Raw genomic sequence first — 56,394 nt, forward strand, 5'->3', positions numbered from 1 at the left:
CGCCCACATCAAACCGGCGCTCGCCGGATCGATCTCCGGGGTGAGGTCCTGACCGTGCAGGCAGAGCCCGGCCTCCAGCCGCAGGCTGTCGCGGGCGGCAAGGCCGATCCATTGCACGCGCTCGTCCTGCAAGAGCTTGGCGGCGAGATCGCGGGCGTCCGCCTCCGGCAGGCCGATCTCGAAACCGTCCTCGCCGGTGTAGCCGGAGCGGCTCATGAACCAATTCTGCCGGGGCTCGACACCATGCATGAACAGCAGCGAGCCGGTTTCGATGCCGGCCCGCGCGAGGGCCGCCCAGGCATCCGGTCCCTGGATCGCCAGGAAAACCCGGTCAAGCGGGTCCAGGTTTGCGTCGAAATCCGCGGCCAGTGCCTGAAGATGCTTTTCGTCCTCAACGGCGTTGCCGGCATTGGCCACCACCATGAAGCGGTTGTCGCCGAGCCGGGTGACGATCAGGTCGTCGATGATGCCTGCCGCCTCGTTGAGGAAGAAAGTGTATTTGGACTGAGAGATTTCCAGCGCGGCGGCGTCAAGCGGGCAGGCGCGGTTCAGCAGCGCCGCGGCACCCGGACCGCTGACCGCAAAAAGCTTCATATGCGAGATGTCGAAAAGGCCGGCATGCTCGCGCGCGTGCAGGTGCTCCTTCATCACGCCCGCCGGATAAGTCAGCGGCATCGACCAGCCGGCGAACGCGCCGAAACGCGCGCCAGCGGCATTATGCAGATCCTCGAGGGGTAGGTGTTTGGTGTCTTCGCCCGTCATGTCTTCTCCAGAGTCGCACGCGATCGACCGCCATTGGCGGCCCATTCGGTGCCCCTCTGTCTGAAGCCTGAGAGACTCGCGCCCCGTAACTCTGTCGGCAGCGCTTACACCTTCGGCGCGGGAAGATTCCCGACTTTCCAGAGTTGTCTTTCCCGTTCACGGTTCTTTTGCCTGAGAGATTTCGGGCGATTTCCCCTTCGGCGACAGCTTTCGCTGTTCTCTCCCGCAAACAGGTAGGACTCAGTCGCCTGAGTCCCCGACGCGCCATCCATAGCCCGTCGGCGACACCTTGTCACCTCCCAGCGACATCAAAGGTGCGTCGATCGTCAGGTGACCTGAATCTCGACCCACCTTAAGCGCCCCGCCGACAAGTCTTCGCTAACCACGCCATTTGCCGGTTTCTCAAGATACTTCTGATATGCCTCTCGAAACGACGCATCGAATTCGCCGGCAACAGGCGAAGGGCAGGGACGGCAATGGGCGAATTGATCATGAGCGCTCCGGTGGCGGGGTTGACCTCCAAGAACCGCATCACGGCCGAGGACGTGACGATGCTGCGGCGCGAAGTGTTCGCCGACGGCGTCGTAACCCGGGGCGAGGCCGAGGCGCTGTTTGCGCTCGACCAGACGGCGCGCGACAAGTGCCCGGAATGGTCGCCGTTCTTCATCGAAGCGGTGACCGACTACATCGTCCGCCAGGAAAAGCCTGAGGGCTATATCTCGCAGGAGAACGCCGATTGGCTGGTCCGCGCCATCTCGCGCGACGGCACGGTCGACAGCCGCACCGAGCTCGAGCTCCTGGTGCACGTGCTGGAGGAAGCGAAATCGTCGCCCGGCCGGCTTTCGGCCTACGCGCTGGAGCAGGTCGCCAACGCGGTGATCGACGGCAAAGGCCCGCTGATGCTCGGCGGTGACCTCGTGCCGGGGTTGATCGCCAGGGCCGAGGTCGATCTCCTGCGCCGCATTCTCTACGCCTATGGCGGCGACGGCAACATCGCCATCACCAAGGCCGAAGCCGAGATCCTGTTCAGGATCAACGACCGGACCGCAGCCGCCAGCAACGATCCTTCCTGGAACGATCTCTTCGTCAAGGCGATCGCCAATTACGTCATGTGCTCGGCCGGCTACGAGCCGCCGACGCGCGAGGCGGCGCTGCGCCACGAGACCTTCCTCGAGCATGCCGATCCGGAGATCGGCGGCTTCTTCAGCCGCATGGTGTCGGGCGGGCTGGCCGGCATCCTTGGAGCCTACCACTCGCCCGCCGACATCGAGGCCGACTGGGAGGCCAGGAATCGGGCGGCCGAGGCGCTCGCGCGCCGCGCCGAGACGATCGACGCCGGCGAGGCCAAGTGGCTCGCCGAGCGCATTGGCGGCGGCCAGCGGCCGCTGCGCGACAACGAGCGCGCGCTGCTGACATTGATCAAGCATGCGTCACCGGAAATCCATCCGGCGCTGAAGCCGCTGCTGGATAAGGTGGCCTAACCTTCCGCTGCCATCGTCTTGCAAAGGATGATGTTGGAATGGCCTTCGGGCCATCCGGCGAATTCGGCCATGCGCTCGAAGCCAGCCTTTTCATAGAAGCCCGGCGCCTGAAAATCATGCGTCGAAACCCAGATACGCCGTACCCCTCGGCCGGCAGCCTCGGCGACGAAGGCATCGAGCAGGTTCTTGCCGTAGCCCAGCCCTCGACAAGCGTCATCGACCCACATCAATTTGAGCTCGGCGATCCTCGCCCAGGAATAACCGGCGGCGACGCCGACTGCGCGTCCGGTTTCGCCCCGCAGCGCAAAGACGAGACTCCGGTCGTCACCGCGGCGTGTGAGGCGCCGGTTGTCGCTGTTGAGCTGTTCCTCGATGGCGTCGAATTCGGCTGACGGACGATCGTGCTCGGCCAGCAGGCGAGGGACCTCAGATTCCGCCATACCAATCGTAGCCATTGTCCTCCCAATAGCCGCCGCGGCCACCGCCGACATTGGCAAAACTGTCGACCAGCTCGATCTTGTAGAGGTATTTGGGCATCTTGTAGCCGAGCTGACGCTCGACGCGCACGCGCAGCGGCGCGCCGTTCTCGACCGGCAGGGGCTTGCCGTTCACACCATAGGCGAGGATCGTCTGCGGGTGGCGGGCATCGATCAGGTCGATGGTGCCGTAATATTTGATGTCGCCCGACAGGCTTTGCTCGATCGTGTCCAGGCAGTGGAACATGACGTAACGCGCCTGCGGCTTGACGACGGCCTGGTCGAGCACCAGCGAGAGCGGCGTGCCGGTCCATTTGGCGATGCAGCTCCAGCCTTCGACGCAGTCGTGGCGCGTGATCTGGGTGCGGCTCGGCATGTTCTGGAGCTGTTCGCGCGTGAGCGACAGCGGTTTTTCGACAAGGCCGGTGACCTCCAGGCGCCAGTCGGCGAAATTGTTGGCGAGCAGCCCCTTGTAGGTATCGTCGTCGGGCGCGGTGACGCCGTTCGGCCGCTGCGGCTGGCGGATGTCGGCCTCGGTGAATTCCGGGGCCAGCGCGTCCCGGCCGGCAAGCAGGCGTTGCGCGCGCCAGGTCAGGCCGTTGGCGTTTTCGAGGAAGCAGCGCAATCCGCCACCGATGCCGAGGCCACTGTCGAAGGCATCGCAGCCGGACAGCGCGATGCCGGACAGGCCCAGGCTGGCCGCGGTCAGAAACTTCCGGCGATTGATCTGGAATTTTGCCATGTCAGGCGCTCCTCTCGGCCGGCTCGTCGTGCTTCGCGGGCGGGTCGGTGCGGTACCAGCCGGTGATGATCGAGCGCAGCTCGTTGATCGGGCCGGCTGCCACGATCATCAGCATGTGGATGATGAAGAAGAGGACGAGCAGCACCATGACGGTGAAGTGGATGGTGCGCGCCGTCTGCCGGCCGCCGAGGATTTCATTGAGCCAGGGCAGCACCGAATCCATGCTCGGCGACATCGCAAGGCCGGTGATGATCATCAGCGGCAACAGCACGAAGAGCACGCCGCCATAGGCCATCTTCTGCAGCGTGTTGTATTCGCGCGTGTGATGAAACTTCAGCTTCGCATGCTCGACGATGTCGCGCGGCAGCTTGCGCAGATCATCCAGGCGAGGGGCAAGGTCGCGACGAATATGGCCGTTGATGAGGCCGGCGATGAGCCAGACCAGCAAGGTGGCCGAAAGCACCCAGGCGAAGAAGAAATGCACGACGCGCGCTGTGCCGAGGTCGTAATAGGAGGGGATGGTCGCCCAGGCCGGGAAGGCGCGCGGCGTCTCCTGTCCGGCAGGACCGGACCAGCCGAGCACGCCGGTGGTATCGAAGCGATGCCCGAAGATTTCGGTGAAGCCGCGCGGGCCGTTGTCGGTGTTCTCGGCACCGATCTGGAGGATCGTGTTGTTGTAGGCGAAACCAGATTCCTTGCCGATATAAAGCTGCGGACGCGCGTTGAAGATCTGCAGGCCCGAAAGCAGCATGAAGAACAGCGAGAAGGCCCATATCCAGTGGGTGAGGCGCGTCCAGCGCGACTGCCGGTAGATCAGTGTTGCGTCCTTGGTATCCGCTTCGGCGGTTGGGCTTGCGGCAGCAGAATCCATTCCATCCTCCGGCCGCGCCACCCGACACGGCTCTTTCAGATCATTGTCTTTCCCCCAATACGTCGCTGCGCAAGGTGATGTTTCACCCGATCACGGATTTATTACGGGGCGCCCAGGCTGACCGCGAGGTTGACCGCCGCGGCAACGATCGCCGTGTTGAAGAAGAAGGTCAGGATCGAATGGACGAGCACGACCTGGCGCATGCGCGAGGTGGTGATCGCGGTATCAGCCGTCTGCGCGGTCATGCCGATGACCGTCGCGAAATAGAGGAAGTCCCAGCCTTCCGGTCTTTTGTCGCCGGGAAAATCAAGGCCACCAACCGGCATCTTCTTGTTGGTTTTCTCGTCGATCTCGATGCCATCCATCCAGTAGACATGCGCATAGTGCAGCGCCGCCATGGCATGGATGGTGAACCAGCCGAGCGGGATCGACAGCATTGCGAACAGAATCTCCAGCGAATGCGCGCTGCCCTTCTGGTTGATGAGCTGGAACAGCGAGCCGATGGCGACGCCGACCACGAAAAGGGTAACGGCGAAGATCAGCAAAACCGGCAGGTCGGTGGCGCGCGCATTCTTGCTGAGGTAGCGGCCGGTAAGCCTTGGCATCAAGGCCAGGACCAGAATGATGAAGGTCGCGAAGAACACGTTGGCGCCGATCGAGTAGGGAAGCGGCGCTCGCAAGAGCAGCGCAAGAAGCAGCGCGACGATGCCAATGGCTGCGGCCAGGGCGAACTGCATGTGCCGATGCATCGGCGTGTCGACGGATGTATCGTCACCCATGGCCGGCCTCTGACAGGCGTTTGGATCAGTCGGGTGTGACGGATTTGAGCGCCCGCCGCAAGATGCGGTCTAGCTCGCCGAGGAAGTTCGACCTGTCCTTCTGTGTGAAAGCGGCATTGAAGCCCCGGCTTTCGCCGGTTTCGCGCAGGTGTTGCTTCAGATCGCGCATCGCCACCGCCATGCCGATGGTCTCTCGCGTGAAGGGGCGGCCTGTGGGTCCCAGCACATGCGCGCCGAGCGCCACCGTGCGCGCGGCAAGCGGGATGTCGGCCGTCACCACGACGTCGTTCGCTCTGGCATTCTCGACGATCCAGTCGTCCGCGGCATCCGCGCCCTTGGAGACGACGACATTGCGGATCATCGGATCGCGCGAGGGCCGCAGCCCGCCATTGGAGACATAGGTGACGGCGACGCCATGGCGTTCCGCCACCTTTTCGACCTCGGCTTTGACCGGGCAGGCGTCGGCGTCGACATAGATCATGGTTTCCCGGGCGATCGGCTGCTCCTGGCGGCTATCTGTCTTCCGGCGCCAGTTCGACCAGCAACCGGGTGACGATCATGTCGCGCAGCACGACGCCCTCGGGCGCCCTGGCCGGCGTAACCGCCACCAAGCGGGCTGTATTCTCGCTTTGCATTTTCCGCAAGGCTTCGACGTTGCTGGCGGTGTCGGCGATGGATTTGTCGGAGAAACCGCCGATCTTCAGGATCGCCGACGGGTTCGACCCACGCAGCGCGTCCATCAGCCGGTAGGTCTGGTCGGGGTTCCTGGTGTCGGTCAACTGCGCCAGCACGACGCTGCCCTTGGCTGAGGCGACATACTTGCCGGCAGGGTCGATGACCACTACCGACATGTCGGGATCATGCTGCGACAGAACCCTGATGTACTCGGCGATGACCGGCGCCTGGTAATAGTCGCCGCGGCCGAGTTGCAAGGTCATGCTCACCGGCTCTCCCGGCGCCAAATTGCGGTCGACGTTTTCAAGTTGGACAAAGTCGCCCTTGGCGACGAATTCGCCTTCCACGATGGAGGAGCTGATCGGAACCGGGTCGATCGTCTTCTTGGCCTCTTCGCGGAATTTCGCGCCCCAGCCGCCGGGCGCGGTGAACTCACTGATATCGCCGGAAACCACCCCATAGGCGAGCAGCGGAATGATCATCAGGGCGATCAGCGTCACGCTGTCGCCCAGTGAAAAGCGCTTGATGCCATAAGCCAATACGAGCCCGACGACGAGCACCGCCGTCGCAATCAAGAGCGCCTGCATGAACCCTCCGGTTGCCGTCTCGGGACGGGAAGCCGCGGGCGATCATCCGATCGCCCGTCGGCACGCTCCATAAGGTATTTCACTCAGGGCAGAGCTGGTTCCGCCGCGTCAGGCCGCCAGGGCGCCGGACTTCTTGGCCGTCCAGGTGGCCATGTAGTCCATCAGGCCGGGATTGAGGCAGTCATAGGGCTCGAGCCCGATCGCCTTCAGCTGGGCGCGGATGCCGTCCATGCGACTCGGGTCGACGCCGGATTCGATGATCGACGACACAAACGCGGCGAAGCCCGGCGGCGACCAGCCGTCCTCCTCGAAGCGCTCGGGGTGAAGGAAGGTCAGGCCCTTGAAGGGATGGTCGCGCTCGACCGGGCCGTGCATGTGCACGCCGCAGCTTGTGCAGGCATGGCGCTGGATCAGCGCCGCCGGGTCGACCACCTTCAGCTTGTCGCCATTCTCTGTGACGGTGACGTCGCCGGTGCCGGCAACGGCAACCACCGAGAACACCGCGCCTTCCGGCTTCCAGCATTTGGTGCAGCCGCAGGCGTGGTTGTGGGCGATCTGGCCCTTGACCTTCACCTTCACCGGATTGCTGGTGCAGGCGCAGACCAGCGTGCCGCCGGTAAAGCTCGCGCTTTCCTTCGGCAGGCCGTTGTCGATCTTCGGATGCAGTTTTTCCGCCATTTACAGTTCCTCCCTTTTAATCACACCGGTTTGGTGTCGACGATTGCTTCAGCCTCCATGAGATGCGCCCGTAACAGGCGGTGCACCTCCGGCAGGGTCTTCTTCAAAAAAGTGTCGCGCACGAGAAAAGTGATTTCATCAATCGCATGATCGATTTCTCCCAAGTCGATCTGAATGCGATTGTTGTTCTTAAAGCTGCGCCATAGGTCCTCTCCGAAATTCTGTATTCGATGGACCGTCGACTTTTCCCAGTCGATGAACCGTATGCGAACACGAATCTGGACCTCCTTCACCTAGTAAACCACGACACTCCGGATCGACTTGCCCTCATGCATGAGGTCGAAGCCCTTGTTGATGTCCTCGAGCTTCAGCGTATGGGTGATCATCGGGTCGATCTGGATCTTCTTCTCCATGTACCAGTCGACGATCTTCGGCACGTCGGTGCGGCCGCGCGCGCCGCCGAAGGCGGTGCCCATCCAGGTGCGGCCGGTCACCAGCTGGAACGGCCGCGTCGCAATCTCCTGGCCGGCGCCGGCGACGCCGATGATGACCGATTTGCCCCAGCCGCGATGCGAGGCTTCCAGCGCCTGTCGCATCACTTTGGTGTTGCCGGTGCAATCGAAGGTGTAATCGGCGCCTCCGATCTGGTCGGCCCCGCGCTTGGTCATGTTGACCAGGTACGGCACGATGTCGCCGTCGATCTCCTTCGGATTGACGAAATGCGTCATGCCGAACTTCTCGCCCCAGGGCTTCTTGTCGTTGTTGACGTCGACGCCGATGATCATGTCGGCGCCGGCAAGGCGAAGGCCCTGGATGACGTTCAAGCCGATGCCGCCGAGGCCAAAGACGACGGCGGTGGCACCCTGCTCGACCTTCGCCGTGTTGATGACCGCGCCGATGCCGGTGGTCACGCCGCAGCCGATGTAGCAGATCTTGTCGAAGGGGGCGTCGGGATTGACCTTGGCCACCGCGATCTCCGGCAGCACGGTGAAGTTGGAGAAGGTCGAGCAGCCCATATAGTGGAACAGCTTTTCGCCGCCGACCGAGAAGCGCGAGGTGCCGTCGGGCATCAGGCCTTGACCCTGCGTGGCGCGTATGGCGGTGCACAGGTTGGTCTTCCTCGACAGGCAGGACGGGCACTGCCGGCATTCGGGCGTGTAGAGCGGGATGACGTGGTCGCCCTTCCTGACCGAGGTGACGCCCTTGCCGACATCGACGACGATGCCGGCGCCCTCATGGCCGAGGATGGCCGGAAAGATGCCTTCCGGATCGGCGCCCGACAGGGTGAACTCATCGGTGTGGCAGATGCCGGTCGCCTTGACCTCGACCAGGACCTCGCCCTCGCGCGGGCCCTCGAGGTCCACCTCCATGATCTCCAGCGGCTTTCCGGCGGCGACAGCGACAGCGGCGCGCGTTTTCATGAGGCAGTTCCTCCCAATGCAATCAACAAATCTCTGATGTGGCCGGCTTGTCGAGCCTGCCCGGCGCGGCGAATGCCCGCCAGCCCTCCGCAGTGAGCCCACACGCCACTCTATAGATTTCCTTTGTGGCGGCCAACTTCCCTTGCGACGTTTTTCGGCGCGGTATTCGCAATCGATGCGGCGCGGGCGTGCGCCGCCGACCACTTGAGACATGGCGGGATTGTCCATAGAACTGGACCACTTCGCCGGAGGACGACATCCGAATGTTCAAGAAGATCCTGATCGCCAATCGCGGCGAGATCGCGTGTCGCGTGATCAAAACGGCGCGCAAGATGGGGATCGCCACGGTCGCGGTCTATTCGGACGCCGATCGCGACGCCGTGCATGTCGATATGGCCGACGAGGCCGTGCATATCGGCCCGTCGCCCGCCGCGCAGAGCTATCTCGTCGCAGAGAAGATCATCGCCGCCTGCAAGGAGACCGGCGCCGAGGCGGTGCATCCGGGCTATGGCTTCCTGTCCGAGCGCGCCTCCTTCTGCGAGGCGCTGGAGAAGGAAGGCATCGCCTTCATCGGACCGAAGCCCAGGGCGATCCGCGCCATGGGCGACAAGATCGAATCGAAGAAGTTCGCCAGCCAGGCCAAGGTCTCGACCGTGCCGGGCTGGCCGGGGGTCATAGAGAACGCCGACCATGCCGAAAGAATCGCCGGCGAGATCGGCTATCCGGTGATGATCAAGGCCTCGGCCGGCGGCGGCGGCAAGGGCATGCGCATCGCCTGGAGCAAGGCGGAAGTGCGCGACGGTTTCGAGCGCGCGCGCTCGGAAGCCAAAAGCTCCTTCGGCGACGACCGCGTCTTCATCGAGAAATTCGTCGTCGACCCGCGTCATATCGAGATCCAGGTGCTGGCCGACGCACATGGCAACGCACTCTATCTCGGCGAGCGCGAGTGCTCGATCCAGCGTCGCAACCAGAAGGTGGTCGAGGAGGCGCCGTCGCCATTCGTCGATGCCAAGACGCGCAAGGCCATGGGCGAGCAGGCGGTGGCGCTGGCAAAAGCCGTCGACTACCAGAGCGCCGGCACGGTCGAGTTCATCGTCGACAAGGACAAGAACTTCTATTTCCTTGAAATGAATACAAGATTGCAGGTCGAGCATCCGGTGACCGAGCTCGTCACCGGCATCGACCTGGTCGAGCAGATGATCCGCGTTGCCGCCGGCGAAAAGCTCGGCATCAAGCAGAGCGACGTAAAGCTCAACGGCTGGGCGGTGGAAAGCCGCCTCTATGCCGAAGACCCTTTCCGCAACTTCCTGCCGTCGATCGGCCGGCTGACGCGTTACCGGCCGCCGGACGAGGGGAGGTTCGGCGATGTCGTGATCCGCAACGACACCGGCGTCACCGAAGGCTCCGAAATATCGATGTTCTACGATCCGATGGTGGCGAAGCTCTGTACCTGGGCGCCGACGAGGCTCCAGGCGATCGATGCCATGTCCGAAGCCCTCGACAGCTTCATTGTGGACGGCATCGAGCACAACATCCCGTTCCTGGCAGCGTTGATGCAGCATCCGCGCTGGCGCGAGGGGCGGCTTTCGACCGGCTTCATCGCCGAGGAATACCCGCACGGCTTCGCGCCGGTCGAACCGGATAGCGGGGAGAGGGCGGTGCTCGCTGCGATCGCCGCCGCGATCGAACTACTGCGCCGGGACCGGCTCGACCGCCTCAGCGGACGGCTGGCGCCGCATTCCGGCCATCTCAAGCGCGACTGGGTGGTGAAGATCGACACGGACTACCTTGGCGTCAGCATCATCGACGGCATGGTTTCGATCCCGATGGAGGTCGATCTGTCGATCGATGGCGGCAGGCCGCTGACGGTGGCCTCGGACTGGCGGCCCGGCGACGCGATCTGGCGCGGCACGATCGGCGGCAACCGGATCGCTGCACAGATCCGCCCGGTGCCGAACGGTCTTCGCATCGCCTGGAAAGGCATGTCGGTGACGGCTCAGGCCATGCTGCCGCGCACGGCGGAGCTTGAAAGGCTAATGCCGGAAAAGCTGCCGCCGGACACCTCCAAAATGCTGCTCTGCCCGATGCCCGGCCTTGTCGTATCGATCGCCGTCGCCGAAGGACAGGAGGTCAAGGCCGGTGAGACGCTGGCCGTGGTCGAGGCCATGAAGATGGAGAACGTGCTTCGGGCCGAGCGCGACCTCACCGTGGCCAAGCTCAACGCCAAGCCCGGCGACAGCCTGGCGGTCGATGCGGTGATCATGGAATTCGCCTGAGGCGGCGTAGGGGACGGAAGCCTGTGGTCCGCGATCGATTGTACTGGACTGGCATCGCTCCGTCCGGGACAATACATCAGCACAGATGAGTCCTTGGGGTAGCGCGAAAAAACATGGCGGATGAACGACTTCCACGCGACCCGTTGCAGCGCGAAGCAGCCGTGAAGGCCGCGCGGCCGGAAGCGTCGGCGCGGACCTTCATCCATCTGCGCGTGCATTCGGCCTATTCGCTGCTCGAGGGCGCCCTGCAGCTCGGCGCCATCGTCGGGCACGCGGCCAAGGACGAGGCGCCGGCGATCGCGGTGACCGACACCAACAATCTGTTCGGCGCGCTCGAGTTCGCCCAGAAGGCGGTCAAGGACGGTATCCAGCCGATCATCGGCTGCCAGATCGATCTCGCCTTTTCCGGCGAAGCGAGCGACGCGCAGCGCGACCGCCGCCGGCACGGTCCCGAGATGTCGCCGATCGTGCTGATCGCCGCCAGCGAGGCAGGTTATGCCAACCTGGTCCGGCTGATCAGCAAGGTCTATCTGGAGACGCCGCCCGGTGAGCCGGTGCATCTTACCAGCGCGATGCTTGAAGGTCGTTGCGATGGGCTGATCTGCCTGACCGGCGGCCCGCGCGGCCCGATCGGCAGCGCCCTGAAGGCCGACCGCCGCGATCTCGCCGAGCAGCGGCTGCTCTTCCTCAAAGGCCTGTTCGGAGATCGCCTCTATGTCGAGCTGGAACGGGTCGCCGGCTATGACCGCATGGTCGAGAAGTCGACGGTCGATCTTGCCTACAGCCACGAACTGCCACTTGTCGCCACCAACGAGGCCTTCTTCTCCAAGCGCGAAGACTATGAAGCGCATGACGCGTTGATTGCGATTGCCGAAGGCTCGGTGGTGGCCGCCGACAACCGCCGGCGGCTTTCGCCGGACAATTTCCTGCGTGGCCAGGCGGAGATGGCGCGGCTGTTCTCGGACCTGCCGGAAGCGATCGACAACACGGTCGAGATCGCGATGCGCTGCTCCTACTATCCGAAGAACCGCAGCCCGATCCTGCCGCGCTTCACCGGAGCCGATGCCGCAGACAAGGACGCGGCCGAGAAGGCGGAAGCCGCCGAGCTCGCGCGCCAGGCGCGAGAAGGCCTGGAGGCGCGGCTCGCAAAGCATGGGCCAACCCCCGGCTATACGGTCGAGCAGTATCGCGAGCGGCTCGAATTCGAGCTCGGCATCATCGAGAAGATGAAGTTCCCCGGTTACTTCCTGATCGTCGCCGACTTCATCAAATGGGCAAAGGCGCAAGGCATCCCGGTCGGGCCGGGGCGCGGTTCCGGCGCCGGCTCGCTGGTCGCCTATTCCACCACCATCACCGACATCGACCCGCTGCGCTTCTCGCTGCTGTTCGAGCGCTTCCTCAACCCGGACCGCGTCTCGATGCCGGATTTCGACATCGACTTCTGCCAGGACCGGCGCGAGGAGGTCATCCGCTACGTCCAGCAGAAGTATGGCCGCGACCAGGTCGGCCAGATCATCACCTTCGGTACGCTGCAGGCGCGTGCCGTGCTGCGCGACGTCGGCCGCGTGCTGCAGATGCCTTACGGCCAGGTCGACAAGCTGTCCAAGATGGTGCCGCAGAACCCGGCCAATCCGGTCAAGCTGGCGGATGCGATCGCCAACGAGCCACGCTTCGCCGAGGAGGCGGAGAAGGAGCCGATCGTCCAGACGCTGCTCGACACGGCGCAAAAGCTCGAAGGCCTCTATCGCCACGCCTCGACGCATGCCGCCGGCATCGTCATCGGCGACAGACCTTTGTCGGAACTGGTGCCGATGTACCGCGATCCGCGCTCGGACATGCCGGTCACCCAGTTCAACATGAAATATGTCGAGCAGGCGGGGCTCGTAAAATTCGACTTCCTCGGCCTGAAGACACTGACGGTGCTGGAAACGGCGGTGAAGCTGATCCGGCGGCGCGGCGTCGACATCGATCTTGCCCGTATCCCGCTCGACGATCCCGATACCTACGCCATGCTGTCGCGCGGCGAGGTGGTCGGCGTGTTCCAGGTTGAAAGTGCCGGCATGCGCAAAGCGCTGATCGGCATGCGGCCGGACTGCATCGAGGACATCATCGCGCTGGTCGCTCTCTACCGCCCCGGCCCGATGGAGAACATCCCGACCTACAACGCCAGAAAGCATGGCGAGGAGGAGATGGCCTCGATCCATCCCAAGATCGACCATCTGGTGAAGGAGACGCAGGGCGTCATCGTCTACCAGGAACAGGTTATGCAGATCGCGCAGGAGCTTTCCGGCTATTCGCTCGGCGAAGCCGACCTCCTGCGCCGCGCCATGGGCAAGAAGATCCGCGCCGAGATGGACAAGCAGCGCGAGCGCTTCGTGACGGGCGCGGTCGAGCGCGGCGTCGGCAAGCCGCAGGCCGATTTCATCTTCGACCTCTTGGCCAAATTCGCCGACTACGGCTTCAACAAGTCGCATGCCGCCGCCTATGCCGTCGTGTCCTACCAGACGGCCTATCTCAAGGCGCATTACCCCGTCGAGTTCCTGGCGGCGTCGATGACGCTCGATATGAGCAATACCGACAAGCTTGCCGATTTCCGCCAGGACGCGCTGCGCCTCGGCATCGAGGTGGCGGCGCCCTCGGTGATGACCAGCTTCCGTCCCTTCGAGGTCGGCGAGAACAAGATTTTTTACTCCCTGGCGGCGCTCAAGGGAGTCGGCGACGCAGCGGTCGAGCACATCGTCGAGATGCGTGGCGAGAAACCCTTCAGCAGCCTTGCCGATTTCTGCGAGCGGGTGGATCCGAAAATCGTCGGCAAGCGCGTCTTCGAGAGCCTGATCATGGCCGGCGCCCTGGACTGCTTCGGGCATGACCGCGCCGTGATGATGGCCGGCGTCGAGCGAATGATGGGGCTGGCCTCGCTCGCCCAGCAGAACGCCATCTCCGGGCAGGCCGACATCTTTGGCGCCTCGCTTGGGAGCCAATCGCAGGCGCTCAACCTGCCGGCGACCGATCCGTGGCTTGCCGCCGACCGGCTGCACCGCGAATTCCAGGTGGTCGGCTTCTATCTCTCGGCGCATCCGCTCGACGAATACAAGGCCGCGCTCCAGAAGATGCGGGTGCAGAACTGGGCGGAGTTCTCGGCCGCGGTGAAGCGCGGCGCCGCCGCCGGCCGGCTCGCCGGCACCGTAACCACCAAGCAGGAACGCAAGACCCGTACCGGCAACAAGATGGGCGTCGTGCAGTTTTCCGACACGACGGGCCAGTACGAGGCGGTGCTGTTCTCCGAAGGACTGGCGCAGTATCGCGACATGCTGGAGCCCGGCCGCTCCGTGGTGATCACCGTTTCGGCGGAAGACCGGCCGGAGGGCATCAATCTGCGCATCCAGACGGTGCAGTCGCTGGAGGACGAGGCGAGCCGCATCCAGAAGGCGCTACGCATCTTCGTGCGCGACGCCCAGCCGATCAATATCCTGGCCAACCAGCTTGCCGTGAAGGGCGAAGGGCAGGTGAGCTTCGTGCTCATCAAGGACGCCGGCCAGGGCGAGGTCGAGATCGAGCTCCCCAATCGCTACCGCATCTCGCCGCAAGTCGCCTCGGCCATGCGCGCGGTGCCGGGCGTTGTCGAAGTGGAACTGGTGTAGGGCCCTAACTATTTGGTTTTTTGAGCAATTCCGAAGGGAAATCGTCGCACCCTTTTCCTGGATTTAGATCAGGATGGCGTTTCGTTGAATCGCCATCCTGATCCGGCTCTTTGTACGAGCATGATCTTCAGCGAAACCCCCCTCACTTTTTGCTTCGCTGACCTTCGGTTCCGGATCATGCTTGAGCGCGAGGCGTCGCTGCTACTTCAAGCCTCGTCACCCTCTGCCACCCAATACTCGCCAAACCCCGTCATTCGCTCTACAGCGTATGGCTCTGTATATCTTTGACTAACTTGTTCTTGCTAATGTTGCCGCTAGGCTGCGGAATGTTGGGGGCGTGTGCCTTAGTCGTCAGCGGGCTGACGATCGGGCAGGAGCGCGGGCACGATGGTCGACAAGTCGAATTTCGCGATAGTCCGGACTGAACTCGATGGGCAGCGCGCCGATGATGCCGGGGCGCCTCTGGTGTCGGCCATCATCCCTTGCCTGAACGAAGAGCGCACGCTCGGCATCTGCATCCGCAAGGCACTCGACGTCTTTGCAAAGCGGGGCATCGAGGGTGAGGTTGTCGTCGGCGACAATGGCTCAAGCGATCGGTCGGTCGAGATTGCCGAGTCCCTCGGCGCGCGTGTCGTGCACCAACGGGTCAAGGGATATGGCGCGGCGATCAGCGCGGCGGCTGAAGCTGCGCGAGGCAAGTACCTCGTCATGGCGGATGCGGACGATTCCTATGACTGGAGCAGCCTCGGCGACTTCATCGACGCGCTGGAGGACGGTGCCGAACTGGTGATGGGTGATCGCTTCGCGGGCGGTATCGAGCCCGGCGCCATGCCCGCGCTGCATCGCTATCTTGGCAATCCGGTGCTTTCAACGATCGCCCGCTGGCTTCACCATTCCCCGGTGCACGATTTTCACTGCGGCATGCGGGGGTTCACACGCGATGCGTTCCGCAGGATGGGGGCGCGCTCGCCGGGCATGGAATTCGCTTCGGAGATGGTCATCAACGCCCACCGCGCCGGGCTCGTGATCCGCGAGGTGCCGATCAAGCTCTATCCCGACAAGCGCGGCCGGCCGCCTCATCTGCGCTCGTTCCGCGATGGCTGGCGACACCTGCGGCTGATCGTGGCCCATGCGCCCAACACCATGTATCTCATACCGGGGGCGACCTTGCTGGTGGCCGGCATCGTCGGCCTTGCGACCCTCGCCGCGGGACCGGTCCGGATAGGCGGGTGGTATTTCGGAATCCACTTCGTCGCGCTCTCGGCGATGGCGACGCTGATCGGCCTTTCGGCGATCCTTTTCGGCATGCTGGCCAAGGTGGCGATCGCCATCTATCACCCGGTCCACGGAGGCCACATCGTGCCCTGGCTGATGCGCGGCCGCCCGTTGGAATGGCTGGTCTTTTCCGGAGGCGCGCTCGCGCTGGCCGGCTTTGTCGCGGACGTGCTATTGGCGCTGCATTGGATTTTCGTCGGCGGCCCGATGGAGCAGTCGGTGCACCTGACCTTTGTGACCACCACAGCCTGCGTGGCCGGCATGTCCATGGTGCTGGCCGGCTTTGTGCTCAAGTTGCTGCTTGATAATCTGGACGGCAGGCGTGCGTTCTGACTGTTCGACCGGCCTGGCAGCGGAAGAGGTAGCTGCGTGATCGAAAAGCCATTCCTGTCCGTCGTCATGCCGGTGCACGAAGGCGCGGCATGGATTGGCGCGACACTTGACTCGCTGGCCGCCGAGCCGACCGGCGGTCTGGAGATAATCATCATCGACAGCAGTCCGACGAGCGCCACCGCGGCCGTCGTCGAGCGATTTGTCCAACGATTGCCCCTTCGGCTGCTTCAGCGAAGGGACCTCGGACAGTGGCAGACGAAGACCAACTTCGGCGTCGAACTGGCGGCCGCCGATCATGTCTGCATACTCCCGTCAGACGACCTGTGGCTGCCCGGGCGCGTCGAGGCTGTTCGCCGCTGGATCGCGGATGCGCCCGAAGCTGTGCTGCATCTGGCCCCGACCGCTATCGTCGACCGCCACGGCCGGCGAATGGGGCGGTGGAACTGTCCCTTGCCGGCTGACGAGGTGCTCGAAGCCGAATTCCTGCTGGAACGGCTGCTCGTGCAGAATTTCGTCTCTGTGCCCGCTCCGGTGTTCCGCCGAAGCACATGGCTGGCGTGCGGGGGCGTGGATGAGAAACTCTGGTACACGGCGGATTGGGATGTATGGGCGAAGCTTGCCGGTACTGGACCGGTAACCTATCACGACGAGATCACGACGGCCTTTCGGGTTCACGGCAGTTCGCTGACTGTGACCGGATCCCGTGATGCGAGCGAGTTCCGATCGCAAATGCAAATTGTTCTGGAGCGCCATCTGCCCCGGCTTCCGGCGAGCAGCCGTGAAAGGATAGGGCCTGCCGCACGGGCGTCCATCAGCGTCAACGTGTCGCTCGCCGCTGCGTCGGCCGGCAACTTGAAAGCCTTGGTTCGTGCGGCTGGTGTCGTGCTGTCGCTCGGTCCGATCGGAATGAGGCGGTATTTGCGCGACTCGCGGCTGCGTGAGCGTGCCGTTTGCCGGCTTCGCGCGAAACTGACAGGAGCTTTCTGACGCCAATGCCAAGCCCTGCCATGAACTCCGGCGAGCAGGTGGAGCAGGAGCGCCATACGGTTGCCCCCGAACGGCCGCTTTTGGAACGAGGATGGCGGTACATGCTGGTGGGGCTGGTGTGCGCCATTACACACAACGCCGTCATGATTGGGGTCGATCGAGCGGGAGGGCACTACCTGCTGGGCACCGTGGTTTCATTCATGGTCGTGTCGCCCCTCGGATACACGTTGCACAGCCGGTTCACCTTTGCCGAGCCTTTTCGTTTGAAGGCATTCGCGCGTTTCGCAGGAAGCATGGCCGCGGCCTATCCGATCTCGACAGCCATGATGGTCGTTCTGTGTTCCGGCCTCGGTCTTGATGTTGCAGTCGCGACTCCGATTGCCACCGTCGCTCTGTTCGTGTGGAATTTTGTCGCAGCGCACTGGGCCATCCTGCCGCAGTTCTATCTGCGGCGCGCGCCCGTGGCGACGGCACCCTCCCGCCCGGCGAAACAGCATTCAATAGGAAACGGGGAATAGGAATGTCAGCACCAGGTCAGGTCGCGCGCAGGGTTCTCGGCCGCCATTTCAAGCCGGTCGGCAATGTCTATCGCCGTGTGTTCGTCAACCTCGACAGAATTGCGGATTTTCTCGACGGCGAATTGGCGAACGGCTCGAGGATCCTGGACATCGGCGGCGGCGACGGCGCCCTTGTCGAGCGGCTCTTGAATCGACGCCCTGACCTCGCTGTTACGATGTGCGATCCAGCACCCTCGGTCGGCACATTCCTAGGCGATGTAAATCGAGCAAAGGTCGACCTTCTGCCCGCAACTTACCTCACCGAAGTCATCGGGCTCTATGATGCCGTCACGATTTGCGACGTCATCCATCATGTGCCGGTCGATCAGCGCGATGCTTTCTTCAAATCGCTGGCCGAAAGCTGCGAGCGCTGGGGGTGCCGGAAGATCATCCTGAAGGATGTTGAGCCGGGAGGAGTGCGCGCCATGCTGTCGCTCCTTTCGGACTGGCACATTACCGGAGACAAGCATGTCGTGCTGTTTTCACGCTCGGACTTTGCGGCCATGGCGCGACGGTATTTCCCAAAGGCGCAGAGGGGATCGGCCGTACCGGACTGGCCGAACTATTGCGAAGTGTTGAGCTGGTAGGCTCTGAACCGGAATGCCGGCCTGGACCTCTTCCTGGAAGCCGGCGTCTTCAAATTCGCTGTTTGCGGGTGGAGCGGCGGCCCCGAATAGCGAGAGCGGCGCGCAGTCGCTGCGCGAGGAGTGCGGGCGGCTCTGCCTGAGCCGGTTTGGGGGAACCTTGGACAAGCAAGAACTTGCACGCGGATCAAGCCGGCTATTCGGTCTCGGGCAGCGCTCCGCAACGATTCTTCTGAGCGTCCTGATCGCGCTCAAGATCGTTTTGCTCTTCACCTTGGCTTGGAACGCTCGCTTCGTCATGGACGAATTCGTCCAACTCGGATGGGCCAAATATTTCGCCAACGGCATGTTCGGCACGGTCTGGCACGCCAAGGCGGTCGGCTATGCGATCTTCTACGAGATCGCGCACCTGATCGGTTGGGACGCCACGTCCATCCTGCTTGCCGGCCGTATGCAGACCGCGCTGCTGGCATGCGCGACCATTGCTTTCGTCTACGCTTGCGCTCGCGCGCTGGGCGAGGATCGGATCCGCGCGTTGGTCATCGTCCTCCTGCTCCTCTGCTTCTCGAATTTCATGGAGCGCATCTTTCGCACCATCGCCGAACCGCTGGCTGTGTTCTTCGCCGTGGCGGCGCTGCTGGTCGTCCTGCGGGCGCGTGAATTGAGGGGATGGCAGCTTGTCGCTGCCGGCGCATTGAGCGGCCTGTCGTTCCTCGCGACGCAGAAATCAGTCTACTTCAATGTTGCGCTTGGCCTTGGTCTGGTCGCCGACGCGGCTTTGATGAGACGCTACGCGGCAGGCATCGCCCGCGGCGCATGGCTCGTGCTGGGATGGAGTGTTCCCATAATCGCCTATTGCTTCATCTTCGGCGGCACGGACCCTGTTCCCATCGCCAGGAGCCTCATATTCGGTCCGCTTGAGATCGCGATGCGCGGCGGCGCCGACTACGGGGGGCTGAGGCGCTTCGTGCTGCAGACGCTCGCGCGCAACTATGTCCTCTATGTCTTCTGCTTCTCCGGCATGGCTCTGTCTCTGATGCAGATCATGAAGCTCGACGAACGGCGGCGAATTGCGCTGATCTTCTCAGTTGTCGTCACGGCGCTGGTGTTCGCGCACGACCAGCCATGGCCCTACGTGTTCATCATGGCGTTGCCGTTCATGTCGCTATGGTCATTGACAATGCTCGACGGCCTCGCAACCCGCGTGCGTTACCTGCGCTTTGCATGGATAGCGCTCGCCACGGCGATGGCCATAAGCTTCGTCGTCAATCTACTTTACCTGCGCTTCGACAATGCGGCCCAACGTGAACTGGTGGCGCGCGCAGAATCGCTGCTCGCACCGGACGAGCGGTATTTCGACGGCGTCGGAATGCTGCCCAATCGGATGGAGCCGACAACCTTGTGGCTCGACAAACACTACGTGCTCGCGACGTTGCGGGAAGGAAGGAACTCCGCGGCCTACAACGTCCTTGGCAAGTCTCCGCCGAAGCTGATCCTGTGGTCCTATCGGATGGACTATATCTATCCGGTGGTCGCGCCCCTGATAGTGAACAGCTACGTCCGTATCGCGCCGAACCTCAGGATCGCCGGCAGCAGGCTTTATCCCGGCGAGCGGAAGATCTTCGAGGTTCCGATAGCCGGAAGCTATGCGCTCTACAGCGCCGATGGAACGCCCTTGCGCGGCGGGGTCGAAATCGACGGCGCCGTTCTTAATCCGCCATTCAACCTTACGACCGGGCCAAAGACCGTAACATTGCGAAACGGTGCAGGCGAAGCATTGCTGCTGCCGGCGGGTTCGTACGCCGGACATTTCAAGGCCGGCGGCGACAACGACCTTCTATTTGACGGCGTCTATGACTGAGTGCCGCTTGATCGACGAGGTCGACGTCAGCCGCCGGGCGGATCGCAGGCGACCGGACCAGGCAACTGACCTGTAGCTAGAGCAATTTCAGGAAAAGTGTGAGCGGTTTTCCGTCCGGAATCGCGTGAAAACAAGGAGATAGGGCGTATCACCGGTTCCGTGAAACGGTGAAACGCACTAGGAGGTGGCGACTTCGGCAGGCTGCGGAGCCTTCCGCTGCAGGTTGAGCAGATTGCCGGCCAGGATCAACGCCGCGCCGCCGGCGGTGAAGACGTCGATCTGCTCGTTGTAAAGCAGCCAGCCGATCAGCGCCGATAGCGGCACGCGCAGGAAGTCCATCGGCGAAATGACGGTCGCATCGGCGTGGCTGAGCGCGCGCGCCATGCAGTAATGCGAAGACATGCCGGTAAAGGCGACCAGGAGTATCGACGGCCAGAGTTCGAACGCCGGGTTGCGCCAGACGTAGAGCGCCGGGACGAGGCCGACCACGGACTGGATGATCAGCATCCAGAAGATGATGCGCACGACGCTGTCGGTTCGCGTCAGCGACTTGACCATGACCACCGAGACGCCGAAGCACATCGCGGCCCCCAGCACGACGAGATGGCCGGGATCGACCGAGCCGACGCCGGGACGCACGATGATCACCACCCCGATCAGCCCCAGCACGATCGCCGTCAGCCTGGGCCGCGACAGCCTTTCGCCAAGAAAGCTCACCGCCAGGATCGCGGTCCAGATCGGGGTCGTGAACTCGATCGAGATCAGCACGGCGAGCGGAATCAAGGTCAGGGCATAGAGCCAGGCGGCCTGGCCGGCATAGTGGACGACGTTGCGGGCGACGTGGGCGAGGGGGCGCTCGGTGCGCATCGCCTTGAAGCCGCCGCTCGTCATCACCAGCGGCAGCAGGATGAAGAAGCCGATCACCGAGCGCAACTCCAGCACCTGGAAGACATTGAGCGCGGCCGTCGCGGTGCGGCCGGCGACCGACATCGCCAGGAACGAGGCGATCGACAGCGCCATCCAGAGCGCGGCCTTGGTGATCGAGGGAGCGGGTGCCATCGGCGCTATTTCGCAAGCCGGACGGTCGACCGCAACCGCTAGTCGACGCATTCGACTGGGCCAGTCCCGGCGGCGTTCGGAGGCGGCGTTAAAAAACAGTCACGTTGAAGGCGGAACCTGCAGCTGTTGCAGGCGTTCGAGTCGTCATATTCGCAGCCTTTCGAGCTGGGGGAGATTTCCGATGAAATCGATGATGCTGTTTCTGCTCGCCCTGACGGCAGCGGCGGACGCCCGTGCCGACGATGCCGATTTCCTGCGCTTGTTCCAGGGCAACTTCGCCGGCAATGGCACCCTCAAGGTGAGCGCCAGCGCACCGACGATGAATATCTCCTGCACCTTCAAATCCGGCGCCACCTCGACCTCGCTGTCGCTCGACGGCAAATGCCGCGGCCTCATCCTGATGACGCGGGAGATCAGCGCCGATCTCAAGGCCAGCGGCGCCGGCTATACCGGTGTCTATATCGGCTCGCGCACGGGACCGGCGCAGTTGAACGGAAGCCGCGCTGGCAATGCGCTCAGTCTCGGCATCCGCTGGGCAAAGGAGGTCAACGGTGACCGCAAGGCACAGTTGACCGTCGAGAAGACCAGCGGCGACGGCATGCGGCTGACGGTGACCGATACCGATCCGAAAACCGGCAAGACCATGGTGACGAGCCGGATCGATCTCAAGCGTACCTAGCTGAGCCCGCAACCAATGCCTGCCGGTCTCAGTCCTCGAGCGGCTCGGGCGGATTGGCGCTGCGGCCCTTGCCAAAAGTGTAGCCGGTCTCGACGGCCTTCCTGCCGAACTTGTCGCGCAGCTCATCGATCGCGGTTTCGGCGAGCGCGCGCTTGCGCGACTGGACGTCGACCAGGTCGGGCGGATCGGCCTTACCGTCGTCGGAGAGGTCGCTGACGCCGATGCCGAGCAAACGGAACTTCGTCCCGTCGACCTCGCGACGCAGAAGGTCGAGCCCGGTCTGGAAGATGCGGTCGGCCAGCCGTGTCGGATCGCCAAGCTGGCGGTTGCGGGTGCGGAGCTTGAAATCCTGCGTCTTGAGCTTCAGCACCACGGTGCGCCCGGCAATGCCGGATTTCTTCAGCCGCACCGAGACTTTTTCCGACAGGCCGCGCAGCACCGGCACCAGTTCCGCCAGCGAGGCGATATCGGTGTCGAAAGTGGTTTCGGCCGACACGCTCTTGGCATCGCCGTCGGGGTCGACGCGGCGGTCGTCCTCGCCGCGCGAAAGCCGGCAGAGCCGGTCGCCCATGACGCCGTATCGGCGCATCAGCTCGCCGCGCTCCATGCGCTGCAGCTGGGCGATGGTGCGGATGCCGTCGCGCTCCAGCGTCGCGGCCAGCGCCTTGCCGACGCCCCAGATCAGTGTCACCGGCTGTGCGGCGAGGAATGTCGGCGCCTCCGCTTCGCCGATGACGGAGAAGCCGCGCGGCTTGCGGAAGTCCGACGCGATCTTGGCCAGGAACTTGCAGTAGGAAAGGCCGGCCGAAACGGTGATGCCGAGTTCCTTCTCTACCGTCAGGGCGAAGCGGGCCAGCACCATCGCCGGCGGCATGCCGTGCAGCCGCTCGGTGCCGGCAAGGTCGAGAAACGCCTCGTCGATCGACAACGGCTCGACCAGCGGCGTCAGCGCCTGCATCAGCGCGCGCACCTCGCGGCCGACGCGGACATATTTTTCCATGTCGGGCGGGATCACCACGGCTTCGGGACAGGCCTCGAGCGCCTTGAACATCGGCATCGCCGAGCGCACGCCCTGGATGCGGGCGATGTAGCAGGCGGTGGAGACGACGCCGCGCCGGCCGCCGCCGACGATCACCGGCTTGTCCTTCAGCGCCGGATTGTCGCGCTTTTCGATCGCAGCGTAGAAGGCGTCGCAGTCGATATGGGCGATGTTGAGCCGGTAAAGTTCAGGATGGCGGGCAAGCCTCGGGCTGCCGCAGCGCTCGCAGCGGCGCGTCTCGCCGCGCTGAAAAGCCAGGCAGTCGCGACAGAAACCGTGTTCGGGATTGTTGACAGGAGCCGCCATCGCTGCGAACATAAAGAGAACAAACGCAATGGTACGACAGTGCAGGGCCGGCAACAAGCTTGGCCTGGGGAGAACGCATGAGCACGACCATAGTACCGCTGACCCCTGGACGCTGGACCGACTTCGAGGACCTCTTCGGCAAGCAAGGCGCCTGTTACGGCTGCTGGTGCACGCATTTCCGGCTGACACCGGCGGAGCGCAGGGCCGGCGACCGCGAGCGCAACAAGGATCACATCAGGGCGCGCATCGAAGCCGGACCGCCGCCGGGGCTTCTGGCTTTCGAGCAGGACAGGGCCGTCGGCTGGATGCAGATCGGCCCGCGCGCCGACGTGCCCGAATGGAACAATCAGGGCAGAGGCTCAGCGCCGGTCGATCCGGCGGACGCCGACGATCCGAACGTCTGGGCGATCTCCTGCTTCTTCATCCGCGTCAAGGCGCGGGGCAGGGGCATCACCCATCGCCTCGTCGACGGGGGCGTCGCGTTCGCCCGCGAAAACGGTGCCAGGCTGCTGGAAGCCTGCCCGATCGACCTGTCGCGCGACTCGCGCTCGATCGGCCTGTTCGTCGGCTCATCGCGGGTGTTCGAGAAGGCCGGGTTCGAGAGGCTTCTGGAACGCAAGCCCGGCCGGCCGCTGATGCGGCTTGTGCTTTGAAAGCGGTACAGCTTTCACAGGATCGCCGACCGCTCCAAATGCTTGTTTTTGCGCAATTCCGGGCGGAAAACCGCGTGACACTTTTCCTGGAATTGCTTTAGCGACTTGAGGTTTTGGCTTACAGTCATCGTCTTGCGGCTGTAACGCTTCTTTCCTACCAGAAGCACGAAACCATTTGCCATGCGAGACCAACGGAGAACCGACGTGAAGCGTATTTTGCCACTTGTTGCAGCTCTTGCGTTCAGCGCGCCCGCCGTCGCCCAGACGGTCGACAGCCAGGGCGCGAAGCAGCTTTCCGACAGTCTGGCGCGCTATTTCGGCAAGCAGGCCTTCGACACGGGTGTGCTCAAGGTTTCGGTCGAAGGCGGCGCCTACAAAATCGCGGTCGACATCAAGGCGCTGGTCGATGCCCTGCCGGAACAGAAGCCGCTGAAATTCGATCTCGCGCCCTATGCCCTGATGGTGAAGCCGCGCAGCGACGGATCCTGGGATGTCGCCTCGGATTTTTCGCAAAGCATGTCGTTCGAATTCAACGGGCCGGAAGGCCCGCAAAGCATGCAGCTCACGGTCAAGGACGGCAAGGGCACCGCCGTCTACGATCCGAGCCTCGCCGCCTTCACCAGCGGCGCCAGCTCGATCGCCGGCATGACGATGACATCGCGGGAAGCCAAGCAGCAGGCGGACGTCACCGCCGGCGCCGGCACCGCGACCATTGCCGCCACCAAATCAGCCAATGGCGGCGTCGACTTCATGGCGACGCAGAAGGTCTCGAGCTTCGTCGAGACGATCAAGATCGAGGATCCCGACACCGGAATGAATTTTCCGCTGACGCTGAGAACGCCGGAATTGTCGGTGGATGCAAGCGGCAAGGGCGTGAAGACGAAGCCGCTGCTCGATCTGCTTGCCTTTGCGGTGGCCAATGAGGACGAAGCCAGGCTCAAGGCCAATCAGGCACAGCTCAAGACGCTGCTGCAGGCGGCGCTGCCCGTGTGGGAAAGGATCGACGGTATCTACGGTTTCAAGGACTTCGAGGTGGAGAGTCCCGTCGGCAAATTCGGGGCGAAGCAGTTCAGCACCGCGTTCGGCATGGACGGCATCTCGCAGAACGGCAAATTCAACTACGCCATCAAGGCCTCGGGCCTGACCATCCCGCCGCAGACGCTGCCCGGCTGGAGCGTCGCGCTGCTGCCGACGGATGTCGACCTCAACTTCGGCGGCGCCAACATCGATCTCGACACCATGGCGAAGAAGGCGATCGAAGCCTTTGATCTCAATAAGAATCCGCCGTTGTCGGATGAGTTCGGCGATGCCCTGGTCGCCGATTTCCTGGCCAAAACGCCCAAATTCGTCCTCGGACACAGCACGGTGAAGAACGGCAGCATCGAGGTGGCGATGGAAGGCGAGATGACATTTCCGGGCAAGAAGCCGGATGCGACCATGACCGTCGATGTCGCGGGTTACGACAAGATCGTCGAGGTCCTGCAGGAGGGTGCCAAGAGCGATGAGCAATTGGCGCAGGCTTTCCCCTTCGCGCTCGCCGTCAAAGGTTTCGGCAAGACGTTGCCCGACGGCCGGCTGGAATGGGTCATCAATGCCAAGGCCGACGGTTCGGTCACGGTCAATGGCGCCATGCTGAAACCGGCCGACGCCGTTCAGGACGGCGGCGCCGACGCCGACCTGAATGACGGCGCCAGCCAGGACGACGGTTCTGGCGAAAACGACAATGATGGGGCAGGCGCGAAGCTTCAGCCCTAATCGCTATAAATTAGAGCCCGAGCGCGCCGGCGATCTTCGGCGCCGCTTCGCGCCAGTTCTCGACCGAGACGATGTCGCCCGGCGTCGGCGGCAGGAAGGCGCGCAGGCTGTTGTCGGCCATCAGGTGGAAGAGATGCGCGTCGGCGACCGAGTTGCGCGCCGACATCAGATTGGTGGGCTGGTCGTCGACGAAGGCGACGGGCCTGCCCCTGGCGCCGCGCAGCTTGGCGATGGCCGGTCCTTTCGCCATTTCCGTGGTCAGCAGCGGGTAGTTCAGGCCGAGCGTGTCGAGATGCGCCCGGCGCACGCCGCGATGCTTGTGCGGCATGGCGGTCAGGAGCACGATCTCGGCGCGCTGCCCGAGCGTCGCCAGCGCTTCCGCGGCGCCGTCGGTGATGCTTTGCCAATCGGCCTGCGCGTCGAAGAAATCGCCGAGAAGGGCCGAGACTTCGGGCTGCTCGATCAGCCTGCCGGATGCCGTCTCGGCGATGTTGCCGGTGAGGCGGAAGGAGGCGAGCGTCAGCTGGAAGCCGCGCGATTTCAGGAAATGCGGGAAGGGCCGGACGAATTCGAGCACGACATCGTCGACGTCGAGCACCAGCAGCGGCCGGTCGTCGGCGGCAAGTTCCTCGATCTGACGCGCGGTCTCGGGGTCGTCGCTCATGCGGAGCGCTCGTGATCATCATTGCCGAGCGGCAGCATGCGCAAGGCCTTGCCGACGTGGGCCGGCGGCGTGCCGGTCTCCTCGGCAAAGCGCAAAAGCGTCGGCTCGTGGGCGAGAATGAACTGCAGCACGCCGGCAAGGAAGCCCGGCTCCGCGGCCGCCTTGCGGATAGAATGCACCTCGATGCCGGTAATCGCCAGGAAGCGAGGCAAGAGTTCCGGATCGCCGGCGACGAAGGCAAGCGCCCTGACGGCAAGGGTTTCCGCTTCTTCGCGCATTGACGCTGCGTTCGCCATCATTACCTTTTGCGGTGTGGATGTGAGTCTTTATTCCGCAGTAACGGCAAGCGTCGCTTGCGGCAAGTCTCAGCCGCCTAAGCCCTGCATCCGCAAGCGGAATCGGTGCGCTTTTCCGACGGCCGGTTTGCGTTTCGTCAATCATATTGACGTAGGGTACATGCGGGTTGGGTGCGATCCGGCAAGGACGCATAACGGCGGTCTTCGGTTCCGGGGACCGTCGGGACGGGAAATTGATGGCTAAGAAGGTCATGATCGTCGAGGACAATGAGCTCAACATGAAGCTCTTTCGGGACCTCATCGAAGCCAGCGGTTACGAGACGGTCCGCACGCGCAACGGCCTGGAAGCGCTGGACCTGGCGCGCCAACACCGGCCGGACCTCATCCTGATGGATATCCAACTGCCCGAGGTGTCGGGCCTGGAAGTGACCAAATGGCTGAAGGAAGACGACGAATTGCACTCGATCCCGGTCATCGCCGTCACCGCCTTCGCGATGAAGGGCGATGAGGAGCGCATCCGCCAAGGGGGGTGCGAGGCCTATATTTCCAAGCCGATTTCGGTGCCGCGCTTCATCGAGACGATCAAATCCTATCTGGGCGATGCCTGATGCCGAGCCGGAGCCTTTGAGATGACCGCGCGGATCCTCGTCGTCGATGACATCCCCGCCAATGTGCGGCTGCTGGAGGTCCGGCTGCTCGCCGAATATTTCGAGGTGCTGACGGCCGGCAACGGCCCGGATGCGATCGAAACCTGCGAAAACGGCAAGGTCGATGTCGTGCTGCTCGACGTGATGATGCCGGGCATGGACGGGTTCGAGGTCTGCATGCGGCTGAAGAGCGACCCGGCGACCTCGCACATTCCGGTGGTCATGATCACCGCGCTCGACCAGGTGTCGGACCGTGTGCGCGGCCTCGAGGCCGGCGCTGACGATTTCCTCACCAAGCCAGTCAACGATCTGCAATTGATGACGCGGGTGAAGAGCCTGGTCAGGCTGAAGTCGCTGACCGACGAGTTGGGGCTGCGCGCCTCGACCACGCGCAACATCGGCATCGAGGAGCTGCTCAGCCGCAACTTCGCGACGGAAGACACCAAGCCCAGAGTCCTCCTGATCGACGAGCGCAAGTCGTCGATGGAGCGCATCCGGAAGATGCTGCGCGGCAGCGCCGAACTCGATGTCACCACCGATCCGAACGCCGGCTTCTTCCAGGCCGCCGAAACACCCTATGAATGCGTGCTGATCTCGACGGCCTTTGCCGATTTCGATGCGCTGAGACTCTGCTCGCAACTGCGCTCGCTCGACCGCACCCGCTTCCTGCCGATCATCCTTTTGGCCGACGAAGGCGAGGAGGGGCGCATCATCCGTGGCCTCGAACTCGGCATCAACGATTACCTGACGCGGCCGATTGACCAGCACGAGCTGACGGCGCGCCTGCGCACGCAGGTGCGGCGCAAGCGCTACAACGACCAGCTGCGCGCCAGCGTCACCCAAACCATCGAGATGGCGGTGACCGACGGGCTGACCGGGCTGCACAACCGTCGCTATCTCGACAGCCACCTGCAGACGCTGTTCGATCGCGCCGTGGCGCGGCGCCGGCCGCTGTCGGTGTTGATCACCGATCTCGACCGCTTCAAATCCATCAACGACGCTCACGGCCATGACGGCGGTGACGACGTGCTGCGCGAATTCGCCAGGCGGCTGCGCAAGAACGTGCGCGGCATCGATCTCGCCTGCCGGTTCGGCGGCGAGGAGTTCGTCGTGGTCATGCCTGACACCGACGGGCCCGTCGCCGAGAAGGTGGCCGAACGCATCCGTGCCGAGATCGCGCAGGTGCCCTTTGCAATCGGGACGGACGGCAAGACGATCGAGGTGACGGTCAGCGTCGGCGTGTCGTCGGTGCTGAAGGGGGCGGACACAGTCGCTGCGCTGATGAAGCGCGCCGATCTTGCGCTCTACGAGGCCAAGAGCGGCGGCCGCAACCGGGTCGTCGCCAAGGCTGCCTAAAGCGCGTTGCGTTGAAACGGATCAGGCGACCACGCATCCGTTGCGCACTTTTGGGCGACATGCGCTAGGTCTTTTGATCTGGGCAGGCCGTTTTCTCAAAACCCGCCGCACACTTTTGAGCGACACGCATTGTAGAGGGCTAAAATCCGGTCATCCGACAGAGTTACGAATTTACCTTAACCCAAGCGATTCGGCAGCCGTGGTTAAGAAATGGTTGATTTTCATACGTTCTTGCGCAAATCTGCGTCGCATAGACCGAAAACGAAGCCGGCACGAGGGTAGACTGCCCGGCTCGATCCGAAAAAATACCCCATGATGCTCAGGTCCGCCGCATCTCCTGGGTCCGTGGGGTCGGCCGGCCGGCGCTGGCACATAGTGGCCTCCTCGTACCGCTGCCAAACGCCGACCGGCCCCCTTTCTCTCAACACATGACGTCGTGATTCAGCGCCATGCAGCCGCACGCTGGCTTTGCCTGCCGGTTCGCCCGCCAAAACAAAAACGCCGCCCGGAGGGCGGCGCTTCGACGTTTCAGGACAACCAGATTACTTGATCTTGGTTTCCTTGAACTCGACGTGCTTCTTGGCGACCGGGTCGTACTTGCGGAACGACAGCTTGTCCGTCTTGGTGCGGCTGTTCTTGCTGGTCACGTAGAAGAAACCGGTGTCGGCGGTCGACAGAAGCTTGATCTTGATGTTTGCGGCTTTGGCCATGATGTTCGTCCGTTAATGTTCGTGGAGTTTTGGCCGCTGGAGCACGGGGAAACACCCGGACGCGGGAAACTTGGCGCGACACATAAAGAACGCGCCCGGAAAGTCAAGCCCGCGAGGTTCCGAGGATCGTCCCGAGTTTCGGCGCCCAGCCATGGCTCATGTGAGGATGGACGGCTGGTCGATCGCCCAAAGCCATGTCCCGTCGCCTTGCCGGCGGGCAATTTCTACGGTCACCGTGCCATTGGCAAGGCGCGTGGAAGTGAGCGCCAAATCCCCGTTGACGATAGCCGGACGCTGATCTCCAAGCTCAAACTTTGGCCCCGCGGCCACCAGCTTGGCGTAGAAGCCGCGGATGGCGTCCCTGCCGCGCGCCAACCGTCCGCCACCGATATCGAGGATGGCATCGGGCTAGTAGAGGGCTGCCATGCCCTCCGCATCTCCCGCCTGCTGGCGGGAAACCAACAGCCTCGCCAGATCCTGGGGGTCGCTCGCCGGCTTGCGGTTTGCCTCTTCATTCATGGGCGACTTTCCAAACGCTGCCAGGCTCCGGCGTCATTCCGCCGCGACCGATTCTGGTCGCGGTGCCGCGCCGGGCCGATGCTGATCGGTCTTCCGGTCGCCGGTCGTGTTCCACCAGCGGTTCGGATTGGTCCGGTCATCGAGGCCCTTGGAACGGCTGGTCAGCAACGGCTGGATGCGGATCACCGGCTCCTCATAGGAGTGAGCCTGGAATATCGCCTCGACGACGCGCGCGGCAAGCGCCTGGTCGTCGGGCAGTTCGAACGACACCTCGACGGTGCCCGGCCGCCTGCGCAACTCGATCTCGGCGCCCGCGGCTGCCCCTTCGAGCGTCCGGTGGCGCTCGATGCCCTGCGCCGACTCGTAGGCGTTGCCGTAATACCTGCCCATGCGCAGCGGCGTGATCGCCACCACTGCCTCCATGATGCGCTCGACATCGGCCGCCGGCGCCTGGAAGCTGACAAGCAGGAGAAGCTCCATCCTGAGGGATCTGGTTTCGAAGCCGCTGTCGATCATTGGTCTTTCCTCGCTCTTCCTGCGTTTGAACGAGGGTATAGCAGGGGGCCTGCTGACACGGTGATGTCAGGATATACAGGCTTGATGACATTCCCCCTCAGAGAATCTTCCGCACCAGCCTGACGCAGACCAGGAGCATGTAAGCGGCGAAGAACAGCGCGAGCGACCAGCCGAAACCGGAGGGGCCGAAGGCGTCCATGCCGATGCCGATCGCCTGCGGGCCGATCACCATGCCCACGCCGTAGCAGAGCACGAAGGCGGCGTTGGCGGAGGCCAGCTCATGACCGGAGAGCTGGGAACCCAGATGCGCGAGGCCGATCGTATACATGGCCGCGACCACGCCGCCCCAGACGAACAGAAGGGCCGCCATGAGGTGCCAGTTCTGGGCGAAGAACGGCATGAACACGGTTCCGATGAGACCGACCGTGGCGCAGGCCAAGAGCAGGACGCGGCGGTCGGAGACGCGGTCGCTGATCATGCCGATCGGGATCTGCAACAGCACGTTGCCGAGGCCGATCATGGTCAGCAACAGCGCGGCGTCGGCTTCCGAATAGCCGATGCGGCTGCCATATACCGGGAACAGCGAAAAGCCGCCGGTCTCGACGGCACCGAACACCAGCACGGCGAAGGTCGCCGTCGGCACCATCCAGATATAGCGCAGGAAATGGCTGGTCTCGCCGTCGGCGACGATCGCCGGGCTCTCGTTGCGGGCCGCCAGCACCGGGATGGCCGCGAGCGTGACCAGCGCAATGGTGACGCCGAACGGCAGGAAGCCGCTCGAGCCGAGATGCGCGAACAGCCACGGCCCGGCGGCGAAGCCCAGGGAAAGCACCGTGGCGTAGATGCCGAGCACAAGGCCCCGGCGATGCGGCGGCGCCGAGGTGCTGATCCAGAATTCCGACAGAATGAAGAGCACCGTCAGCGAGACATGCAGGGCGACGCGGAGCGGGAACCACATCCAGAAATCCGGCGCGAAATGGAAGCCGACAAAGGCAAGCGCGCCGACGGCGATCATCAAAAGCATGGTCCAGGCGACGCCGAGCCGCATGGCAAGCGGCGTGGCGAGCGGCGCGCCGGCGATCGAGGCGAGGCCGGCGACCGCGGTGTTGAGGCCGATCATCGAGGCCGAATGGCCGCGCGTTTCGAGGATGACGCTGAGCAGCGGCATGCCGAGGCCGATGGCGATGCCGACCACGCTGATCGAGGAGATCGCCGCGATCATCGGCAACCAGTGTACGCGTTCGTCGCCCTTTTGCTGGGTATCGACCGTCATGGGATATGGATGCTCTGCTTCTAAAGGACTTCGCGGACGAAGCGGTTTCGGATCAGCCGGAAAAACGGCACGGCACCGCCCGGACGCAGCAAGGGATCGTGGGCGAGTCGCTTTTCCAGTTCTTCCAGGATCATGCGGGTAATGTCGGGAATGTCGGCCTTGCGCGCCTCGACGAGCGGCAGCCAGACGAGCTCTTCCAGCTCGTTGGTCGGGCCGCCGTCCGGCAACTCGACCGCGACATCCTCGCGCCAGGCGCTGAAGAAGCGCGTGTCGAAACGGCGCACGCGGTTGGGCGGGGTGATGGCGCGGGCGATGAAACGCAGGGCCTCCAGCGACGGCGCCACGCCGTGTTCGACAAAACCCTGCCAATCGCGCTTGGCGGTCGCGAACGGGCCCTTGCGGCCGATCAGCAGGCCGGCTTCCTCGTAGGTCTCGCGGATGGCCGACAAGGCGATGGCGCGCGCCCGGGCAGTGCTTGCGCGGCCGGGACCGCTCGCGAGCCTTGCCTCTTCCTTGGTGTGCAGCGGGGCGGCCACCGGTATGCGGCTGTCGGCGGGATCGGTACGGCCGCCGGGGAAGACGAATTTCCCGGGCATGAAGGCGTGGCCGGCATGGCGCCGGCCCATCAGCACCAGAACGTCGCTGCCGCTCCGGTCAAGCAGGATCAAGGTCGCGGCATCGCGCGGGCGAAGCGGCCGGCCGCCGTGCACGGCCAAGCCTTTATCGAGCTTGTCGGCATCCGCCTTGGTCATTCCTTCCATGCGCTCGACCTAGCGGAAACTTCTCGAATGCGAAAGTGGCTTCGGTGTTCGGGTCCTTGCACCAGCCTCGGACGAAAAGTCGCTGCCGGAGCAATTCCAGGAAAAGCGCGCAGCGGCTCGCGGTCCGCAATTGCATAAAACAAAGGCTTGGAGATGGTTGTTGTTTCTATCAAAGGCAGAACCGCCGAAACTTAGGGATGCGGTTCAAACTCGTCCTTTTCGCCGCCGAAGCCGTGCATATAGAGCGCCCATTGCAGGCCGATGACGGCGCCCTTGACCGGCTGCAGCAGCGCGATGGCCAGACCGAAGGTCAGCGGCACCCAGATCAGCGCGTGCTGCCACAGCGTGAGCGTCGAGGTCGCCTCCACGGTCATGAAGGCGCCAACCACGATGTGGCCGACGATGACGATCACCAGATAGGCAGGAAGGTCGTCCGCGCGGTGGTGATGCAGTTCCTCGCCGCAGACGCTGCATCTTTCGACGGACTTGGTGAAGGCATGGAACAGCTTGCCTTCGCCGCAATGCGGGCAGCGGCCAAGCAGGCCGCGCTTGATCGCCGTCCACACCGGACGCGCGACGCGGCCCGAATGATGCTCGCCGCCGAAAAGCTGTTGTTCCATCATCTTCTCCTGCCGCGCGGCCCGAAACGCGACTGCGATGCGCGGGCGCGGCCCTTGGCCTTGTGGAACGACCGTCGCGAGCCAGGCAGCGGCTTCGGGTCGCTCAGCATCTCGAAACGCATCGCGCCGGCCATCGGCGCGACTTCGAGCAGTCGAACCTCGACGCGGTCGGCAAGCTGATAGCCTTTGCCGGTGCGTTCTCCAAACAGCGATCGAGCGGTTTCGTCGTAGATATAGTAGTCGCCGTTCAAGCTTGACACCGGAATGAAACCATCGGCGCCGTACTGCGGCAATTGGACAAAGAGTCCCGCCTTGGTGACGCCGGAGATGCGGGCGTCGAAAGTGTCGTTGATGCGCTCCGCAAGGTAAGCGGCGATCAGCCGGTCGACGGTGTCGCGTTCGGCGGCCATGGCCCGGCGCTCGGTGGCCGAGATCAGCGCGCCGACCTCTTCCAGCCGATCCGCCTCCTGCTGCGTCAGGCCGCCGGCGCCGAGACCCAGCGCGGCAATCAGTCCGCGATGCACGATGAGATCCGCATAGCGCCGAATCGGCGAGGTGAAATGCGCATAGCGTCTCAGGTTGAGACCGAAATGGCCGATGTTCTTCGGCGAATATTCGGCCTGGCTCTGCGAGCGCAGCACCACCTCATTGACCAGCGCCTCGTTGTCGGCGCCGCGCACCCGCTCCAGAATGCCGTTGAACTGTCCGGGCCGCATCTGCGCGCCGCGCGCCAGCGACAGGCCCAGCGTGTGCAGGAATTCGCGCAGCGATTCCTGCTTGGCGAGCGAAGGCGCGTCATGGATGCGGTAGACCAGCGGCTCCTTCTTGCCTTCAAGCGTCTCCGCAGCCGCGACATTGGCCTGGATCATGAACTCCTCGATCAGCTTATGAGCGTCGAGGCGCTCCGGCACGACGACCCGGTCGACGGTGCCGTCGGGCTTGAGCAGGATCTTGCGTTCCGGCAGCTCCAGTTCGAGCGGCTGGCGGCTGTCACGGCCGCGCTTGAGCACCGCATAGGCGTCCCACAGCGGCTTGAGAACTGTATCGAGGATCGGCCCCGTCTTGTCGTCGGGCGCGCCGTCGATCGCGGCCTGCGCCTGCGGATAGGCGAGCTTGGCCGCCGACTTCATCATGACGCGGTGGAAGGAGTGCCTGAGCTTGCGGCCTTCGGCGGAAAAGGTCATGCGGACGGCGATGGCCGGACGGTCCTCGCCTTCGCGCAGCGAGCAGAGATCGTTGGAGATGCGCTCGGGCAGCATCGGCACGACGCGATCCGGGAAATAGACCGAGTTGCCGCGCTTCAGCGCCTCGCGGTCGAGCGGCGTGCCGTAGCGGATATAGGCCGCGACGTCGGCGATCGCCACCGTGGCGATGACGCCGCCGGGGTTCTTCTCGTCCGTATCCGGCGTGGCGAAAACCGCGTCGTCATGGTCCTTGGCGTCGGCCGGATCGATGGTGACCAGCGGCAGGTCGCGCCAGTCCTCGCGGCCGGCAAGAGCCGCTGGCTTCATGGCGTCGGCCTCGGCAATCACGTCGGCTGGAAAAATGTGCGGGATGTCGTGGGCGTGGATGGCGATCATCGAGACCGCCTTCTCGCTGGTCAGCGAGCCCAGCACCGCCAGCACCTTGGCGCGCGGCAGCCCGTACCGGGATGCCCGCGCGGGCTCGACCTCGACCAGGTCGCCGTTCCTGGCCCCGTTCTGGAATTCCTTGTCGACGATGAGTTCCGGCTGACGCCGCTCCACCGGCTCGATGCGGAAAGTCCCGTCCTTCAGCACGCGGAAGACGCCGAGGACAGCTTCGCTTCGCTTCTCGAAGACCTTCATCACCCGCCCGGTGTAGGCAGGACCCGATGGATCGTCGGTCGGGAAGGTCTTTGCAAGCACGCGGTCGCCGATGCCGGGAACAGGGCCGGTGGCGGCGCGCGACATGCGGATGGCGATGAGGGGCGGCGAGCCAGGGCCGGTGTATTCGCTCGGATTGGCCAGCAGCACGCCGTCGGCGTCACGGCCGACAATGTCGAGCACGGCGACGTGGGGCAGGGCGCCCGCCCGGGTGAGGCGCTTGCGCTCCCTTGTCAGCAGCCCTTCGTCCTGCAAGTCGCGCAGCAGGTCCTTCAGCCAGATGCGGTCCTCGCCGCGCAGCGCGAAGGCCTTGGCGATCTCGCGTTTTCCGGAGCGATCGGGGTTCTCGGCGATGTAGCGCAGGATTTCGTCGCGTGAGGGCCGGTAGTCGTCCTTGACCTTGGCCCGGGTGTCGGCGCTACGCGGATCGCCGTGGCTTCTTCCGGAGATCCTGCGCGCCACGTCCTGCTATCCTTTCTTAGCCGCCCGGCGGAACGGCTTCTTGCCGCCTCCGCCCTTGGCTTCCTTTTCGGCGATCAAGGCGAGCGCCTCTTCAAGCGTCACCGATTGCGGATCCTTGCCCTTCGGCAGCGTCGCATTGACCTTGCCGTAATTGACATAGGGGCCGTAGCGGCCGTCGCGCACGACGATCTTGCCGCCGCCGTCGGGGTGGTCGCCCAGTTCTTTCAGCGCCGCGGGCGTGGCGCCATTGCGGCCGCCCTTGCCCTTCTGCTGCTTCTCGGCGATCACCGAGACGGCGCGGTTGAGCCCGATCGAGAACACATCCTCGATGCTTTCCAGATTGGCGTAGGTGCCGTCGTGCAGCACGAAGGGCCCGTAGCGGCCAAGGCCGGCCGAGATCATCTTGCCGGTCTCCGGATGCTTGCCGACATCGCGCGGCAACGCCAGCAGGGCCAGCGCCTTTTCATGGTCGATGGACTCGGCTGTCCAGCCCTTGGGCAGGCTCGAGCGCTTGGCTTCCTTGCCTTCGCCGCGCTGGATATAGGGGCCGAAACGGCCGCTGCGCAGCGTGATTTCTTCCGCCGTGTACGGATCCTTGCCGAGCAGCCTGACGCCGTCCTCGCCGTTGCCGTTCTCGCCATTGGGGTTGGCGGCGTCGCCGAGCTGGCGCGTATAGGAGCATTCCGGATAGTTCGAACAGCCGACGAAGGCGCCGAACTTGCCGAGCTTCAGCGAAAGATTCCCGGTGCCGCATTTCGGGCAGATGCGCGGGTTCGAACCGTCTTCCCGCGCGGGGAACACCAGCGGTGCCAGTTCGTCGTTCAGCGCGTCGAGCACATCGGAAACGCGCAGTTCCTTGATGTCGTCGACGGCGCCGGAAAAATCCTTCCAGAAGTCGCGCAGCACGTCCTTCCACGCAAGCTTGCCGTCGGAGATCTCGTCGAGCTTTTCCTCCAGCGAAGCGGTGAAGTCATATTCGACATAGCGCTCGAAGAAGCTTTCGAGAAAAGCCGAGAGCAGCCGTCCCTTGGCCTGCGGCACCAGCTTGCGCCGGTCGATGGTAACGTAGTCGCGGTCCTCGAGCGTCTTCAGGATCGCGGTGTAGGTCGACGGCCGGCCGATGCCCAGCTCTTCCAGCTTCTTGATCAGCGACGCCTCGGAGTAGCGCGGCGGCGGCTCGGTGGTGTGCTGGGTGGCGTTGATCGCCTGGCGGGCAAGCTGCTCGCCCGAGCGGATCTCGGGCAGGCGGCGGCTTTCCTCGTCCTCCGCGTCCTCGTCCTTCTGGTCGGTATAGGCGGCGATGAAGCCGTCGAAGCGGACGACCGATCCGACAGCGCGCAGCTCGGCGTTGCGGGCGCCGTTGACCGCCTCGATCTCGACCGTGGTGCGCTCGATCTCGGCCGGCTGCATCTGGCTGGCGATGGCGCGCTTCCAGATCAGTTCGTAGAGGCGGGCCTGGTCCGCGTCGAGATATTGCCGAACGGAAGCCGGCGTGCGCCTGAAATCGGTCGGGCGGATCGCCTCATGCGCTTCCTGGGCGTTCTTGGCCTTGGTGGTGTAGAAACGCGGCTTTTCCGGCAGGTACTTCGCGCCGAACTCGCTGACGATGGCGTTGCGGGCGGCCTCGATCGCCTCAGGCGCCATCTGCACGCCGTCGGTTCGCATATAGGTGATGAGACCGGCGGTCTCGCCGCCGATATCCATGCCTTCGTAGAGTTTTTGCGCCACTTGCATGGTGCGCGTGGCCGAGAAGCCGAGCCCGGAGGAGGCGGCCTGCTGCAGGGTCGAGGTGGTGAAGGGCGGGCCGGGATTGCGCTTGGTGGGCTTGGCTTCGACCGACAAAGCCTTGAAGGTCGCCCCTTCAAGCATCGCCTTGATGTCGTCGGCCTGCGCCTGGTTGGCGATATCGAGCTTCTGCAGCTTCTTGCCGGCATAGGCGGTCAGTCGCGCCTCGAAATTGTCGTTGCGCGGCGTGTTGAGGATGGCGGCGATCTGCCAGTATTCCTCGCGGATGAAGCGCTCGATCTCGGATTCGCGGTCGCAGACGAGGCGCAGCGCCACCGACTGCACACGCCCCGCGGACCGGGCGCCCGGCAGCTTGCGCCACAGCACCGGCGAGAGCGTGAAGCCGACAAGATAATCGAGCGCGCGACGGGCGAGATAGGCATCGACCAGCGGCGCATCGATCTGGCGCGGATTGGCCATGGCCTCCAGCACGGAAGCCTTGGTGATGGCGTTGAAGACGACGCGGCTGACCGGCTTGTCCTTCAGCGCGCGCTTCTGCCTCAGCACTTCCAGCACATGCCAGGAAATCGCCTCGCCCTCGCGATCCGGGTCGGTGGCGAGGATCAGCCCGTCGGCGTCCTTGACCGCCTTGGCGATGTCGGCGAGGCGCTTGCCTGAAGCGGTGTCGACCGACCACGACATGGCAAAGTCCTCGTCGGGGCGCACCGAGCCGTCCTTGGCCGGCAGATCGCGGACATGGCCGAACGAGGCAAGGACCTTATAGTTCTTGCCCAGATATTTGTTGATTGTCTTCGCCTTGGCCGGCGATTCGACGACGACGACGTCCATGAGGTCTCTTATCAGCTGTGAGGCGGCGGAAGAACTCCGCGGCGCACGACGAAATCCCACTCTTTTCGTCGCTCACATGGCCGTGCTTTTGCGATCGGTCAAGGGGAAGGAGCCAATTTGCCGGCGCGCCGCCAGCGATACACTCTTAGAGTGTATGGCGAGGATCACTTTTTTGGGGACGTGCCGGTTCGTGTCCCGGACCACGAATTGTCCGGCCGGAGACGAAAGCTACAGGGCTGGCCGCCGCCGGATGAAATGGGCAGCCAGCCGATACTCCACAAGACTCAATCGGCCTTGGCCACGTGCCAGACGCCCGCGACGCCTTCGCCGGCCATGTCGCCGGCCTTCTTGTCCTTGACGAAGGTGTAGACCGGCTTGCCGTCATAGGCCCACATATGAGTGCCGTCGGTGCGTTTGACGACAGACCATTCGCCTTCCGCCTTCGCGCTCGCCTTGGCTTTCAGCGGCGGCCAGTTGGCGGCGCATTTGTCGTAGCAATTGGACTTGCCCTTCTCGTCCTTGTCATAGGTGTAGAGCGTCATGCCCGTGGCATCGGTGTAGATCTTCTTGCCGCCGACTTCGGCCTCCTTCCACGCCTCGGCGGCATGGCACGCGACAGTGCCGAGCAAAAGTGCCGCCAATCCTGTTACAATCGACTTCATGACAACCTCCCTGACGTTTGAAAAAAACGAAGTGTGCGGAGCTCACGGCTCGTTCTGGTCAACGCATTCGAGGCGCCGTTTCTTCCAATTCATTGATATAGAGCGGCGACTTGCCACGCATTGGTGATTGGCGAAGACCCTCCGGCATCGCTATATCGGCGCCAGCACAACCGGGGCTTCATGAAATGGCATTGGACATCGGCTATGTGAGCGCGGTCGGGGCGGGGGCAATCTCGTTCCTGTCGCCTTGCGTGCTGCCGCTGGTGCCGCCTTATCTCTGCTACATGGCCGGCGTCTCGGTCGATGACTTCCGCGGCAATCAGGGCGTGGCGGCGCGCGAAGGCGCGCGCGGCGCGCTGCTTTATGCCTCGCTGGCCTTCGTGCTCGGCTTCTCCACCGTCTTCGTCGCGCTCGGCGCCAGCGCCTCGACCATCGGCCACCTGCTGCGCGTCTGGCAGGAACAACTGGCGATGGTGGCGGGCGCGCTGATCATCATCATGGGCCTGAACTTCCTCGGCATCCTGCGCATCCCGCTTCTGTCGCGCGAGGCGCGCTTCCAGTCGCAGGGCAAGCCCGCCAGCATGGTTGCCGCCTATGTCATGGGGCTCGCCTTCGCCTTCGGCTGGACGCCCTGCATCGGCCCGGTACTGGGACCGATCCTGACGCTTGCCGGCGGCCGCGAGACGGTGGGCGAGGGAGCGCTGCTGCTCGCCGCCTACTCGCTCGGCCTCGGCATTCCCTTCCTGGTCGCGGCGCTGTTTTCCGGCGCCTTCATGCGCTTCCTCGGCAAATTCCGCGTCCATCTCGGCCGGGTCGAGAAGGCGATCGGCGCGCTGCTGGTCGTGGCCGGCGTGTTCTTCCTCACGGGCGGCGTGCAGAGCGCCTCCTATTGGCTGCTGGAGAACTTTCCGGTGCTGGGACAATTGGGGTAATGTTCCAGCTATGGGCAAAGGATCGAACTATGGACCCGCTGACTAAGAGTCAGCGCTTCTACCGTCTCACCGGAATTTAACCGCATTGGTGCAGCATCACGCGGCTGCTAGCATGCTTTTGATTCAGCTCTTTCATATGGTTGCCCATCCATGAGCCAGAGATCCTGCCTGTCCGTCATCCTCGCCGCCGGCGAAGGCACGCGCATGAAAAGCGCGATGCCGAAGGTGCTGCATGCCATTGCCGGCCTGCCGATGGTCGCACATGTGGTGAAGGCGGCAGAGGCAGCCGGCGCGACGGGTCTGGCGCTGGTGATCGGTCATGGCGCCGAGGAAATGAGGAAGGCGGCGCAGAAATTCGCGCCGAAGGCGGAGACGTTCGTGCAGGAGAAACGGCTTGGCACCGCGCATGCGGTGCTTGTCGCGCGCGAAGCGATATCAAAGGGTTATGACGATATTCTCGTCATGTTCGGCGACACGCCGCTGATCGACGCCGGTGCATTGGCCGCCGCGCGGCAGAAATTGGCGCATGGTGCCGCCGTCGCGGTCATCGGCTTCCGTCCGCCCAATCCGACCGGCTATGGGCGGCTGATCGAGAAGGACGGCCGGCTCGTCGCCATCCGCGAAGAAAAAGACTGCTCTGAAGAGGAAAAGAAGATCGGCTTCTGCAATGCCGGCATGATGGCGGTGGCCGGCAAGCATGCGCTTCGATTGCTCGACAAGGTCGGCAACAGCAATGCCAAGGGCGAGTTCTACCTCACCGACATCGTCGAGATCGCGGGTGCGGAGGGCCTCGATGTGGTGGCTACGGAGGCGAGCTTCGAGAGCGCGCTCGGCATCAACAACCGGGCAGAGCTCGCCGAGGCGGAGGCCATCTGGCAGGCGCGCCGGCGGCGCGAGGCGATGCTTTCCGGCGTGACGTTGATTGCGCCGGAAACGGTCTATTTCTCGCACGACACCGAGATCGGCGCCGACACGATCGTCGAGCCGAATGTCTGGTTCGGTCCGGGCGTCAGGGTCGCCTCGGCCGCCAGGATCCATGCCTTCAGCCATATCGAGGGCGCGACGATCGCCTCCAACTGCGATGTCGGGCCGTTCGCGCGGCTGCGGCCGGGCGCCGACTTGAAGCAGAAGGCCAAGGTCGGCAATTTCTGCGAAGTCAAGCAGGCGACCATCGAGGAAGGCGCCAAGGTCAACCACCTGACCTATATCGGCGACGCGCGGGTGGGCGCCGCGGCCAATATCGGCGCCGGCACAATCACCTGCAACTATGACGGCTATTCGAAATTCTTCACCGACATCGGCGAGGGCGCCTTTGTCGGCTCAAACTCCTCGCTGGTGGCGCCGGTGACGATCGGCAAGGGCGGCTATATCGCCTCTGGCAGCGTGATTACCGAGAGCGTGCCCGACGATGCGCTGGCCTTCGGCCGCGCCCGCCAAAAGACGCTGCCCGGCAAGGGGAAGGAATTGCGGGAGCGCTTCGCCTCTGCGGCCGCGGCAAGGAAGAAAGCGGCGGAGTAGTCAGCCGGCGCTTTCGGCGGCTTTTCCGAAAGCGGCCGTCACCTTGATCTTGCCGACGATCGCCTCGTTGAAGGCATGCAGATCCTCTGCCGGTATCCAATATTCGAGATGCGCTTTGCTGCCCGCATGCTCGACCCGGTAGCTGTTGAGGAAGCTTTTCAGGACGTCAAACCGGGTCACGAAGCCGGAACCGCTCGCCGGCACATTCCAGTCCCGGGCGATCTGTATTGCGTAGGCTTCGGAGAGGACCGGGTAGAAGATCGGCTGGTCAGGCAAGCGCGGCGGAAACTCCCGCATCCCCGATGCCTCGATCAGCTTCAGCTCTGCAGGCCCTACTGGGCGCCAAAGGGTTACAACTCGTTCGGTTCTGTTCATGGCGCGCATCCTAACTTGAACCTTTGCAGACCAACAACGAACGATTGAAAAACCGAGCAATTGCAGTAACCGGATTGCAAGCGCGGCCTGTCATGGTGCATCGGTGCAAAAAACCGTTCCGGGTGACACGGAACGAAACGCAAAGTGACTTTCGCGCAAGGCCGGCAATCCTTAGATAACGCCGGGTTTCTGCAAGGAATCGGGGGCAGCGCATGTGCGGTATCGTTGGAATCGTCGGCCATTCGCAGGTCGCGCCGCTCATCGTCGACGCGCTGAAGCGGCTCGAATATCGCGGCTATGACTCGGCAGGCGTCGCCACCATCGAGAATGGAACGCTCGGCCGCCGCCGCGCCGAAGGCAAGCTGATCAACCTCGAGCGGCGCCTGAAGGAAGATCCGCTCGACGGCACGATCGGTATCGGCCACACGCGATGGGCCACCCATGGCGTGCCGAACGAGACCAACGCGCATCCGCATTTTTCAGACGGCGTCGCCATCGTCCACAACGGCATCATCGAGAATTTCGCCGAGCTGCGCGACGAGCTTGTCCGCGACGGCTACACCTTCTCCTCGCAGACCGACACCGAGGTCGTCGCCCATCTGGTGGCGCGGGAACTCGCCAAGGGGCTGAAGCCGGTGGAGGCCGCGCACCAGGCGCTCAAGCGGCTCTCGGGCGCTTTCGCGCTGGCAATCATGTTCAAGGGCGACGAGGACCTGATCGTCGGCGCCCGCAACGGCCCGCCATTGGCCGTCGGCCATGGCGACGGCGAAATGTTCCTGGGCTCGGACGCGATTGCGCTGGCTCCCTTCACCAATTCCATCACCTATCTCGAGGACGGCGACTGGGCGGTGGTTCGTCGCGAAAGCGTGACCATCTACGACATCGATGGCAACAAGGTCGACCGCAAGCGGCAGCAGTCGCTGTCGACCAGCTTCATGGTCGACAAGGGCAATCGCCGGCACTTCATGGAAAAGGAAATCCATGAGCAGCCCGAGGTGATCTCGCACACGCTGGCGCATTATGTCGATTTCGTCGCCGGCGTGTCGAAGCCGCTGGAGCTGCCCTTCGACTTCGCCAAGATCGGCCGGCTGGCGCTCTCGGCCTGCGGCACCGCCTATCTCGCCGGGCTGATCAGCAAATACTGGTTCGAGCGCTATGCGCGGCTGCCGGTCGACATCGATGTCGCCTCGGAATTCCGGTATCGCGAGATGCCGTTGTCGGCGAACGACGCGGCCTTCTTCATCTCGCAGTCGGGCGAGACCGCCGACACGCTGGCCTCGCTGCGCTACTGCCGCCAGGCCGGCATGAAGATCGGCGCCGTCGTCAATGTGCGGGAATCGACCATGGCGCGCGAATCCGACGTCGTGCTGCCGACGCTTGCCGGGCCGGAAATCGGCGTCGCCTCGACCAAAGCCTTCACCTGCCAGCTGTCCGTGCTGGCTTCGCTCGCGGTGCGTGCAGGCGTTGCGCGCGGCACGATCTCGCGCGACGAGGAGAAGCGGCTGGTGCGCGAGCTCTCCGAGGCGCCGCGCTTCGCCACACAGGTGCTGAAGCTCGACGAGCATATCGAACGCATCTCGCGCGAGCTCTCCCGCTACAAGGACGTGCTTTATCTCGGCCGCGACACCAATTTCCCTTTGGCCATGGAAGGGGCGCTGAAGCTGAAGGAAATCTCCTACATTCATGCCGAGGGCTATGCCGGCGGCGAGCTGAAGCATGGGCCGATCGCGCTGATCGACGAGAACATGCCGGTGATCGTCATCGCGCCGCATGACCGCATCTTCGAAAAGACGGTGTCGAACATGCAGGAAGTGGCGGCGCGCGGCGGCAAGATCATCCTGATCACCGACGCCAAGGGCGCAGCGCAGGCGGGCATCAAGACGATGGAGACGATCATCCTGCCCGAAGTGCCGGAGATCATTTCGCCCATCATCTACGCGCTGCCGATCCAGATGCTCGCCTATTTCACCGCCGTGTTCATGGGCACCGACGTCGACCAGCCGCGCAATCTGGCGAAATCGGTGACGGTGGAATAGCACCGTCACAGCTTGCTTCGTGCACAGTAGTTCGAAGTACAGCTGCCGATGGTCCCTTCTTTCGTCATCCACGGGCGGAGCAGGAGCGAAGCTCCTGCGCAGACCCGAGGATCCATTCCGTGACGTTTGAGTGGATCAAAGCAGCGCAGAATTAGGCGCTACCACCCGGTACCGCGGAAAAGCTCGAACCACTCGGGATTGGCTTTCTCGATCAGTTCGATTTTCCATCGGCGCGGCCTACGAACTCGAGACCGAGGCGCGAAAGATCGCGGCGGAACTCGAGAAGATCGTGCCAATGGATGCCGCGGCTTAGCCGGCGCCTTTAAAAACTTCGCTGTTCCAAACCGGCTCGCGCTTCACTAATCTCGGCGTTGCAACCTGCGCCGCGGTGAACCCATGTCCGACGCCCTGAAGACCTCTGGCATGACCCGGCTCAGGAACTATTTCCTGACCGGTTTCATCGTCTGCGCGCCGCTGGCGATCACCGCCTATATCGCCTGGTCGCTGATCGGCTGGGTCGATTCCTGGGTGAAGCCCTACATTCCGGCACGCTACAATCCCGATACCTATCTGCCGTTTCCCGTCCCCGGCTTCGGCCTGATCGTGGCGCTGGTGTTGATCACGCTGATCGGCTTCCTGACGGCAAACATCGTCGGCCGCGCCATCGTCAATTTCGGCGAGCGACTGCTCGGGCGCATGCCGCTGGTGCGCGGCATCTATGGCTCGCTGAAGCAGATCTTCGAGACGGTGCTTTCGAACAAGGGCGACATGTTCCGCCAGGTCGGTCTGGTCGAGTATCCGCGAAAAGGGGTCTGGTCGCTGGTCTTCGTCGCCAGCGAAAAGGAAACCGAGATCAACCAGAAACTCGACCAGGAAGGCGATCCGCTCATCGCGGTGTTCATGCCCTGCACGCCGAACCCGACCACCGGCTTCCTGATGTATGTGCATAAATCCGAGATCGTGCTGCTCGACATGAGCATCGAGGACGGCGCCAAGCTGATCGTTTCAGCCGGCATGGTGGCGCCGGAGGTCAAGGCGAAGCTGGTGACGCTGAATGGCGAGCCCATCGAGGGGGCGCTCGCCAATCCGGCGATTGGCGCAGCTCAGCCGGCGCGCAGCAGCCGCACCGCCTCGTCGCGCCCGAACAGGTAGAGCAACAGCCGAAGCGCCTCGCCGCGCCCGGACTGCAGTTCCGGATCGCGCGACAGGATCAGCCGCGCGTCGTCGCGCGCGGCTTCGAGCAGGTCGGCGTGGAATTCGATGCGCGCCACCTGGAAGCCCGGCGTGCCGGACTGGCGGGTGCCGAGCAACTCGCCTTCGCCGCGCAGCTTCAGGTCCTCCTCGGCGATGCGGAAGCCGTCCTCGGTCTCCCGCATTACCGAAAGCCGACGCTTTGCCGTCTCGCCGAGCGGGTCCTTGTAGAGCAGCACGCAGGAGGAGGGCCGATCGCCGCGCCCGACCCGGCCGCGCAACTGATGCAGTTGCGCGAGGCCGAAGCGCTCGGCATGCTCGATGACCATGATCGTCGCGTCCGGAACGTCGACGCCGACCTCGATGACGGTGGTCGCGATCAATATACGCGTCTCGCCCTGCTTGAAGGCGCGCATCGCCTCGTCCTTCTCGGCGCCCTTCATCCTTCCATGCACGAGGCCGATCCGGTCGCCGAACAGCGGTTTCAGCGAAGCGAAGCGATCCTCCGCCGACATCAGCTTGATCTCTTCGGATTCCTCGACCAGGGGGCAGATCCAGTAGATCTTCTGACCCTCGGCGACGGCGTCGTGCATGCGCCCCACCAGTTCGTCCAGCCGCTCCAGCGGCAAGGTCACGGTGCGGATCGGCTGCCGGCCGGCCGGCTTCTCGGTGAGCTTCGAGACGTCCATGTCGCCGAAGGCGGTCAGCACCAGCGTGCGCGGGATCGGGGTTGCCGTCATCACCAGCATGTCGGGCGCATCGCCCTTGGCGGTGATCGCCAGCCGCTGGTGCACGCCGAAGCGGTGCTGCTCGTCGACAACGGCGAGAACCAGATCATGAAACGCCACCGTTTCCTGGAACAGGGCGTGCGTGCCGACGACGATGTCGATCACGCCGCCGGCAAGCCCTTCCAGCGTCTCGGTGCGCTCGCGGCCTTTCTCACGGCCGGTGAGGATGGCGACGCGCAGCCCGGCTTTTTCCGCCAGCGGGGCGATGGTCGCCAGATGCTGCCGCGCCAGGATTTCTGTCGGCGCCATCAGCGCCGCCTGGCCGCCGGCCTCGACGGCGCGGCCCATGGCGAGCAGCGCCACTACCGTCTTGCCGGAGCCGACATCGCCCTGCAGCAGGCGCAGCATGCGCTCGGGATCGGCCAGATCGGCATTGATCTCGCCGAGCGCGAATTCCTGGCTAGGGGTGAGCTTGTAGGGCAGGGCTGCGCGCAGCTTCTCGACGATGCGGCCGTCGCCGACAAGCGGTCGGCCCGACAGGCGGCGAATTCTGGCCCGCACCAGCGCCAGCGACACCTGTCCGGCCAGGAACTCGTCGTAAGCCAGGCGTCGCCATGCCGCCCCTTCGACGGCGACGTCGATCGGGTCCTTCGGGTTGTGGATGCGAATGAGCGCATCGCCGAAGGCGGGAAAAGTGTGGCGGCGCTTGAAGGCGTCGTCCTGCCATTCCGGCAGGTCCGGCAGGCGGCCGAGCCCCTGCCCGATGGCGCGGCGAAGCACCTTGGCCGACAGGCCGGCGGTGAGCGGATAGACTGGCTCGACCAGCGGCAGGCCCTCGGCCTCGTCGATCGGCGCGATATGGTCGGGATGGACCATGGTCGGGCGGCCGTTGAACCACTCCATGCGCCCGGAGATCACGACGCGCTCGCCTTCCGGCAGCATCTTCTGCAGGTAGGCGGCATGGGCGTGGAAGAAGGTCAGCGCGATCTCGCCGGTGTCGTCATGGGCGTAGACGCGGTAGGGCACCGACCTGTTGCCGCGCGGCGGCGGCTGATGGCGGTCAACCCGCACTTCAAGCGTGACAATCTGGCCTTCGGCCGAGAGCGCGATGCCCGGCCGGCTGCGGCGATCGATCACCGTGTTGGGCAGCACGAACAGAAGGTCGGCCGCGCGCGCAGGGCGGTCGCCGAGATCGGCGGGCACGACCCGTTCGATCAGCAGGCCAACCTTCGGGCCGACGCCGGCAAGCGAGGTGATCGGAACGAACAACGGATCGAGGATGGAAGGACGCATCGTGTCAGCTTATGTCGCGACGGCCGCAGCGCAAGGCTGACACCGTCCTCTATCCACGCTATATGCGCCGCTTCAACTGGGATGCGGCGCGATGACCGGAACACAGCGATCAAGCGAGGGGCTCGACGCCCGGCGGCGCAAGCTTTTGTTCCGCTCCTGGCATCGCGGCATGCGCGAGATGGACCTGATCCTCGGCACCTTCGCCGATGCCGAGATCGGCGCCTTGACCGGCGACGAAATCGACCAATATGAAAAGCTCCTCGAAATTCCCGATACCGAATTCCTGCCGATGATCACCGGCGAACGCCCGGTTCCGTCCGATATCGATTGCGCGGTGCTGCAAAAAATCCTGGCGTCGCGCCGGACCATGACATTTTGAAAAAAGCATGAGCCTCATTCCTTCAATCGGCCTGCCCAAGGGCCGCGCCGGCCAGTTCATCGTCGACGGCGTCGCAGACGGCTACGAAGCCTTCGCGCTGGTCGAGACGGCGCACGAGATCGCACCCGACAAGCCGGTGCTGTTCGTCGCGCGTGACGGCCAGCGGCTGCCGGCGATCATCGATGCGCTCGCCTTTGCCGCCCCCGGCTTGCCGGTGCTGGAACTGCCTGCCTGGGATTGCCTGCCCTACGATCGTGTGTCGCCTGGCGCGGACGCCGCCGCGCGGCGGCTCGACTCCCTTTCCGCCATCATTGCGCTGGCGAAGAAGCCGCATCGCGCCGTGATCCTCACCACCGCCAATGCGCTCCTGCAGCGCATTCCGCCGGCCGGGCTGATCGAGGCGCAGACCTTCCATGCCAAGCCCGGCAACCAGATCGACATGAACGTGCTGATCGCACGGCTGGAGACTTCCGGTTTCGAGCGCGTGCCGACGGTGCGCGATGTCGGCGAGTTCGCGGTGCGCGGCGGCATCCTCGATCTGTTCGCGCCCGGCTGGAGCGAGGCGCTGAGGCTCGACTTTTTCGGCGACACGCTGGAATCGATCCGTGTCTTCGACGTGGCCACGCAGCGCACCACCGGGCAGCGCAAGTCGATGGCGCTGCAGGCGATGAGCGAGGTGGCGCTGACGCCGGAGACGATCAGCCGCTTCCGCCGCTCCTATATCGAGGCGTTTGGCGCGCCGTCGCGCGACGACGCGCTCTATGCGGCGGTGAGCGAAGGCCGGCGCTTTGCCGGCATGGAGCACTGGCTGCCGTTCTTCTACGAGCGGCTGGAGACGGTGTTCGACTATCTGCCGGATGCGCCTGTCGTCTTCGACCATCTGGCGCATGAGGCGCTGGCCGAGCGCCATACGCTGATCCTCGATCACTATGAGGCGCGCCGCAAGCAGGCCGACGCCGCGCTGAAGGATGCGGTGCCCTATAAGCCGGTGGCACCGGACCTGCTCTATCTCTCGCCGGAGAACCTCCGCGCCTCGCTCGGGCCGCGCGAGGATATCGATTTCACCGTCTTCGATGCGCCCGATGTCGGCGGCAAACGAGTGTTCCATGCGGGTTCGCGGCAAGGCCGCAGCTTCGCCGAAGAGCGCGCCGATCCCAACATCAATGTCTTCGATGTCGTGGTGAAGCATATTGCCGACGAACGCGCCGCGCGCCGCCGCGTCATCGTCGCCGGCTGGACCGAAGGCTCGCTCGACCGCCTCGGCCAGATCCTCGCCGAACACCATCTCGGCAACCTCAAGCCCGTCGCCACCCTTGCCGAGGTCGAAAAGCTGGAGCCGGGGCAGGCCGGCTTCGCCGTGCTGCCGCTCGAATCCGGCTTCGAAACCGACGACATGGTCGTCGTCGCCGAGCAGGACATTCTCGGCGACAGGTTGATCCGGCGTTCGAAGCGCAAGAAGAAGGCTTCCGATTTCATCGCCGAAGCGTCGTCTCTGTCTTCCGGCGACATCGTCGTCCACGCCGATCACGGCATCGGCCGCTTCGTCGGCCTGCGCACCATCGAAGCGGTCGGCGCGCCGCACGACTGCCTCGAAATCCACTATGCCGGCGACGACCGGCTGTTCCTGCCGGTGGAAAACATCGAGCTTCTGTCGCGCTACGGCTCGGATTCGGCCGAAGCTCCTCTCGACAAGCTCGGCGGCGGCGCCTGGCAGGCGCGCAAGGCGCGCCTGAAGCGCCGCCTGCTCGACATGGCCGGGCAACTGATCCGCATCGCCGCCGAGCGTCAGATGCGCGCCGCGCCAACCATGATTCCCGCCGAGGGGATCTATGGCGAGTTCGCCGCGCGCTTCCCCTACGAGGAAACCGACGATCAGCAGACGGCGATCGACTCGGTCATGGACGACCTCGGCGCCGGCAAGCCGATGGACCGGCTTGTCTGCGGCGATGTCGGCTTCGGCAAGACGGAGGTGGCGCTGCGCGCCGCCTTCATCGCGGCGCTGGAAGGGTTTCAGGTCGCGGTCGTCGTGCCGACGACGCTTTTGTCGCGCCAGCATTTCAAGACCTTCTCGCAGCGCTTTTCCGGCCTGCCGATCCGCATCGCGCAGGCCTCGCGCCTGGTGGGCGCCAAGGAACTGGCCGAGACCAAGAAGGGGATCGCCGACGGCACGGTCGATATCGTCGTCGGCACGCATGCGCTGCTCGGGTCCTCCATCTCGTTCAAGAATCTTGGCCTCCTCATCATCGACGAGGAGCAGCATTTCGGCGTCAAGCACAAGGAAAGGCTGAAGGAGCTCAAGAACGACGTGCATGTGCTGACGCTGTCGGCGACGCCGATCCCGCGCACGCTGCAACTGGCGCTGACCGGCGTGCGCGAACTGTCGCTGATCGCCACGCCGCCGGTCGACCGCATGGCGGTGCGCACCTTCATCTCGCCCTTCGATCCGCTGGTCATCCGCGAGACGCTGCTGCGCGAACGCTATCGCGGCGGCCATTCCTTCTATGTCGTGCCGCGTATCAGCGATCTTGCCGAAATCCATGATTTCCTGAAGGAATCCGTGCCGGAGTTGAAAGTGGCGGTCGCCCATGGCCAGATGCCGGCCGGCGAGCTCGACGACATCATGAACGCCTTCTACGACGGCCAGTACGACGTGCTTCTGTCGACGACCATCGTCGAATCCGGCCTCGACATTCCGACCGCCAACACGCTGATCATCCATCGCGCCGACATGTTCGGCCTGGCGCAACTCTATCAGCTGCGCGGCCGCGTCGGCCGCTCCAAGGTACGGGCCTATGCACTGTTCACGCTGCCGGCCAACCGCAAGCTCACCGACACGGCCGAGCGCCGGCTGAAGGTGCTGCAGTCGCTGGACACGCTCGGCGCCGGCTTCCAACTCGCCAGCCACGACCTCGACATCCGGGGCGCCGGCAATCTTCTCGGCGAGGAACAGTCCGGCCATATCAAGGAGGTCGGCTTCGAGCTCTACCAGCAGATGCTGGAAGAGGCGGTGGCCGAGGTGAAGGATTCGGGCGAAGTGCTGGATGGCGGCTGGTCGCCGCAGATCGCGGTCGGCACGGCGGTGATGATCCCGGAAAGCTACGTGCCCGACCTGCAGCTTAGGATGGCGCTCTATCGCCGCCTCGGCGACCTCGAAAGCACCGAGGAGATCGATGCGTTCGGCGCCGAGCTGATCGACCGTTTCGGGCCATTGCCGGAAGAGGTGACGCACTTGTTGAAGATCGTCTTCATCAAGGCGCTCTGCCGCAGGGCCAATGTCGAGAAGCTCGACGCCGGCCCCAAGGGCGTCGTCATCCATTTCCGCAAGCGCGAGTTCCCCAACCCCGTCGGGCTGGTCAAATTCATCGGCGAGCAGGGCTCGCTGGCCAAGATCCGGGCGGACCACAGCGTCGTCTTCATGCGCGACTGGCCGAATGCGGAGAAGCGCCTGGCCGGATCGGCGGTCGTCATGACGCAGTTGGCGCGGCTGGTCGACAAAGCCGCCTAACGGCTTCACCATGGCATCCTGGGCAACTCAAGCCATTCGCCACTGCCGAAAATCCCGGCTAGAATAGGAAATCGGCTTCGTGTAAGGAGCCGCCACCTCATATTGGGGCTGAATGGCGAGCGAGGGCGTTCGCCGGTTTGTTTGACGCAGTTTCCGGGCAGGAGGCCGTTTGGCATTTCCGGGAACCGGTCTGAAAGGGCGTTTGGGTGCAGCGATGACGAAATGGTCGCCGAATTCGTGGAGAGCAAAGCCGATCAAGCAGGTTCCGGCCTATCCGGACCTTGGCGCGCTGCAGGCCACGGAAGCGCGGCTCGCCACCTACCCGCCGCTGGTCTTTGCCGGCGAGGCGCGCAAGCTGAAGAAGCAACTGGCGGCGGTCGCCGCCGGCGAGGCCTTCCTGCTCCAGGGCGGCGACTGTGCAGAGAGCTTCGCCGAGCATGGCGCCGACAACATCCGCGACTTCTTCCGCGTCTTCCTCCAGATGTCGGTGGTGCTCACCTTCGCCGGCGCGCAGCCGGTGGTGAAAGTCGGCCGTGTCGCCGGTCAGTTCGCCAAGCCGCGTTCGTCCGACAGTGAGACCAAGGCCGGCGTGACGTTGCCGAGCTACCGCGGCGACATCATCAACGGCATCGAATTCGACGCCTCCTCGCGTATCCCGGATCCCGCACGGCAGGAGATGGCGTACCGCCAGTCGGCGGCCACCCTCAATCTTCTGCGCGCCTTCGCGCAGGGCGGCTACGCCAGCCTGGAGAACGTGCATCGCTGGATGCTGGGATTCGTCGCCGACAGCCCGCAGGGCGAGAAGTACGAGTCGCTTGCCAACCGCATCACCGAGACGATGGATTTCATGCGCGCGGTCGGCATCACATCCGCGACCAATTTTGCGCTGCGCGAGACCGATTTCTACACCAGCCACGAGGCGCTTCTGCTCGGCTATGAAGAAGCGCTGACCCGCGTCGACTCGACCTCCGGCGACTGGTACGCGACCTCCGGCCACATGATCTGGATCGGCGACCGCACCCGCCAGCCCGACCATGCGCATGTCGAATATTGCCGTGGCATCGAGAATCCGCTCGGCCTGAAATGCGGGCCGTCGCTGACGCCGGACGGCCTGCTGGAGCTCATCGACCTGCTCAACCCCGAGAACGAGCCTGGCCGGCTGACGCTGATCGCGCGCTTCGGCTCCGACAAGGTCGCCGAACACCTGCCGAAACTGGTGCGGGCGGTGAAGAAGGAAGGCCGCAACGTGGTGTGGTCGTCCGATCCGATGCACGGCAACACCATCGAGGCGGCCGGCTACAAGACGCGGCCGTTCGACCGCATCCTCAAGGAAGTGCAGACCTCCTTCGAGGTGCATCGCGCCGAAGGCACGCATCCGGGCGGCATCCACGTCGAGATGACCGGCAAGAACGTCACCGAATGCACCGGCGGCGCCCGCGCCATCACGGCGGAAGACCTGCAGGATCGCTACCACACCCATTGCGATCCGCGCCTCAATGCCGACCAGGCGATCGAGCTGGCCTTCCTGGTCTCGGACCTGCTCAAGAAAAGCCATACGGTCCAGCACAAGCAGGCCGCCAGCGCCTGAGCCTGCCTCCGATCCCATCGATCACTCAAGCGCCGGAGAAATCCGGCGCTTTTCGTTTTTCGGTCCGTGCGATCACGTGAGCGATTACGAAAATGTGTCCGCCCGCGACCATCGCAGGACCAAGATTGAGGCGGAGGTGTCGCCGCCGCGGCCCGAGAAGACCGCGCACACGGCACAGGTTCCGCCATGCGTCACGAGCATGCCATCATCCACCACCGCGCGATCGACTTCTGGTCGGCGCGCGCGGCTGTGCTTGTCGTCATCTGCCTGCAGCTTCTCGTCATCAACGACCTGTCGTTCGGTCCGCGCTGGCTGGCTCCCGCAATCGAGGCGGCGCTGCTCGCGCCGTTGTCGATCGCAACCGCCTGGACGCAAATGGCGACGCAGAAGGCCGTCGATGACGAACATTGGTATGCGATCGGCCGGTTTCGCCTCCTCATCCGCCGCACCGCCTTGGTCATGACCGGCGTCATCAGCTTCATGAATTGCGGCTCGCTGGTCTTTCTGGTCCAGAAGCTGCTCGAAGGCCATGCCGGCGCCGGCACGACGCTGCTGGTCGATGCTTTAAACATCTGGGTCACCAACGTCATCGTCTTCGCGCTGTGGTTCTGGAGCACCGACCGCGGCGGGCCGCCGACCTGCGGCCTGGTCAAACGCGCGCATGCCGACTTCCTGTTCCCGCAAATGACGCTGCCCGATCGCGAAATCCGCGACTGGCTGCCCGGCTTCGTCGACTATTTCTTCCTGGCCTTCACCAACGCGACGGCGTTCTCGCCGACCGACACCTTGCCGCTCAGCCAGCGCGCCAAGCTCTTGATGATGGCCGAGGCGATGATCTCGCTGCTGACGATTGCACTGGTGGCCGCGGGCGGTCAACATCCTGGCATGAGCCTTAACGCCCACGCTCCCAGCGCATGTTCGCCAGACGCGGATCGGCGAAGGTCGTCCTTGAGAATTCGAGCCGCTTGTCCGGAAATTCGCAGATCGCCTGGACGCCGAACGAACCGATGCGGATGCGCCAGGTGTGAGGTTCCAGCGGCCTTGCCTTGGCAAAACCCCTGCAGGTCAGAAGCGCGATGTTGGCGCCCTTCGGGTCGCGCGCCGAGCGGTAGCGGATCGCCTGCATCCCGGCCTCGCGCGCGACGTCGGCAATGGCCTGGCAGGCGGCATAGTCGGTCGGATGCGTCCACGCCTTCTCGTCGCGGTCGAGCGGCGGCCGGGTGAGGTCGACGGCCTTCTCGCATCTGATCGACGTGGCAAAGGCGGTGTATTCGGCCGCGTCGTTCGGCCATTGCGTCTGCGGCGAATCGGCGAAGAACAGCAAGCGGTAGAAGGCCATCTCCGCCACCGCCGTCAGCACCGTCTCGGCGGCGTAGTAGACGCCTTTGGTCTTGCCCGCGCGGCGGAAGCGCGAGCCGTACGGATAGATCGAGCCGTAGCGGAAGGGCGTCGCCAGAAGATAGTGCAGATGGCGGCATTCGAGCGGGATCTGGGGCTTGGTCTCCTCGATCAGGTCCTCCAGCAAGCCCTGCTCGTCGAGTGTGTCGACGAGCTTCAGCGTCGAGACGCGGTGCTGCGCCTCGACCAACCGCCAATACTTGCCTTCGAGCCCGACGCCCTCAGACGAGAGCGCGTCGGGAGTCCAGGTAGGCGATGACATCGACAAGTCCGGCAATGGTCAGGATCTTTTCGAGCGGCGTGCCGTCGAGCGCCGTGTTCGGGTTCTTCAGCCATGCCCGGGCGACGGTCTCGTCGCCGCCGACGATGGCGTCGAGCGAGCGGAACAGACGGACGAACAGCACCGCAAGCTCGAACGGCTTGGTGCCGCGCTCGAGCAGGAATTCCTGCTTGCGCATGCGCGAGACCGTCGCTTCCGAGACGCCGATGACCAGCGCCAGCGTTCTCGCGGTGATGTCAAGCAGGTCGGCCGCGCGCAGCGTGGCCTTGGTGATGACGGCATTTTCCGCCGCCGTCGCGGCAGCGACAGGACGTTGCATAAGGCGCACCCTTTCGTTTCTGTGGAAAATATAGTCCACAAAAATTCATTTGGAAAGGGATCGGCCGAAGGAGCCCGCCGAAATCAGTCTTTCTTGTAGAGCAGCCAACCCTTGCCGGCGCGGCCGGTCATGGTGGAATGCCTGGTGACGCGGTTGCGTCCGCTGACCTTGGAGCGATAGAGCGCGCGGTCAGCCTTGGTGTAGAGGTCTTCGGGACTGTCGGCCTCGGAGGCCATGCAGATACCCATGGAGACGGTCACCGTGCCGTAGTTCATCCCGGTCTGGCTGCTGGTGAACGGCGTTTGTTCGATCAGCACGCGGATGCGCTCGGCGATCTCGTAGGTGGTGTCTTCGCTGGCGCCTTCGACAATCAGCGCGAACTCCTCGCCGCCGGTGCGCGCCACGAACATGTCGGCGCGGACGCTCGATCGGAGGATCTCGGCGATGATCTGGATGATCTTGTCGCCGACCGGGTGGCCGTAACGGTCGTTGATGTCCTTGAAGCGATCGATATCGGCAAGGATCAGCGCGTTGAACAGGATCCCGCGGTTGCTGTTGTAGATGCGGGTGATTTCCTTGTCGAAGGCGCGGCGATTCCAGATATGCGTCAGCGGATCGGTATCGGCGAGCCGCTTGTATTCCTCCAGCTTCGATTTGACGCTCTCGAGCTCGGCGGTCTTCTCGCTGAGCGTGCTGGAGATATGGCGATTGTGGTCCAGCGTCGAGTTGGTGGCGGCGGACATGGCGCCGGCAATCTTCTGCAAAAGATCCTGGGAAAGAAGGCTTCGATTGCTCAGGCCGCTCGACGTCTCGTCGAGGATGCGGCCGTATTTTTCGATATGGGTGCGCTCACTGCGCAGCAGCGCGGCGATGTCCTCGAGCTCCTTGGCGACCATCTCGCGGGCATGCTCGACGATGGCAGGGCCGTGGTGCTGCGGGAAGAAGGTGCGCCCGATCTGGTCGAGGTCTTCCTGCGTCGGCCTGTTGCTCAACGAAACGACGGCGAGGCTGAGCTCGTGATTGCTGCCGCTCAGCGCCTCGTAGAAGATTTCATAGTTGCGCGGCAGGCCGAGCACGCCGAGCTGGCGCATGGTCGCCACAACGGTGCTGGCGATGTCGCTATTCCTGTCGGTCTGGGCGGCTGCCGGCTGCATAGTGCGTTCACTACCCCTTCAGTGCGACCGGAGACCTGCCACCGCCGGGAGTCGCCTACACGGGGATTTGAATCAGAATCGCGAATGCGCGTCCCCAACACGACCTTCGCTTGCAGGAACCATAGATGCAGTTGCGCTAAAGTTTCCTTAATGGCCTGCATTTCCTCACTGTCTCTGCTACCACAGGCTGTAATTCGGTGCGGACACAGCGTTTGAAAGGCGCCTCTTCGGTGTCGTATTTGCCTGCGCCCGGCAACCGCAAAACTGGAATCTTGTCCGGCACGATCAAGGCGAACGACGTCGAAGGAGGCCCGGGATGGACGAAAATCACAGTGGATCATGCCTGTGCGGGGCGGTGCGCTTCCGGACGAGGGGCCTGTTGCGTGGAGTCGTCTATTGCCATTGCTCGCAATGCCGCAAGCAGACCGGCCATTTCGTCGCCGCGACCTCCTCAAAAGATGCCGAGATCGACATAGAGGGAGCCGACGCGCTCAGCTGGTACGGCGCTTCGGACGCTGCCAAACGCGGCTTCTGCCGCAGTTGCGGTTCGGTGATGTTCTGGAAGCACAGCGAGCTGGACACCATCTCGATCATGGCCGGCTCGTTCGACAAGCCGACGGGTCTTTCGGCCGAAAGCCATATCTTCGTCGGCGACAAGGGAGACTACTACGCCATCGACGACGGACTGCCGCAATTCGAGAAGTCGACACCGTCGATAAAGGTCGCGGACGAGTGAATTTTGGGGCGGCTGCCTTATTCCCTTGATCCGGCCGTTGCGATATCCCCTGACGGTTACTCGAAACGGGGCTGGGCATGCAGCGGCTGATCGACGCTTTCATCAATTCGGTGCGGGCTTTCCGCAAGCTGGCTGCCCATGAAAAGGCATTCCAGCAGGAATTGTTGCTGCTTGCGCTGGCCCTGCCGGCCGGTTGGTTCATCTCGGTATCCTGGCGCGGCTATGCCTTGCTGATCGGCGCGGTTCTGCTCCTGATCATGGTCGAGGTGCTCAACACAGGCATCGAGGCGGCGTGCGACGCTATTTCCCGCGAGTTCCACATCGACATCCAACTTGCCAAGGATTGCGGCTCGCTGGCGGTGCTGATTTCGATTGCGATCGCCGCCGGGGTCTGGGGCATCGCCATTGTCGAGCGCCTCATCGGCGCGCCCATCTGATCCTGCGCCACGAACGCGGCTTTATGAACCCGCCTGATCCTCCCGCGCGTCCTTGGCGCGTTCGCGCCCGGCCAAGTGGTGAGCAACCAGCCAGGCGGCGATAGCGACAATGAGCCCTACGGCCAGAGCGATGAGCAGCCGCTC

51 protein-coding genes, 1 pseudogene and 1 riboswitch (2 of these 53 running past the window's edge) are annotated in these 56,394 nt (G+C 64.0%); of the genes and pseudogenes, 23 read left to right on the forward strand and 29 right to left on the reverse strand.

Going from position 1 to position 56,394, the window contains the following annotated elements; all coding sequences use genetic code 11:
* On the reverse strand, positions 1-762 hold the 5' portion of the coding sequence (gene gcvT / locus EJ067_RS30780; RefSeq protein ID WP_126088871.1) for a glycine cleavage system aminomethyltransferase GcvT. It extends 339 nt beyond the left edge of the window; the window shows 762 of its 1,101 coding nt (coding positions 1-762); its start codon is at positions 760-762; its stop codon lies off the left edge, out of view.
* Positions 763-911: 149 nt separating this feature from the next.
* Positions 912-998: riboswitch (glycine riboswitch) on the reverse strand.
* A gap of 240 nt (positions 999-1,238) precedes the next feature.
* On the opposite strand from gcvT, the gene EJ067_RS30785 reads away from it, so the two are divergent.
* Positions 1,239-2,243 carry a hypothetical protein gene (locus tag EJ067_RS30785; protein ID WP_126088872.1) on the forward strand — a complete coding sequence of 335 codons (1,005 nt, stop codon included), beginning with the start codon at positions 1,239-1,241 and terminating at the stop codon, positions 2,241-2,243.
* Here EJ067_RS30785 and EJ067_RS30790 read toward each other — a convergent pair.
* The 9 genes from EJ067_RS30790 to EJ067_RS30830 all read right to left on the reverse strand — a co-directional run bounded on the left by EJ067_RS30790 (position 2,240) and on the right by EJ067_RS30830 (position 8,472).
* Positions 2,240-2,683, reverse strand: a complete 444-nt coding sequence (locus EJ067_RS30790) for a GNAT family N-acetyltransferase (protein WP_126088873.1) — start codon at positions 2,681-2,683, stop codon at positions 2,240-2,242. The two genes, EJ067_RS30785 and EJ067_RS30790, sit on opposite strands and share 4 nt — an antisense overlap.
* Positions 2,670-3,461 carry a molybdopterin-binding protein gene (locus EJ067_RS30795; protein WP_126088874.1) on the reverse strand — a complete coding sequence of 264 codons (792 nt, stop codon included), beginning with the start codon at positions 3,459-3,461 and terminating at the stop codon, positions 2,670-2,672. The genes EJ067_RS30790 and EJ067_RS30795 overlap by 14 nt, the downstream gene beginning before the upstream one ends.
* A 1-nt stretch (position 3,462) precedes the next feature.
* Positions 3,463-4,332, reverse strand: a complete 870-nt coding sequence (locus EJ067_RS30800) for a cytochrome b/b6 domain-containing protein (RefSeq protein ID WP_126088875.1) — start codon at positions 4,330-4,332, stop codon at positions 3,463-3,465.
* 101 nt (positions 4,333-4,433) lie between these two features.
* A complete protein-coding gene (locus tag EJ067_RS30805) occupies positions 4,434-5,111 on the reverse strand; it encodes a DUF1345 domain-containing protein (RefSeq protein WP_126088876.1) in 678 nt (225 codons plus the stop codon).
* Between the two features lie 25 nt (positions 5,112-5,136).
* Entirely contained in the window at positions 5,137-5,592 is a 456-nt protein-coding gene (locus EJ067_RS30810) for a YaiI/YqxD family protein (protein WP_126088877.1), read from the reverse strand.
* A 31-nt stretch (positions 5,593-5,623) separates the two neighbouring features.
* A complete protein-coding gene (locus EJ067_RS30815) occupies positions 5,624-6,373 on the reverse strand; it encodes a hypothetical protein (RefSeq protein WP_126088878.1) in 750 nt (249 codons plus the stop codon).
* Positions 6,374-6,481: 108 nt separating this feature from the next.
* On the reverse strand, positions 6,482-7,051 hold the full coding sequence (gene gfa / locus EJ067_RS30820; protein WP_126088879.1) for an S-(hydroxymethyl)glutathione synthase: 570 nt from the start codon (positions 7,049-7,051) through the stop codon (positions 6,482-6,484).
* A gap of 20 nt (positions 7,052-7,071) precedes the next feature.
* Entirely contained in the window at positions 7,072-7,344 is a 273-nt protein-coding gene (locus EJ067_RS30825) for a hypothetical protein (protein ID WP_126088880.1), read from the reverse strand.
* Positions 7,345-8,472, reverse strand: coding sequence for an S-(hydroxymethyl)glutathione dehydrogenase/class III alcohol dehydrogenase (locus tag EJ067_RS30830; RefSeq protein ID WP_126088881.1), 1,128 nt, complete (start codon positions 8,470-8,472; stop codon positions 7,345-7,347).
* Between the two features lie 263 nt (positions 8,473-8,735).
* On the opposite strand from EJ067_RS30830, the gene EJ067_RS30835 reads away from it, so the two are divergent.
* From EJ067_RS30835 to EJ067_RS30865, 7 genes are all read left to right on the forward strand, one after another.
* Positions 8,736-10,748 (forward strand): acetyl/propionyl/methylcrotonyl-CoA carboxylase subunit alpha, encoded by a 2,013-nt coding sequence (locus EJ067_RS30835; protein ID WP_126088882.1) that lies wholly within the window; start codon positions 8,736-8,738, stop codon positions 10,746-10,748.
* Positions 10,749-10,861: 113 nt separating this feature from the next.
* The gene (gene dnaE, locus EJ067_RS30840; RefSeq protein ID WP_126088883.1) at positions 10,862-14,389 is read left to right on the forward strand and encodes a DNA polymerase III subunit alpha; all 3,528 of its coding nucleotides are present in this window, start codon (positions 10,862-10,864) and stop codon (positions 14,387-14,389) included.
* Between the two features lie 387 nt (positions 14,390-14,776).
* On the forward strand, positions 14,777-15,997 hold the full coding sequence (locus EJ067_RS30845; RefSeq protein ID WP_126088884.1) for a glycosyltransferase family 2 protein: 1,221 nt from the start codon (positions 14,777-14,779) through the stop codon (positions 15,995-15,997).
* Between the two features lie 36 nt (positions 15,998-16,033).
* Positions 16,034-16,984 carry a glycosyltransferase gene (locus tag EJ067_RS30850; RefSeq protein ID WP_245468089.1) on the forward strand — a complete coding sequence of 317 codons (951 nt, stop codon included), beginning with the start codon at positions 16,034-16,036 and terminating at the stop codon, positions 16,982-16,984.
* 20 nt (positions 16,985-17,004) lie between these two features.
* Positions 17,005-17,502: a GtrA family protein gene (locus tag EJ067_RS30855; protein ID WP_189510200.1), complete on the forward strand. Its 498-nt coding sequence runs from the start codon at positions 17,005-17,007 to the stop codon at positions 17,500-17,502.
* A gap of 2 nt (positions 17,503-17,504) precedes the next feature.
* Complete coding sequence (locus EJ067_RS30860; RefSeq protein WP_126088887.1) at positions 17,505-18,128, forward strand: class I SAM-dependent methyltransferase; 624 nt, start codon at positions 17,505-17,507, stop codon at positions 18,126-18,128.
* Positions 18,129-18,423: 295 nt separating this feature from the next.
* Positions 18,424-19,986 carry a hypothetical protein gene (locus tag EJ067_RS30865; RefSeq protein WP_126088888.1) on the forward strand — a complete coding sequence of 521 codons (1,563 nt, stop codon included), beginning with the start codon at positions 18,424-18,426 and terminating at the stop codon, positions 19,984-19,986.
* 177 nt (positions 19,987-20,163) lie between these two features.
* Here the strand turns inward: EJ067_RS30865 and EJ067_RS30870 are convergent, their stop codons facing one another.
* Positions 20,164-21,045 (reverse strand): DMT family transporter, encoded by an 882-nt coding sequence (locus EJ067_RS30870; protein WP_126088889.1) that lies wholly within the window; start codon positions 21,043-21,045, stop codon positions 20,164-20,166.
* 181 nt (positions 21,046-21,226) lie between these two features.
* Between EJ067_RS30870 and EJ067_RS30875 the strand changes: the two genes are divergently transcribed.
* Entirely contained in the window at positions 21,227-21,724 is a 498-nt protein-coding gene (locus EJ067_RS30875; protein WP_126088890.1) for a hypothetical protein, read from the forward strand.
* A gap of 28 nt (positions 21,725-21,752) precedes the next feature.
* On the opposite strand, the gene EJ067_RS30880 is transcribed toward EJ067_RS30875, so the two are convergent.
* Positions 21,753-23,081 carry a DNA polymerase IV gene (locus tag EJ067_RS30880; protein ID WP_126088891.1) on the reverse strand — a complete coding sequence of 443 codons (1,329 nt, stop codon included), beginning with the start codon at positions 23,079-23,081 and terminating at the stop codon, positions 21,753-21,755.
* Positions 23,082-23,146: 65 nt separating this feature from the next.
* On the opposite strand from EJ067_RS30880, the gene EJ067_RS30885 reads away from it, so the two are divergent.
* Together EJ067_RS30885 and EJ067_RS30890 are read left to right on the forward strand one after the other, a co-directional pair.
* Complete coding sequence (locus EJ067_RS30885; RefSeq protein ID WP_126088892.1) at positions 23,147-23,722, forward strand: GNAT family N-acetyltransferase; 576 nt, start codon at positions 23,147-23,149, stop codon at positions 23,720-23,722.
* A 204-nt stretch (positions 23,723-23,926) separates the two neighbouring features.
* A complete protein-coding gene (locus EJ067_RS30890; RefSeq protein WP_126088893.1) occupies positions 23,927-25,477 on the forward strand; it encodes a hypothetical protein in 1,551 nt (516 codons plus the stop codon).
* 10 nt (positions 25,478-25,487) lie between these two features.
* Here EJ067_RS30890 and EJ067_RS30895 read toward each other — a convergent pair whose 3' ends face one another.
* On the reverse strand, positions 25,488-26,141 hold the full coding sequence (locus EJ067_RS30895; RefSeq protein WP_126088894.1) for a hypothetical protein: 654 nt from the start codon (positions 26,139-26,141) through the stop codon (positions 25,488-25,490).
* Positions 26,138-26,437, reverse strand: coding sequence for a DUF3572 domain-containing protein (locus EJ067_RS30900; RefSeq protein WP_126089810.1), 300 nt, complete (start codon positions 26,435-26,437; stop codon positions 26,138-26,140). Before EJ067_RS30900 ends, EJ067_RS30895 begins: the two co-directional genes overlap by 4 nt.
* A gap of 236 nt (positions 26,438-26,673) precedes the next feature.
* Here EJ067_RS30900 and EJ067_RS30905 point away from each other — a divergent pair, with 236 nt between their 5' ends.
* Positions 26,674-27,045 (forward strand): response regulator, encoded by a 372-nt coding sequence (locus EJ067_RS30905; RefSeq protein ID WP_027166515.1) that lies wholly within the window; start codon positions 26,674-26,676, stop codon positions 27,043-27,045.
* Positions 27,046-27,066: 21 nt separating this feature from the next.
* Positions 27,067-28,440 carry a PleD family two-component system response regulator gene (locus EJ067_RS30910; protein ID WP_126088895.1) on the forward strand — a complete coding sequence of 458 codons (1,374 nt, stop codon included), beginning with the start codon at positions 27,067-27,069 and terminating at the stop codon, positions 28,438-28,440.
* 542 nt (positions 28,441-28,982) lie between these two features.
* Here EJ067_RS30910 and rpmG read toward each other — a convergent pair.
* The 9 genes from rpmG to EJ067_RS30960 all read right to left on the reverse strand — a co-directional run bounded on the left by rpmG (position 28,983) and on the right by EJ067_RS30960 (position 38,381).
* Complete coding sequence (gene rpmG, locus EJ067_RS30920) at positions 28,983-29,150, reverse strand: 50S ribosomal protein L33 (RefSeq protein ID WP_006201775.1); 168 nt, start codon at positions 29,148-29,150, stop codon at positions 28,983-28,985.
* 156 nt (positions 29,151-29,306) lie between these two features.
* Positions 29,307-29,525: a hypothetical protein gene (locus EJ067_RS35860; RefSeq protein ID WP_348639502.1), complete on the reverse strand. Its 219-nt coding sequence runs from the start codon at positions 29,523-29,525 to the stop codon at positions 29,307-29,309.
* A gap of 177 nt (positions 29,526-29,702) precedes the next feature.
* On the reverse strand, positions 29,703-30,185 hold the full coding sequence (locus tag EJ067_RS30930) for a hypothetical protein (protein WP_126088896.1): 483 nt from the start codon (positions 30,183-30,185) through the stop codon (positions 29,703-29,705).
* 97 nt (positions 30,186-30,282) lie between these two features.
* On the reverse strand, positions 30,283-31,458 hold the full coding sequence (locus EJ067_RS30935; protein ID WP_126088897.1) for an MFS transporter: 1,176 nt from the start codon (positions 31,456-31,458) through the stop codon (positions 30,283-30,285).
* A gap of 20 nt (positions 31,459-31,478) precedes the next feature.
* Positions 31,479-32,219, reverse strand: a complete 741-nt coding sequence (locus EJ067_RS30940; RefSeq protein WP_126088898.1) for an NUDIX domain-containing protein — start codon at positions 32,217-32,219, stop codon at positions 31,479-31,481.
* A 191-nt stretch (positions 32,220-32,410) separates the two neighbouring features.
* Entirely contained in the window at positions 32,411-32,839 is a 429-nt protein-coding gene (locus EJ067_RS30945; RefSeq protein ID WP_126088899.1) for a DUF983 domain-containing protein, read from the reverse strand.
* Positions 32,839-35,145 carry a ribonuclease R gene (rnr, locus tag EJ067_RS30950; protein ID WP_126088900.1) on the reverse strand — a complete coding sequence of 769 codons (2,307 nt, stop codon included), beginning with the start codon at positions 35,143-35,145 and terminating at the stop codon, positions 32,839-32,841. The genes EJ067_RS30945 and rnr overlap by 1 nt, the downstream gene beginning before the upstream one ends.
* A 6-nt stretch (positions 35,146-35,151) precedes the next feature.
* Positions 35,152-37,719 (reverse strand): type I DNA topoisomerase, encoded by a 2,568-nt coding sequence (gene topA, locus EJ067_RS30955; RefSeq protein WP_126088901.1) that lies wholly within the window; start codon positions 37,717-37,719, stop codon positions 35,152-35,154.
* Positions 37,720-38,003: 284 nt separating this feature from the next.
* Positions 38,004-38,381, reverse strand: coding sequence for a hypothetical protein (locus EJ067_RS30960; protein WP_126088902.1), 378 nt, complete (start codon positions 38,379-38,381; stop codon positions 38,004-38,006).
* A 185-nt stretch (positions 38,382-38,566) separates the two neighbouring features.
* Here EJ067_RS30960 and EJ067_RS30965 point away from each other — a divergent pair, with 185 nt between their 5' ends.
* Both EJ067_RS30965 and glmU read left to right on the forward strand, forming a co-directional pair.
* Positions 38,567-39,313 (forward strand): cytochrome c biogenesis CcdA family protein, encoded by a 747-nt coding sequence (locus EJ067_RS30965; RefSeq protein WP_126088903.1) that lies wholly within the window; start codon positions 38,567-38,569, stop codon positions 39,311-39,313.
* A 150-nt stretch (positions 39,314-39,463) separates the two neighbouring features.
* Positions 39,464-40,831, forward strand: a complete 1,368-nt coding sequence (gene glmU, locus EJ067_RS30970; protein ID WP_126088904.1) for a bifunctional UDP-N-acetylglucosamine diphosphorylase/glucosamine-1-phosphate N-acetyltransferase GlmU — start codon at positions 39,464-39,466, stop codon at positions 40,829-40,831.
* On the opposite strand, the gene EJ067_RS30975 is transcribed toward glmU, so the two are convergent.
* Entirely contained in the window at positions 40,832-41,206 is a 375-nt protein-coding gene (locus tag EJ067_RS30975; protein WP_126089811.1) for an ADP-ribosylation/crystallin J1, read from the reverse strand.
* 212 nt (positions 41,207-41,418) lie between these two features.
* Here EJ067_RS30975 and glmS point away from each other — a divergent pair, with 212 nt between their 5' ends.
* Both glmS and EJ067_RS30990 read left to right on the forward strand, forming a co-directional pair.
* Positions 41,419-43,242, forward strand: coding sequence for a glutamine--fructose-6-phosphate transaminase (isomerizing) (glmS, locus tag EJ067_RS30980; protein WP_126088905.1), 1,824 nt, complete (start codon positions 41,419-41,421; stop codon positions 43,240-43,242).
* Between the two features lie 396 nt (positions 43,243-43,638).
* A complete protein-coding gene (locus EJ067_RS30990; RefSeq protein ID WP_126088906.1) occupies positions 43,639-44,394 on the forward strand; it encodes a DUF502 domain-containing protein in 756 nt (251 codons plus the stop codon).
* Here the strand turns inward: EJ067_RS30990 and recG are convergent.
* Complete coding sequence (gene recG, locus EJ067_RS30995) at positions 44,346-46,454, reverse strand: ATP-dependent DNA helicase RecG (RefSeq protein WP_126088907.1); 2,109 nt, start codon at positions 46,452-46,454, stop codon at positions 44,346-44,348. The genes EJ067_RS30990 and recG overlap by 49 nt on opposite strands.
* A 91-nt stretch (positions 46,455-46,545) precedes the next feature.
* Between recG and EJ067_RS31000 the strand changes: the two genes are divergently transcribed.
* The 4 genes and pseudogenes from EJ067_RS31000 (at position 46,546) to EJ067_RS35865 (ending at position 52,815) form a co-directional block, all read left to right on the forward strand.
* Complete coding sequence (locus tag EJ067_RS31000) at positions 46,546-46,833, forward strand: succinate dehydrogenase assembly factor 2 (RefSeq protein WP_126088908.1); 288 nt, start codon at positions 46,546-46,548, stop codon at positions 46,831-46,833.
* A 7-nt stretch (positions 46,834-46,840) separates the two neighbouring features.
* A complete protein-coding gene (gene mfd / locus EJ067_RS31005; protein ID WP_126088909.1) occupies positions 46,841-50,338 on the forward strand; it encodes a transcription-repair coupling factor in 3,498 nt (1,165 codons plus the stop codon).
* A 214-nt stretch (positions 50,339-50,552) separates the two neighbouring features.
* Positions 50,553-51,926 (forward strand): 3-deoxy-7-phosphoheptulonate synthase class II, encoded by a 1,374-nt coding sequence (locus EJ067_RS31010; protein WP_126088910.1) that lies wholly within the window; start codon positions 50,553-50,555, stop codon positions 51,924-51,926.
* A gap of 186 nt (positions 51,927-52,112) precedes the next feature.
* Positions 52,113-52,815, forward strand: a pseudogene (locus tag EJ067_RS35865) (hypothetical protein).
* 3 nt (positions 52,816-52,818) lie between these two features.
* On the opposite strand, the gene EJ067_RS31020 reads toward EJ067_RS35865, so the two are convergent.
* The 3 genes from EJ067_RS31020 to EJ067_RS31030 all read right to left on the reverse strand — a co-directional run bounded on the left by EJ067_RS31020 (position 52,819) and on the right by EJ067_RS31030 (position 55,077).
* Entirely contained in the window at positions 52,819-53,586 is a 768-nt protein-coding gene (locus EJ067_RS31020; RefSeq protein WP_126088911.1) for an RES family NAD+ phosphorylase, read from the reverse strand.
* Complete coding sequence (locus tag EJ067_RS31025; RefSeq protein WP_059185195.1) at positions 53,546-53,923, reverse strand: antitoxin Xre/MbcA/ParS toxin-binding domain-containing protein; 378 nt, start codon at positions 53,921-53,923, stop codon at positions 53,546-53,548. The genes EJ067_RS31020 and EJ067_RS31025 overlap by 41 nt, the downstream gene beginning before the upstream one ends.
* A gap of 83 nt (positions 53,924-54,006) precedes the next feature.
* Positions 54,007-55,077 carry a GGDEF domain-containing protein gene (locus EJ067_RS31030; RefSeq protein WP_126088912.1) on the reverse strand — a complete coding sequence of 357 codons (1,071 nt, stop codon included), beginning with the start codon at positions 55,075-55,077 and terminating at the stop codon, positions 54,007-54,009.
* Positions 55,078-55,393: 316 nt separating this feature from the next.
* Here EJ067_RS31030 and EJ067_RS31035 point away from each other — a divergent pair, with 316 nt between their 5' ends.
* Positions 55,394-55,813: a GFA family protein gene (locus EJ067_RS31035; protein WP_126088913.1), complete on the forward strand. Its 420-nt coding sequence runs from the start codon at positions 55,394-55,396 to the stop codon at positions 55,811-55,813.
* A 77-nt stretch (positions 55,814-55,890) separates the two neighbouring features.
* The gene (locus EJ067_RS31040) at positions 55,891-56,250 is read left to right on the forward strand and encodes a diacylglycerol kinase (protein WP_126088914.1); all 360 of its coding nucleotides are present in this window, start codon (positions 55,891-55,893) and stop codon (positions 56,248-56,250) included.
* 21 nt (positions 56,251-56,271) lie between these two features.
* Here EJ067_RS31040 and EJ067_RS31045 read toward each other — a convergent pair whose 3' ends face one another.
* Positions 56,272-56,394 carry the 3' end of a DedA family protein gene (locus EJ067_RS31045; protein WP_126088915.1) on the reverse strand. 486 nt of this gene lie beyond the right edge of the window, so the window shows 123 of its 609 coding nt (coding positions 487-609); its start codon lies off the right edge, out of view; its stop codon occupies positions 56,272-56,274.

The organism is Mesorhizobium sp. M1D.F.Ca.ET.043.01.1.1 (assembly GCF_003952385.1).
Taxonomy (GTDB): Bacteria; Pseudomonadota; Alphaproteobacteria; order Rhizobiales; family Rhizobiaceae; genus Mesorhizobium.

Coding starts and splice junctions, on each gene's coding strand:
- EJ067_RS30785 (WP_126088872.1), top strand. CDS start 1,239: ATGGGCGAATTGATCATGAGCGCTCCGGTGGCGGGGTTGACCTCCAAG.
- EJ067_RS30790 (WP_126088873.1), bottom strand. CDS start 2,683: ATGGCGGAATCTGAGGTCCCTCGCCTGCTGGCCGAGCACGATCGTCCG.
- EJ067_RS30795 (WP_126088874.1), bottom strand. CDS start 3,461: ATGGCAAAATTCCAGATCAATCGCCGGAAGTTTCTGACCGCGGCCAGC.
- EJ067_RS30800 (WP_126088875.1), bottom strand. CDS start 4,332: ATGGATTCTGCTGCCGCAAGCCCAACCGCCGAAGCGGATACCAAGGAC.
- EJ067_RS30805 (WP_126088876.1), bottom strand. CDS start 5,111: ATGGGTGACGATACATCCGTCGACACGCCGATGCATCGGCACATGCAG.
- EJ067_RS30810 (WP_126088877.1), bottom strand. CDS start 5,592: ATGATCTATGTCGACGCCGACGCCTGCCCGGTCAAAGCCGAGGTCGAA.
- EJ067_RS30815 (WP_126088878.1), bottom strand. CDS start 6,373: ATGCAGGCGCTCTTGATTGCGACGGCGGTGCTCGTCGTCGGGCTCGTA.
- gfa (WP_126088879.1), bottom strand. CDS start 7,051: ATGGCGGAAAAACTGCATCCGAAGATCGACAACGGCCTGCCGAAGGAA.
- EJ067_RS30830 (WP_126088881.1), bottom strand. CDS start 8,472: ATGAAAACGCGCGCCGCTGTCGCTGTCGCCGCCGGAAAGCCGCTGGAG.
- EJ067_RS30835 (WP_126088882.1), top strand. CDS start 8,736: ATGTTCAAGAAGATCCTGATCGCCAATCGCGGCGAGATCGCGTGTCGC.
- dnaE (WP_126088883.1), top strand. CDS start 10,862: ATGGCGGATGAACGACTTCCACGCGACCCGTTGCAGCGCGAAGCAGCC.
- EJ067_RS30845 (WP_126088884.1), top strand. CDS start 14,777: ATGGTCGACAAGTCGAATTTCGCGATAGTCCGGACTGAACTCGATGGG.
- EJ067_RS30855 (WP_189510200.1), top strand. CDS start 17,005: ATGAACTCCGGCGAGCAGGTGGAGCAGGAGCGCCATACGGTTGCCCCC.
- EJ067_RS30860 (WP_126088887.1), top strand. CDS start 17,505: ATGTCAGCACCAGGTCAGGTCGCGCGCAGGGTTCTCGGCCGCCATTTC.
- EJ067_RS30865 (WP_126088888.1), top strand. CDS start 18,424: ATGGACGAATTCGTCCAACTCGGATGGGCCAAATATTTCGCCAACGGC.
- EJ067_RS30870 (WP_126088889.1), bottom strand. CDS start 21,045: ATGGCACCCGCTCCCTCGATCACCAAGGCCGCGCTCTGGATGGCGCTG.
- EJ067_RS30875 (WP_126088890.1), top strand. CDS start 21,227: ATGAAATCGATGATGCTGTTTCTGCTCGCCCTGACGGCAGCGGCGGAC.
- EJ067_RS30880 (WP_126088891.1), bottom strand. CDS start 23,081: ATGTTCGCAGCGATGGCGGCTCCTGTCAACAATCCCGAACACGGTTTC.
- EJ067_RS30885 (WP_126088892.1), top strand. CDS start 23,147: ATGAGCACGACCATAGTACCGCTGACCCCTGGACGCTGGACCGACTTC.
- EJ067_RS30895 (WP_126088894.1), bottom strand. CDS start 26,141: ATGAGCGACGACCCCGAGACCGCGCGTCAGATCGAGGAACTTGCCGCC.
- EJ067_RS30900 (WP_126089810.1), bottom strand. CDS start 26,437: ATGGCGAACGCAGCGTCAATGCGCGAAGAAGCGGAAACCCTTGCCGTC.
- EJ067_RS30905 (WP_027166515.1), top strand. CDS start 26,674: ATGGCTAAGAAGGTCATGATCGTCGAGGACAATGAGCTCAACATGAAG.
- EJ067_RS30910 (WP_126088895.1), top strand. CDS start 27,067: ATGACCGCGCGGATCCTCGTCGTCGATGACATCCCCGCCAATGTGCGG.
- rpmG (WP_006201775.1), bottom strand. CDS start 29,150: ATGGCCAAAGCCGCAAACATCAAGATCAAGCTTCTGTCGACCGCCGAC.
- EJ067_RS30930 (WP_126088896.1), bottom strand. CDS start 30,185: ATGATCGACAGCGGCTTCGAAACCAGATCCCTCAGGATGGAGCTTCTC.
- EJ067_RS30935 (WP_126088897.1), bottom strand. CDS start 31,458: ATGACGGTCGATACCCAGCAAAAGGGCGACGAACGCGTACACTGGTTG.
- EJ067_RS30940 (WP_126088898.1), bottom strand. CDS start 32,219: ATGGAAGGAATGACCAAGGCGGATGCCGACAAGCTCGATAAAGGCTTG.
- EJ067_RS30945 (WP_126088899.1), bottom strand. CDS start 32,839: ATGGAACAACAGCTTTTCGGCGGCGAGCATCATTCGGGCCGCGTCGCG.
- topA (WP_126088901.1), bottom strand. CDS start 37,719: ATGGACGTCGTCGTCGTCGAATCGCCGGCCAAGGCGAAGACAATCAAC.
- EJ067_RS30960 (WP_126088902.1), bottom strand. CDS start 38,381: ATGAAGTCGATTGTAACAGGATTGGCGGCACTTTTGCTCGGCACTGTC.
- EJ067_RS30965 (WP_126088903.1), top strand. CDS start 38,567: ATGGCATTGGACATCGGCTATGTGAGCGCGGTCGGGGCGGGGGCAATC.
- glmU (WP_126088904.1), top strand. CDS start 39,464: ATGAGCCAGAGATCCTGCCTGTCCGTCATCCTCGCCGCCGGCGAAGGC.
- EJ067_RS30975 (WP_126089811.1), bottom strand. CDS start 41,206: ATGAACAGAACCGAACGAGTTGTAACCCTTTGGCGCCCAGTAGGGCCT.
- glmS (WP_126088905.1), top strand. CDS start 41,419: ATGTGCGGTATCGTTGGAATCGTCGGCCATTCGCAGGTCGCGCCGCTC.
- EJ067_RS30990 (WP_126088906.1), top strand. CDS start 43,639: ATGTCCGACGCCCTGAAGACCTCTGGCATGACCCGGCTCAGGAACTAT.
- recG (WP_126088907.1), bottom strand. CDS start 46,454: ATGCGTCCTTCCATCCTCGATCCGTTGTTCGTTCCGATCACCTCGCTT.
- EJ067_RS31000 (WP_126088908.1), top strand. CDS start 46,546: ATGACCGGAACACAGCGATCAAGCGAGGGGCTCGACGCCCGGCGGCGC.
- mfd (WP_126088909.1), top strand. CDS start 46,841: ATGAGCCTCATTCCTTCAATCGGCCTGCCCAAGGGCCGCGCCGGCCAG.
- EJ067_RS31010 (WP_126088910.1), top strand. CDS start 50,553: ATGACGAAATGGTCGCCGAATTCGTGGAGAGCAAAGCCGATCAAGCAG.
- EJ067_RS31020 (WP_126088911.1), bottom strand. CDS start 53,586: ATGTCATCGCCTACCTGGACTCCCGACGCGCTCTCGTCTGAGGGCGTC.
- EJ067_RS31025 (WP_059185195.1), bottom strand. CDS start 53,923: ATGCAACGTCCTGTCGCTGCCGCGACGGCGGCGGAAAATGCCGTCATC.
- EJ067_RS31030 (WP_126088912.1), bottom strand. CDS start 55,077: ATGCAGCCGGCAGCCGCCCAGACCGACAGGAATAGCGACATCGCCAGC.
- EJ067_RS31035 (WP_126088913.1), top strand. CDS start 55,394: ATGGACGAAAATCACAGTGGATCATGCCTGTGCGGGGCGGTGCGCTTC.
- EJ067_RS31040 (WP_126088914.1), top strand. CDS start 55,891: ATGCAGCGGCTGATCGACGCTTTCATCAATTCGGTGCGGGCTTTCCGC.